Genomic DNA, 55,440 nt, shown 5'->3' with positions numbered 1-55,440 from the left:
GCTGCCGGAACTCCCTGGTCTCCGCTCGGTTGAGCGTCGACACGTCCTTGCCCTCGTAGCGGATGAGCCCGCTGGTGGGCTCGATCAGCTTGAGCAGCATCCGCGCGGTCGTCGTCTTCCCCGACCCCGACTCCCCGACGATCGCGACCGTCTCGCCCCGCGGGATCGCGAGCGACACGTCGTCCACCGCCACGAAGTCCTCGTGCTTGCCGCGCACGGGGTACACCTTCGTGAGGTTCTCGATCTCCACGATGTTGTCGCGCGGCGGGACCGCGGAAGCCGCCCCCGCGCGCTCCCCCGTGGCGGGCGCGTCCGACAGGCCCTCGCCCGAGCCGCCCGGGGCGAAGGCCTCGGGGCGCAGTCGTGCGACCGCGACCGAGGGCGCCGCCTTCACGAGCGACTGCGTGTAGGGGTGCTGCGGATCCTCCAGGATCTGCCGCGCGGGCCCCTGCTCGACGACCTTGCCTCGATGCATCACGACGACGCGCTCGGCGCGCTCCGCCGCGAGACCGAGGTCGTGCGTGATGAGCAGCACGGCGGTGCCGAGCTCGCGCGTCATCTCGCCGATCTGGTCGAGGATGGTCTGCTGCACCGTCACGTCGAGGGCGCTCGTCGGCTCGTCGGCGATCAGCAGGCGCGGCTTGCACGCCAGGCCGATCGCGATCAGGGCGCGCTGCCGCATGCCGCCGGAGAACTCGTGCGGGTACTGCTTCGCCCGCCGCTCCGGGTCGGGCAGGCCCGCAGCCGTCAGCGCCTCCACGACCTTGCCCTGCACGTTCTGTCGCGTGGCGAGGCCGTGCGCCAGCAGCGTCTCCGCCACCTGGGTGCCGATCTTCGCGACCGGGTTCAGGTTCGACATCGGGTCCTGCGGGACCAGGCCGATGTCCCGGCCGCGGATCGTCCGCAGCTCGTTCTCCGACGCGTGCGCGATCTCGCGGCCGTCCAGGCGGATGCTGCCCGCCGCGACCCTGCCTCCGCCGGCCAGCAGGCCGATGATGGCCATCGCGGTGGTGGACTTGCCCGAACCGGACTCACCCACGATCGCGACGGTCTCGCCGGGGCGGATCTCCAGGTCCACGCCCTCGACCGCGTGCACGACGCCGTCCATGGTGGCGAAGTCCACGGCCAGCCCCTGCACCGAGAGCAGCGGTTCGACGGACATGGGGTTCTCCTTCACGGCGCGCACGGCGCCCTCGTCTCGGACGGTCATCGTGCTCTCGTCCTCGGGTCCATGGCCTCGCGCAGCGCCTCGCCCAGCAGCGTGAAGCCGAGCGCGGTGACCGCGATGCAGATGCCGGGGAGGAACGCCAGCCACGGCGCGATCGCCAGCTCCGCCTGAGCGTAGGTGAGCATGCGACCCCACTCCGCGGTCTCCGGCCGGCCGCCGCCGAGCCCGAGGAACGACAGCGCGGCGGCGTCGATCACGGCGGTCGCCAGCGTCAGGGTGCCCTGCACGATCACCGGGCCGATCGCGTTCGGCAGCACGTGCGACATCGTGATCCGGCCGCGGCCGAGACCCAGGGTCTGTGCGGAGAGCACGTAGTCGCTGGAGCGCTGCTGCAGCATCGAGGCACGCAGCAGGCGCGCGAAGATCGGCACCTGGGAGGCTCCGATCGCGATCATGACGGCGAAGGGCGTCTGCCCGAGGATCGCCGCGATCGAGACCGCGAGCAGCAGGTTCGGCACCGAGAGGATGATGTCGACCACGCGCATGATGACGGTGTCGACCCAGCCGCCGAACGTGCCGGCGATGAGGCCGAGCAGCATGCCGCCGAGCAGACCCATGGCCGTGGAGACGACGCCGATCAGCAGCGAGGCCTGCGCGCCCCAGATGAGCTTGGACAGCACGTCTCCGCCGAAGCGGTCGAGGCCGAGCGGGAACTCCGGCAGCTCCCCGGGGCCGGGGATGTGGGTCGGCGTGATGTACTTCGCGCCGGGGAGTGCGGTCTCCGGGTACGGCGCGAGCACCGGTGCGAGCAGCGCGATGAGCAGGAACACCAGCACGATCGCGGCGCCGATCCACGCGGTCGGGTTGCGGCGGAGCCGGCGGAACACGTCGCGCCAGAAACCGCCGCCGCCGTCCTTCAGGTCGGCCTGGGCGATCGCGACGGTGTCGATGCTGCCGCCGCTCTCGGCGGAGGGGCCCTGTGCGGGCGGGAGGGCGATGGTCATGCGATCGCCTCCTTTCGGACGAGGAGGAGGGACATCACTGCACCCGCACTCTCGGATCGATGAAGCTGTAGGAGACATCGACCGCCAGGTTGATCAGCGCGTACGCGATGGCGATGAAGATGATGAACCCTTGGAGCACGGGGAAGTCCCGCGTGAAGATCGCCCTGGCCAGGAAAGACCCGATGCCGGGGAACGCGAACACCGTCTCGGTGAGCACCGCCCCCGAGATGAGCAGACCCGTCTGCAGGCCGATCGTCGTGATGACCGGGAGCATGGCGTTGCGGAGGATGAAGCGGCTGCGCAGGGTCGACGAACCCACGCCCTTCGCGCGGCCGGTGCGCACGTAGTCGGCGTTCTGTACTTCCAGCACGCTCGCCCGCGTGATGCGGACGATGATCGCGAGCGGGATGGTGCCGAGTGCCAGCGCGGGGAGGATCAGATGCAGGATCGCGTCCCACGCCGCGTCGAACTCCCCGGTGATGATGCCGTCCCACACGTAGAAGCCCGTGGGATGCGTCGCATCTATTCGAGGGTTCTGGCGTCCGTCCGACGGCAGCCAGCCCAGCTGCACCGCGAAGACGTACTTGAGGATGAACGCCAGGAAGAACACCGGGATCGTGATGCCGATCAGGCTCAGCACCACCGAGGCGTGGTCGGTGAACTTGCCGTGCCGTCTGGCCGCCCAGTACCCGAGCGGGATGCCGATGCCCACCGCGAAGATGAGCGCCATCACGCTGAGCTCGAGCGTCGCGGGGAAGCGGCGCATGAACTCTTCGGTCACCGGACGGTTCGTCTGGATCGAGGTGCCGAAGTCACCCTGCAGGAGCCGGGTGACCCAGATGAAGTACTGCTCGATGAGCGGCTTGTTGAAGCCGTACAGCTCGTTGACCCTGGCGATGGCCTCCGGGGTGGCCTTCTCGCCGAGGAGGGCGACCGCGGGGCCGCCGGGGAGGGCCCTGACCCAGGCGAACAGCAGGATGCTGAGCCCGAACAGGGTGGGGATGAGGAACAGCAGTCGCCTGCCGATGGTGCGCAGCAAAAGAGATCTCCGATGGTCGGAGGGTGCGCCCGATCGCCCGCCGAGCGAGCGGGGCGGAGACGGAGCGCAGCGGCCCGCAGGTCGCTGCGCCCCGTCTCGTCGCCCCGCCCGACTCGTCGTGCGGTCGGACGGTACCCGACGCCGTTACTTGGTGAGGACGATGTCCGTGAAGACCTCGTCGTTCACCGGGCTGGCCGGGTAGCTCTCCACGCGCGGGTCGAACGCCAGGGTCGGCGCCGGGTGCGCGAGCGGGACGCCGGGGATGAACTCCGCGACCATCTCGTTGATGTCCTCGTAGAGCGCGGTCTGCTCGTCGAGGTTGGAGACGCCGCGAGCCTCGGTCAGCTTCTGGAACAGCTCCGGGTTGTCGAAGCCCCACTCGGAGCTCTGCTGGCCGAAGAACACACCCACGAAGTTGTCGGTGTCGTTGTAGTCACCGGTCCAGCCGAGCAGGTGGATGCCGTGGTCGGACGTGCCAGTCGTGCGGTCGAGGTACTCCACCCACTCCTCGGAGACCGGCGTGGTCTCCACGCCGACCTCGGACAGCTGCGAGGACAGCACGGTGAAGATCTGCTCGGGGTCCGGCATGTACGGACGGGAGACGTTGACCGGGTAGTTGAAGGTGAGCTTCAGCGGGTTGGCCTCGTCGTAGCCCGCCTCGGCGAGCAGCGCCTTGGCCTTCTCGGGGTCGTAGTCGTACGTCGTGACGTCGGGGTTGTAGCCGTTGACGACCTCGGGCACGAACTGCGTGGCCTTCTGCGTGCCCTCCGGCAGCACCTGGCTGATCAGGGCGTCCTTGTCGACCGCGTATGACAGCGCCTCGCGCACCTTCGGGTCCTGCAGCTCGGGGACCGCCTGGTTGAAGGCGAGGTAGAGGATCGTGAACGGCGGGCGGGAGACCATCGTGAACCCGTCGTCCTCGAGCGCCTTGGTGTCGGCGGGGCCGACGAGGTCGTAGCCGTCGATCGACCCGGACTCGAGCGCCTGACGGCGGGCCGTCGGGTCGTCGATCGTGCGGAAGATGATCTCGTCCACCTGACCGGACTCGCCCCAGTAGTCGTCGTAGGCGCTCAGCGTGACCTGCTCGCCCGGCGCCCACTCGTCGAACTTGTAGGGACCGGTGCCCACCGGGTGGCCCATGGCGTACTCGGAGAGCTGCGGCGCCTCGGCGGAGCCCGCGACCTCGTCCGCGCCGAACTCCTCCATCGCGGAGGGGCTCTGCATGCCGAACGCGGGCAGCGACAGCGAGGCGATGAAGCCGGCGAACGGCTTGTTCAGCTCGATCGTGACCGAGTTCTCGCCGTCCGGCGCGCACGACTTGTAGACGGCGTCCGCCGGGTTGGAGGCGTAGCCCTTGAAGAGCTTGTTGTAGTAGTAGCCGAACGCCTCGGAGGCGGCCAGGCCCGTCCAGTTGTACCAGCGGTCGAAGTTGTAGCAGACGGCCTCCGCGTTGAACGGGGTGCCGTCGTGGAACGTGACGCCCTCCTTCAGCGCGAAGGTGTGCGACATGCCGTCCTCCGACGACTCCCACGACTCGGCGAGCAGCGGGGCGGGGTCGGCGGTGCCGGGCTCGGTGCCGACCAGACCCTCGAAGATCTGGCGGGAGACGCGGAACGTCTCGCCGTCCTGGGCGAAGGCGGGGTCGAGGCTGGCCGGGTCGGACGACGCGGCGAACACGAACGTGCCGTCGACGTCTCCCGAGCCCTCCGAGCCGTTGTCGCCGCGCTCGCTCGCGACGCATCCCGCGAGTGCGAGAGCGGCGATGGTCGCTCCGGTGACGGCGACGATCCCTCGCCGACGCATGGCTGACTGGTGCATTGTGTGACCTTCCCTGTCGGGCGCTTCGTTGCGCGTTCCCGGGGCGTCGTCGCCCCGGAGACGGTGATTCCTCGAAGGTACCCAGCCGATTCCCAGATGCCAAATGCCCGCAGGTTGCGATCCGGTATCGACACGCGCGGGACCGCGGATCCGGTAGCGTCGACACCGTGCCAGAGTCCGCCCCGCTCGCCATCTGCTTCGGCGAGGGCATGGTCGCCCTCGTCCCCGCCACCGCCGGCGCACTGGAGATATGCCGCACGTTCGACCGCTCGCTCGCCGGAGCGGAGTGGAACACGGCGATCGCGCTCGCCTCCGCCGGGGTGCGGACGGCCGTGATCTCCCGCGTGGGCGACGACGGCTTCGGACGGTTCCTCACGGCGGAGCTGCGCGCGCACGGCGTGGACGACCGCGCGGTCGAGGTCGACCAGGAGGCGCCGACGGGGCTGTACGTGAAGGAGCTCTCCCCGCGCGCGGACGGCGCCGTCGAGGGCACGATGCACTACTACCGGGCGGGCTCCGCCGCGGCCGCCCTGTCACCCCGGACCCTCTCGACGCCCGCCGCCGCCGGGCTCCTCGCCGAGGCGGCGCTCGTGCACACCAGCGGGATCACCCCGGCACTGTCCCCGTCCGCGCGGGACGCCCAGGAGGCGCTGTTCGCCGACCGCCCTGCCACGCGACTGCTCAGTTTCGACCTGAACTGGCGCCCCGCCCTGTGGCGCGGGCGGGAGGACGAGGGGAAGGCGCTGCTGACCGACCTCGCGCATCGCGCCGACATCCTGTTCTGCACGCGGCCCGACGCCGACGAGGTGTTCGGCACGAGCGACCCGCGGGCGCTGCGCGAGCGCTTCTCCGAGCCGCGGTACCTCGTCGTGACCGACCCCACCGGTGCCGTGGCGTTCGACGGTGCGGAGCGGACCGAGAGCGACGCGCTGGACGCCCCCGTGGTGGAGACGATCGGAGCCGGAGACGCCTTCGCCGCTGGTTTCCTCGCCGGCGTGCTGACGGGGCTGTCGCTCGGCGGGAGCCTGGCCCGCGCGCACCGCATCGCCACCAGGGCGATCGGCAGCACCCGCGACCACGTGGACTGAGCGCGGGCTCTACTCAGGGGCGTGCGCGCCGCGCAGGGACCACGTCGTGCGTGCGCTGCAGCGACACCGCGACCGGTTCGCCGCGGAGCTGGACGATCCGCACGAACAGCACGTCGATGAGCGCGAGCTGCGCGATGCGGCTCGACATCGCCGCCATCCGGAACGGCGACTCCTGCGCCTGACTGAGCAGCACCACCTCGGCGACGGCGGCCAGGGGCGAGTCGGAGGCGCTGGTGACGGCGACGGTGAGAGCCCCCGCATCCCGCGCCACCTCCAGCGCCCGCACGGTCTCGGCCGTCTCTCCCCCGTGGGAGAAGGCGACGGCGACGTCCTCACGACAGCGCAGCGACGCCGTCGTGATCGCCAGGTGCGGGTCGGGAGAATGCGAGACCGAGCAGCCGATGCGCGCGAGCTTGAGCTGCAGGTCCTGCGCGGTCAGCGAGGACGCTGCCTGCCCGAACAGGTCGATGTGCCTGGCGGCCGCGAGAGCCTCGGCGACCCTGTCCAGCGCCTGCTCGTCCAGCGCCATCGCGGTCTTCTCGATGGCGTCGATCTCCTGCGCCGCGAGCTTGGCCGCGATCGCCGCCGGGCCGTCCTCCCTGTCGATCGCCGTGGTGTCGAGACCGAAGCGGGCCTGCTGCGCCTGGGCGAGCGTGACGGCCCTTGCCACGGCGACCCGCAGCTCCCGATAGCCGCTGTAGCCGAGCGACTGGGCGAAGCGGGCCACCGTGGACAGCGACGTGCGGCACAGCTTCGCCAGATCGTTGATCGCCAGATCCACCACGAGTGTGGGGTCGCCGAGGATGGTCTCCGCGACACGGCTCTCCGCCGCGCTGAGCTTGGGCAGAGAGCGCCGCACCGTGGCGAGAACGTCGTCGTCCATGCGCTGATCCTGTCTCAATCCGCGCTGGTGGTCCCCCGCCGCGGCGTGAAGCGGCCGAGCAGCGCATCGCGGGCGGCCTGCGCGCCGAGCCGGCTCGCAGCGCCGACCTCGACGGTGGGGAGCGGCAGCGGCGTGCGGGTGGGCAGTCCGACGTTGACGACGACGGCTCCGGGATCGCGCACGGCCGCGCGCTCCACGAGGGCCCGCTGCGCGGGGTCGGCGTCCGGCCGATCCAGCAGGATCACCGTGGTGCCGGCGTCCGCGGCGACCTGGGCGAGCACCTCGTCCTGCTCGGCCTGCGAGCGCGAGGCCACATCGAGCCGCACGCGCAGTCCGTCGCCCGCGAGGGCACTGGCCACGTACGAGGCGGCACTGTCGACCGCGAGCGTGGAACGGCGTCGCGCGTCGACCACGGACAGCGCCTCGGCGGTCGCCGGGGCCTCGCCGACCAGGGAGACAGCGCGCCGCGCGATGTCGGCCGCGTCGAACGCGGCCTCCTCGACCTGCGGGGTCACGGATGCCGCCCGCAGCTTCGCGGCGAGGGCGGCGACGCGACCGGCCGCCTCCTCGACCCTGGCCCGTGACAGCGAGCCGTCACGCAGGGCCGCCACGATCCCGTCGCGCGCGGCGCGGAAGTCGCGGAGGTCCTGGTCGGGAAGGGCGGCCTCGCCGGGATTGGTCGGGTTGCCGATGCACAGCAGGTCGGCGCCGGCGGCGAGGGCGAGAGCCGCTCCCCCGCCGAGTCCGACGGTCTCGCGGATCGCCGCCATGTCCAGCGCGTCCGTGATGATGACGCCGTCGAAGCCGGTCTCGCGCAGCATGCCGAGCACCCGCGGGTTCAGCGTCGCCGGGGCCTCGCCCCACGCGGGGACCACGATGTGCGCCGTCATGATGGCGTCCACACCCGCCTCGATCGCGGCGCGGAACGGCTCCAGGTGCACCCGCTCGTACTCCTCGACGTCCGTCGCGATGACCGGCAGCGCGTGGTGCGAGTCCACGTGGGTGTCGCCGTGGCCGGGGAAGTGCTTGACGCACGCGGCCACGCCGCCGTCCTGGATGCCGTCGACCGTCGCGACGACGTGCCGCGACACGAGTGCCTCGTCCGCGCCGAAGGAGCGCACGCCGATGACGGGGTTGCGCGGATCGGTGTTCACGTCGGCGACAGGTCCGAGCACGACGTTCGCGCCGACCGCCCTGACCCGCCTGGCGAGTTCGGCGCCGGTGCGCTCCGAGGCGATCAGGTCGTCCAGCGCGCCGAGCTGCGTCGCCCCGGGAAGGGTCGAGCCGGTGGCGGATTCGAGGCGGGTGACGCTGCCGCCCTCCTCGTCCACGCCGATCAGGGCGTCCGGGTTCGCGGCGAGGATCGACGCGCTCAGCGCGGGCAGTCCCTCACCGATGTTCTGGCCGAAGTAGACGACGCCGGCCAGACCGTCGCGCAGTTCCGCCAGGAGCCACTCCGGGGCCTCGGCGCCGAAGAAGCCGGGCCACAGCACGCCGTTCGCGAGACGCTCGAACTCGTCGGTCATCCCTTCACCGCTCCCGCCACCATGCCGGCGGAGAGACGGCGCTGGACGATCACGAAGAAGATCATCACGGGCACGGTGATGATGGTCGACGCGGCCATGATGCTGCCCCAGTCGTTGGAGTACAGGCCGAAGAACGACTTGAGTCCGATCGAGACCGTGTACTGGTCGGTCTGCGCGCCGAGGATGGTCATCGCGAAGATGAACTCGTTCCAGGCGGTGATGAAGCTGAAGATGCTGGTCGCGACGAGCCCGGGCATGACCAGCGGCAGCAGCACGGAGCGGAACATGCGCCACCAGCTGGCGCCGTCGATGTACGCGGCCTCCTCCAGCTCGACGGGCACGGCGGCGACGAAGCCGCGCAGCATCCAGATGCCGAACGCGAGCGACAGCGCCACGTAGACGACCATCAGGCCGATGATGCTGTTCAGGAGCCCGAGGCTCTTCACCTGGAGGAACAGCGGGATGACGAGCGCCTCGAGCGGCACCATCTGCACCACGAGGATCATCATGAGGATCGTGGTGCGGAACTTGAAGCGGAAGCGGGCGACGGCGACAGCCGCGAGCAGGCACACCAGCGCGCTGACGAGCACGGTGACCAGGGCCACGATCGCCGAGTTGCGCAGGTAGGTGCCGAAGCCGCCCTCCGTGAGCACGAACGCGAAGTTGTCGAACGTGAACTCCTGGGGCAGCAGCGACTGGCCGCCGCTGGAGGCCTTGCCGTCGAGGGCGCTGGAGACCATCCAGTACACGGGGAACAGCGTGAAGATCAGGACGGCGGCGACGCCGATGCCGAGTCCGATGCGCGACCGGAGCCTGGGGCGGGGGTTCACAGCTCGTCCTCCTTCATGAGGGAGCGGATGTAGACGATCGTGATGCCGATCAGCACGAGGGTGAGCAGCACGGCGAGCGCCGCGCCGAAGCCGTAGCGGTTCTGCCCGAAGGACTCCACGTACGACCACACGCCGAGGTTGAGCACCTGGCGGTTGCCGCCGCTGCCGCCGGGCATCAGGTACACCTGCGCGAAGACCTTGAAGTCCCAGATGGTCGACAGGATGATCACGACGGAGAAGACGGGCTTGAGCGTGGGGAAGATGATCTTCCAGAAGCGGCGCCAGGCGCCGGCGCCGTCGAGGGCGGCCGCCTCGAGCATCTCCTTCGAGACGCCGAGCAGGCCGGCGAGGACGGTGATCGCCACGAACGGGAAGCCGTGGTGGACGACGTTCAGCAGCACGATCGCGTAGAACGACCACTGGTTGGTGAACCAGTTGACCTGACCGTCGATCAGGCCGAGGTCCTGCAGCACCGAGTTGAAGATGCCGCGGTCGGCGTCGAAGATGAACGTCCACACGTAGGTGCCGGTCACGGCGGGCATCGCCCACGCGACCATGATGCAGCTGGAGACGATGGTGCGCCACACGGTGCCCAGTCGCGCCAGCAGCAGCGCGACGAGGGTGCCGAGTGCGACGGTGGTGAACACCGCGACGGCCGCGAAGCCGACCGTGTTGGGGAGCACCACCGTCCACAGGGTCGGGTCGGTGAGCGCCTCGACGTAGTTCTGCAGCCCGATCCAGTTGTTCTCGCCGGTGTTGATCTCGCGCAGACCGTAGTCCTGCAGCGAGTAGATGAACACCTGCACGAGCGGCCAGAGCATGAGCACCGCGAGGATGATCAGCCCGGGGGCCAGGAGGAGCCAGGGACGGGCCGTGACGAGCGAGAGACCCCGCCGCTTCCGGCCGCCGGCCACGGAGGCGGAGGTGGACTCCGCCTTCGTGGCCGGCAGTGGCGCTTGCACCATCGACATGGAAGGAATGGTTCCTTACTGGTTGAGCAGTTCGGTCATCTCCGCAGCGGCGTCCTTCGTCGCGGTCGCGACGTCCTTCTGCCCGCTGAGGATGGCCTGGATCATGGCGTTGGTGGTCTTCTTGGCCTGGACGGCGCCGAAGTTCGGCGTGACCGGGACGGACGCACCGCCGTCGACCATCTGCTCGGCGAACGGAGCCACGAGCGGGTCGGTCGAGGCCAGGGCCTCCTCCATCGCGGACTGCACGCCCGGGAAGTAGCCGGTCTCGTTCGACCACTGCTCGGCGAACTCGCCGGTGGTCATGAGCTTGACGAACTCCCACGCCAGGTCGGCGTTCTTCGTGGTGTTGAAGACCGAGAGGTGCGAGCCGCCGAGCACGGACGGAGCGATGCCGCCGTCCTGGCCGGGGATGACCGCGGCGCCGATCTTGCCCTCGAGCTCGGGGTTGGCCTCGACGAGCGCGTTCGGGGTCCACGAGCCGGACAGCATCATGGCGACGTTGCCCTGCGTGAACGCGTCACGGAGGTCGGTCTCCTTCCAGGTGGTCGCCCCCGCGGAGGAGAAGCCGTGCTCGGTGGCGAGGCCTGTGTAGAACTCGATGCCGGCCTGCGACTCGGCGCTGTCGAGCTCGCTGGTCCAGGTGTCGCCGTCCTTCGTGGCGATCTCGCCGCCCGCGCCCCAGACCCAGGGGTAGACCTGGAACTCGGCGTCGCCCGCGACCGGGAAAGGCAGCATGTCGGGCTTGGCGGCCTTGATGGCCTCACCGGCGGCGACGATGTCGTCCCACGTCTTCGGGGCTTCGAGTCCGAGCTCCTCGAACACGTCGGTGCGGTAGACGATGGAGCGGACGCCCGCGTACCACGGCATGCCGTAGAGCTCGTCCTCGTACGTGCCGGCGACCTCGAGGCCCTCGACCAGGTCGTCGCGCAGACCCTTCTCGGCGTCGACGTACTCGTCGATCGGCAGCAGCGCGCCGGCGTCGGCGAACTCTGCGGTCCAGGTGGTGCCGGTCTCGGCGATGTCGGGCGTCGTGCCACCGGCGATGGAGGTCACGAAGCGGTCGTGGGCGTCCGCCCACTGGATCTCCTCGATGGTGACCTTCGCGCCGGTCTCCTCCTCGAAGGCCTCGGAGACCTTGTCGTAGAAGGCGGTGGCGTCGGGGTTGGTCCCCTTCATGATCCAGACGGTGAGCTCTTCGCCCTTGCCGTCGGTCGAGCCGTTGTCGCCGCTTCCGCCGGCACAGCCGGCCAGGGCGATCGTGGCGGCGGCGCCGAGCGCCACTGCCGGAAGAATGCGCTTGTGCATGAAGGGATCTCCTCTTTGAAAAAGTCCAGGTAGGCATCGGGTGCAGACCGGGGGATAGGAAAAAGTATCCACGACTAACTAATTGCCTGCAAGTTCCTCCCAGAATCGTCACACCGCCGTAACATCAGGCGCGCCGGGTAGGCTCCGCCCATGCCCCGTCGCGGATCTCGCACCCAACGCCCTGCCGCCGCCAAGCACGCGCCGCAGCGCACGCCCAGCGCCGCGTCCTCTCTGCTCCGCTTCCTCGGCATCGCCCTCGCCGTGGTCCTGGTCGCGGTGATCGGGGTCGGCACCTTCCTCGTCGTCGACCTCTTCAACCGGGTCGGAGACGGCGCCGTCGCGCTGGAGGGAGCTCCGGAGGTGGATCCGCCCAGCATCGGCGCCTACCCCGACGACAAGGCGTTCAGCATCCTCATCGTCGGCACCGACGAGTGCGGGGAGCGCGCGACCGAGCTCTTCGCCGAACGCTGCGAGGAGGCGGACGGCCTCCGCCGGAACGACGTGAACCTGCTCGTGCACGTGTCGGCGGCGCCCCGGAACGTGACGGTGGTCTCCCTCCCCCGTGACCTGGGCGTCGAGGTGCCGGAGTGCACCCGCGCCGACGGCAGCGTCGCCTCGGCGATGTCGAAGGCTCCCATGAACGCGATCTTCGAGCACGCCGGGCTCTCCTGCGTCGCGAAGACCGTGAGCACGCTCGGCGACATCCCGATCGAGTTCGCCGCGACCATCAGCTTCGACGGTGTGATGGCCGTGACCGATGCGATCGGCGGCGTCGAGGTGTGCATCGCCGGAGAGGGCATCCGCGACCGGCAGACCGGCATCGACTGGCCCCCGGGCATGCGCACCGTCTCCGGCGTCGAGGCGCTGCAGTTCATCCGCACCCGGCACGGTGTCGGCGACGAGAGCGACCTCGCGCGCATCTCCAACCAGCAGCAGTACATGTCACGCCTCGCGAAGAAGGTGCTCAGCGAGGAGACGCTCACCGACGTCCCGAAGGTGCTGCGCATCGCGAACGCCGTGGCCGACAACATCGACCCGAGCGAGTCGCTGAACGATCCGCTCCGCCTCGCCCAGCTGGCCCTCGCGCTCAAGGACGTGCCCTTCAGCGACTTCGTGTTCGTGCAGTACCCGAACGTGGTCGACCCGGACGACGACGACCACGTGGTGCCGAACGAGGCCGCAGCCGCCGAGCTGTGGGCCGCGATCGCGTCGGGCGAGCCGCTGCAGCTGACCGGCGACGTGGCGACGCATCGCGGTGTGGAGCTCGTGACACCCGCCCCCGGCACGCCCGAGGCCCCCGCCACCCCCGACCCGAACGCGACGGAGGCTCCTGCGCCGCGGGCCACGCTGCCGCCCGAGGTGTCAGGCCAGACCCTGGAGCAGGAGACCTGCGCGGTCGGCAACCAGCGCTGATCCGCCCCGGCGCCACGGCGTAGGCTCGATCGCATGGGACGGATGCGCACGCGGGAGGCCGACCATCCGCAGACCCGCCTCGACCACGGCGGCATCGTGCGTATCGTGCCCTCGGAGTTCACGAGCGGGTACGAGCTCGTCGTCGACGACACCCCGCAGTCCCACGTCGACCTCGACGACCCCACGCACCTGCACTTCGAGTACATCGTGCGCATGGGCGCCGTGATCGACCAGCTGCCCGACGGCCCGCTCACCGCCGTGCACCTCGGCGCCGGGGCGCTCACGATCCCGCGCTACATCGACGCGACGCGACCGGGGTCCCGGCAGCAGGTGATCGAACTGGAAGCCCCCCTCGCCCAGCTCGTGCGCGAGCACCTCCCGCTGCCCAAGGGCTCCTCCATCCGGATCCGCATCGGCGACGCGAGGGAGGGCGTCACACGCCTTCCCTCCGCTCTGCACGGCCGGTGCGACCTGGTGGTGTCGGACGTGTATTCGGGCGCGCAGACCCCCGCGCACCTCACGAGCGTGGAGTTCTACCGCGAGCTCTCCGCGCTGCTCGCGCCCGGCGGAGTCCTGCTGGTGAACGTCGCCGACGGACCGGGACTCGCCTTCGCTCGGCGCCAGGCCGCCACGGTCGCCGAGGTGCTGCCGGAGCTCGCGGTGCTCGCCGACACGCAGGTGCTCAGGGGGCGGCGCTTCGGGAACCTCGTGCTCGCCGCGTCCGCCGTCCCCCTGCCGACGGAGTGGCTACCGCGGGTGCTCGCGGCGGGTCCCCATCCGGCCAAGATCGCCCAGGGCGCGGAGGTCCGCGCCTTCCTCCAGGGCGCGCGCGTCGTCACCGACGCCGACGCCGTCGCCTCCCCGCGACCCGACGCCTCGCTGTTCCTGCGCTGACAGGCGCGCCGCCCCGACGACGGCGCGAGCGGCAGGCACACTGGACGGGGACAAGGCGGGGACGCTTCGGAAGGAGAGCAATGAGTTTGATCCGGGGATACGACCAGGAGACCCTCCGCGAACTGGTCGATCTCGATGAGTGCACCGCCCGCCTGTCCGAGATCGAGTCGCAGCGCAGCCTGCCGGCGCTGCTCGAGCGCGTCTGGCTGCTGAAGGTGCTCGGCCGGCTCGACGAGGCGCTCGTCCTCGCCGAGGAGACCGTGCGCCAGGCCCGCATGGCCGGCACGCGCCGGGATGTGCTGCGCGCCCGCGTGCTGCACGCCACGATCCTCCAGTACCGTGGCGCGCACGCCGCCGCCGAACAGGAGCTCGCCACCTGCGCGACCGAGGCCGAGGGCCAGCGCTGGCTCTCGATCGCCGCGTTCGCCTACCAGCACCACGGCAAGAACGCCTACGACGCCGGCGACTACGACACCGCGCGGGAGAGCTTCAAGCAGTCGCTGTTCCTGCGCCGGGAGTCCGGAGCCGCCGACAGCGAGCTGGAGACGGCACTGCTCGCCATCGAGGCCGCCGAGCGTCGTCGGCCTCCGCAGCTCATCGCGGGCTGACCGGACGACCGGAGACGACCCGAGGCGGCGACGCCCCGATGTCCGCCGCATGGCTTACCCTGAGCCCATGGCGGAACTTGACCGAGTGCGCGTCTGGGGCGAAGCACTGATCCGACTGCATCTGGACGACAGCTGGTCCTTCGGCTTCGACCATGCCAAGCGTCGCGCGGGGCAGTGCGACTACACGAACAAGCGGATCACCGTGTCCCGCTACCTGGCAGCGCGCTTCGACGACGACGACATCCATCAGGTGCTGCTGCACGAGGTGGCCCATGCCCTCGCCGGCCACACCGCGGCCCACGGGCCGGCCTGGAAGCGCATCGCCCGTGACCTCGGCTACGTCGGCGGCACCACGCACCACGGCGAGACCGCCGTGGAGCTCGCTCCGTGGGTCGGGCACTGCCCCGCCGGGCACGTCGCCTACCGGCATCGACGCCCGACGCGGGCGACGTCCTGCGCCCGATGCTCGCGCACGTTCGACTCCCGGCACCTGTTCGCCTGGACGCGCCGCGAGATCACGTCAGACGCACGGCTCGCCGCACAGCTCCCCCGCTGAGTGCGGCTCCGGCACCGCCGCCGCCGCGTCTGCAGAGCGCCATCGTCGCCGCCGTGCGCCGGCCGCAACGCGCCATGATCGCCGTCGCCGCGCCATCGTCGGGGAGGCGTGCGGGCTCGGGCCAGTGGCGTCCCCGGGTCAGGCGTCGCCGTCGCGCGCCGGCGTCGGGTCGTCGTGCGCGTCCGGACCGCCGGCCCGCGACTCCGGCTCGACGGGCTCGACGGGCGCGCCGGGCGCGGTGAGGGGCTCGGCCGGACCGCCCCGCAGCCGTCGGACGAGCGCCGCGATCCCGCGCCAGCCCAGCAGGAACACGGCGAGCACCACCGCGGCCACGATGATGAACGGCGTCTCGGCCGTGTCGCCGCTGAGCACCCGCACCAGCATCCCCCCGGCCACGGTCACGATCCAGACGACAGCGCCCCACAGCAGGGACCACGGGCGTCGCGGGCGCCCCGGCAGCAGCAGCGCCAGCAGATGGCCCACCACCAGGGCCACGAGGAAGGGCCAGGCGGTGAGCAGGAAGCCCGCCGGGTCCTCCTGGTGCGAGGCGCGGCCGATGGCGGCGAAGACCAGGACGAGAAGAGCGTCGACGATGAGAGCGGGGAGGAATCTCATGTCACGACCCTATGCGCAACCACGGTCACTCGAAGCGCGTGAACCGCCCGTCGCGCAGCACGGGGACCGCATCCACCGCGTCGAGGAGGGCCGCGTCGACCGTGCTTGTGGGCACGATCCCCGCGGCCTCGATGCGCGCCGTCGCCGCGACGCCCTCCTGCAGTTCGCGCCCGGAGCCGGTGGCCCCGATCAGGTGACGGAGCGCCCGGCGCAGTGCGCGGAAGCCCTCGGCCGCGACCGCCGCATCCGGGGCGGTGTGGTCGATGCCCAGGTCGGTGAGCGCTGCGGCGACAGCGCCCGCGCCGAGCTGATCCTCGACCGCGAACCGCAGCTCGCCTGTCGCGTCGAGCTCGCCCGCCGCGATCAGCGCGACCGCCGTGCGGGCCTGCCGCCGCTCCTGCACCGTCTGGACCGCACGCGCCACCGCGCCCGCGTTGCGGATCGACCCGAGGAGCACGGTGGCATCCGCCGGAGCAGCGGCCGCGACCGCCGCCCCGTTCCGCGACCAGGCGAGCGCATCCGCCAGGGGCACCGCGGTGCCGCCCGCCACGGCGTCCGTCACGGTGGAGGAGAAGCGCAGCACGTCCACCACCACCACGACATCCGCCGGGGCGAGCCGCTCGAGACCAGCCACCCCCCAGTCGAGACGGACCTGGTACGGGGACTGATCGAACGGCGACGGCATCCGTCCAGCCTAGAGCCGTCAGTCGGCGGCGAGCGCCTCGACCGGAGCCACCCGGGTGGCCAGGCGGGTCGGGGTCGCGGCAGCCACGAGTGTGAGCAGCGCTGTCGCCGCCACGATGATCGCGACCGGGAGCCACGGCACCTGCGGGGCGATCAGCCCGGCCGGGGTGAACTCGGGCAGCGTGGGCACCGAGCCCAGCAGCGACTGCGCCGCGATCCACCCGTAGGTGACGCCGAGGACGAGTCCGGTCAGGGTCGCCGCGACCGTGATGTGCGTGGCCTCGAGCAGCACCATCCGGCGCACCTGCCCGTTGGACAGGCCGATCGAGCGCAGCAACCCCAGCTCACGGCGGCGCTGCACGACCCCGATCGTGAGCAGGTTGACCAGGCCGACCGCGGCGATCACCGCCGACACGGCCACGAGAACCATCATCACCGCCGCGAACGCGTCGAACGGGGCGAAGAACTCCGGCGGGATCTCCTCCGTGGTCTGGCTGGTCATCAGTCGCTTGGCCGACTCCAGCGCGACCGCGAACATCGTCACGAGCGTCACGCCCATCACCACGCCGATCGCCATGCGCGAGGACCGCTCGGGGTAGCGCAGCGCGTTCTCCGCCGCGAGCCGCGCCGTCGCGCTGGAGCCGAACATCCGGCCGACGAGCCGCAGCACGGGCGGCATGAAGAGCACCGATCCCACCGCGAGGCCGGTGAACGAGAGCACGCCGCCGAAGAACGCCACGACCACTCCGAGCGGGGTGACGAGCCCGAGCAGCACGCCGCCGGCGAGCAGCGCCACACCGGAGGCCAGCAGGATCCAGGCGCCGATGTGGCGCCCGCTCTTGCCCGAGACCTCGTCGTGCGTGCGCTCCACCGCGCCACCGAGCGCCTGCAGCGGGGTCACCGCGAGGACGCGCCGTGAGCCGACCCACGCGGCCGCCCACGTCGTGAGCGCGACGCCGATGGCGGGCAGCACCAGCGCGGGCTGCATGAGCGAGAAGCCGGTGGGCGCGTGCGTGACCAGCTGCCCGCCGATCTGCACCGCCGCTGCCGAGAGCAGCAGCCCGGCGAGAAGCCCCGCGACGGCGCCGATCACTCCGACGATCATGCCCTGTCGGCCGACCTGGGCGCGCTGGGCCCGCGCCGTGGCGCCGATGAGCCGCATGAGCGCGATCTGCCTGGTGCGTCCGGCGATGATCGTGGAGAACGTGTTCGCCGTGACGATGGCCGCCACGTACATGGCCACCGCCGTCAGCAGCACCGAGAGGATCGCGACGACGACCGCGAGCGTGCCGCTGTCGCCGATGAACGGATCGGCCTGCAGTACCGCGCCGATGTATGCGGTGATCTCGACGAGGAACACGCCGAAGGCCGCCGACAGCGCCGCCACGAGGATGCTCGCCCCCATGCCGCGGTCCTTCAGCCAGGCCAGACGCGGCCCCGTCGCCCTGGTCTCGGGGACGACCGCGGCGACGGCGCTCACGCCGCCACCTCCGCGGCGAGCTGGTACGCGGAGATCTGCTCGGCGGTCTGCCGCGGGTGGTCGGCCACGATGCGTCCGTCGCCGAGGTACAGCACACGGTCGGCGTGGCTGGCGGCGATCGCGTCGTGTGTCACCATCGCGATCGACTGCCCGTGCTCGCGGCTCGCGCTCGCCAGCAGGCGCAGCACCTCGCGGCCGGTCTGCGAGTCGAGGTTCCCGGTGGGCTCGTCGGCGAACACCAGGTCGGGGGCGGTCGCCAGGGCCCGCGCGATGGCGACGCGCTGCTGCTGGCCGCCGGAGAGCTGGTGCGGGCGGTGCCCGAGGCGCGCGCCGAGGCCGAGCGTCTCGATCAGACCGTCGATGCGGGCACGCTCGATCGCGCTCGGCCGACGACCGTCGAGCTCGAACGGAAGCAGGATGTTGCCGAGGGCGTCGAGCGTCGGAACCAGGTTGAACGCCTGGAAGATGAAGCCGACGCGCCGCCGCCGCAGCAGCGTCAGGTCGAGGTCGCCGAGACCCGTGATCTCGGTGTCGCCGATCCAGGCGCGACCCTCTGTGGGGCTGTCGAGCCCGGCCATGATGTGCATGAGCGTGGACTTGCCCGATCCGGACGGGCCCATGATGGCCGTGAACTGGCCGCGGCGGATGCCGACGCTGACGTCGTCGAGCGCGCGGACCGTGCCCTCGCCAGAGCCGTACGTCTTCTTCAGGTGCTGGACGCGGGCGGCGAGCCCGAGGTCGCTGGTCGTGATCTCCATGCCTTCGACGCTATTTCCGTGGTCCGTGCCGGCGCGTCGCCCGCCGGGAGCATCCCGATACATCGCAAGGATGATCCTCGGGCCGCCTCCGGGGCGGTCGCCCTCAGGCGAGACCGTGCTCGAAGGCGAACACCACCAGCTGCACCCGGTCGCGCAGGGCGAGCTTCGTCAGGATGCGGCTGATGTGGGTCTTCACGGTCGCCTCGCTCAGGAACTCCCGCGCCGCGATCTCCGCGTTCGACAGTCCGCGAGCCGCCAGCGCGAAGATCTCCCGCTCGCGATCCGTCAGCTCGGCGTACCGCGGCGGCACCGGCTTGGGGGCCTCCGCGAAGTGCTCGAACAGCTCACGGGTCGCGGCGGCCGCGATCACGCTCGACCCCGCGTGCACCGTGCGGATGGCCGCGAGCAGGAACTCCGGGTCGGCGTCCTTGAGGAGGAAGCCGCTCGCGCCCTGGCGTATCGCCCTGGCCGCGGCCTCGTCCAGGTCGAACGTGGTCAGCATCACGACGCGCGGCGGCTGCGGACCGGACAGGATCTCGGCGGTGGCCGTGAGTCCGTCCATGACCGGCATGCGGATGTCCATCAGCACCACGTCGGGCCGCGTCCGCGCGACCACGTCGAGGGCCTCGCGGCCGTCTCCCGCCTCGCCCACCACCTCGAGATCGGGCTGCGACGCCACGAGCATGCGGATGCCCGCACGGAACAGCGCCTGGTCGTCGACGAGCACGACTCTGATCACTGGGGGGCTCCGATCGGCAGGCTGCTCTGGACGACGAACTGCGCACCACGGCGCTCGGTGTGCAGACTACCGCCCACGAGCTGCGCCCGTTCGCGCATGCCGATCAGACCATGGCCGCCCGGTGCGGACGGCGGCGCGTCGGCCCGCACGGTGTTGCGCACCTCCAGGTCCACGCGGTCGGGCAGCCACGCCAGGTGCACGTCGACCGCGCCGTCGCCGTGACGGATGGCGTTGGTGAGAGCCTCCTGCAGGATGCGGTAGACGGCGAGCTGGATCGCGCCGGGCGGCTCTCCGGGCGGCATCGGGTCGACCGTGACGCGGGGCTCGATGCCCGCCTGCCGCACCTGCGCGAACAGCGCTTCGAGGTCGGCCAGGGTCGGCTGCGGGCCGTCGCCCTGCCGGTGACGCAGCTGTGTCAGCAGCATCCGCACGTCGCTGAGCGCGCCCCGTGCCGTCTGCGCGATCGTGCCCAGAGCCTCCGTCGCGATCTCCGGCTCGACGGCCGCGGCATAGCGGGCGCCATCGGCCTGAGCGATCACGACCGCCAGCGAGTGCGCCACGATGTCGTGCATGTCGCGGGCGATGCGCACCCGCTCCTGCTCCTCCGCGGCGAGGGCCTCGGCCTGCAGCTGCGCGGAGCGCGTCCGTCGCGCACGCAGCACCACGCGCCAGAGCAGACCGCACACCCAGGCGAAGCCGAGCGCCATGATCGATGCCGCGAGCAGCAGCGTGCCGCCCGTCACCAGCTCCCAGCCGGTTCCCGTCCCGAACGACACTCCCCCGACGAACACCATGAACGCGGCGGCGATGATGCCGCCGGCGATCACCGACCCGAAGCCCCACCACAGCACCCGTCGCGTGCCCCAGGCCGAGGTGGCGTACAGCACCAGCAGGATCGCGAAGTCGATGGGAAGCGGCCCGAAACCGCCGAGCATCTGCACGATCGCGCCCGCCCAGGCAGCGGCGAGTCCGATCCCCGGGGCGAGACGCCCGATCGCCACACCGCCGAACATGAACACGCCGGCCACGACGATCGCGCTCACGCCGAAGGCCGAGACCCCGGTGGTGTCCGCCGGCTGCGGCGCGTAGAACACCACGGATAGCGGCGTGAGCAGCACGAACAGCAGGGCCGCCCCGACGATGTCGAGGATCAGCGCGGTGCGGGACAGCGGGCGGATCACTCCCCCACGCTACGCGAGCATGCCGTGCGCGGCATCCGTCGCGGGATGTATCCGCTCAGGCGCGCGCGAGGATCTCGCCGTGCGGCACGAGGTACCAGCCGTCGCCGTCGTCCGCCCATCGTCTCCACGCCTCGCTGATGTCGCGCAGGTCGTCCGCCGTGGCCATGCCCTGGTCCACGAGCTGTCGCGCCAGGGCGGATTCCAGGATCCGCTCGGCCCACATGCCGCCCCACCAGGCGCGCTCCTCCGGCGTGGCGTAGCACCAGGTCGACGCGGTGGCGGTGACCTCGGTGAACCCCGCGGCGCGGGCCCAGGACAGCAGCCGTCTCCCGGCGTCCGGCTCCCCGCCGTTCGCCCGCGCCGCCCGCCGGTACAGGTCGAGCCAGTGGTCGAGCGCCGGCAGCATCGGGAACCACAGGAAGCCCGCGTAGTCGGCGTCGCGCGCGGCCACGAGCCCGCCCGGCTGTGCGACCCTCCGCATCTCCCGCAGCGCCTGGACGGGGTCGGCGACGTGCTGCAGCACCTGATGGGCGTGCACCACGTCGAAGGAGTCGTCGGCGAAGCTGAGCGCGTGCACGTCCTCCACGCTGAAGTCGACATTCGCAAGACCCCGCTCGGCCGCGAGGCCGCGGGAGAGCGACAGCGCGGCCTCGTCGATCTCGGTCGCGGTGACGTGCTGCACGACGCGGGCGAAGTCGACCGTGATGCTGCCGGGGCCCGCCCCCACGTCGAGCAGGCGGGTCTGCGGCGTCAGGTGCGGACGGAGGTACGCGGCCGAGTTGCCGATGTCGCGCACGCTGTGCGAGCGGAGGACGGATTCGTGGTGTCCGTGCGTGTACGAGGCCATGCGCTCAGTCTGGCAGTCCGTACGACCGTTCCCGCACGCTCAGCGGAGCTCGGCGACCGTGCGGCGGATGGCTTCGCGGTCGGGTTTGCCGGACGGCAGCACCGCGAGCTCGTCGACCAGGATGAGGCGCGCGGGTCTGGCGTGCTTGCCGATTTCGGCCTCGACCGCCTCCCTCGCGTGAGCGAGCTGCTCGGACTCGCTGCGGCGCAGGCTCTCCCCGCGTGCCGCCACGATCACGGACCCCTCTCCCCAGCGCTCGTCGTCGACCCCGACCACCACGGCCTGATGCAGTCCGGGCACCGCGCGCACGATCCGCTCCACCCTGTCGAGCGAGACGTTGATGCCGCCCGAGACGATGACGTTGTCGGCACGACCGTGCACGCGGACGACGCCGTCCTCCACGAGCCCGAGGTCACCCGTGCGGTACCACCGGATGCCGTGCTCGTCGTGCAGGAACGTGCGAGCCGTGAGCGCGCCGTCGCCGAGGTAGCCCTCCGCGAGCAGGGGTCCCGCGATCCGCAGCTCGCCGTCCACCGCGCGCACCGCGACCGTGTCGAGCGGCCGTCCGTCGTAGACGCAGCCGCCGCTGGTCTCGGTGGAGCCGTACGTGCGCACGAGCCGCACACCCAGCTCGGCCGCGCGCTCCCGCAGCGGCTCCGGGAGGGACTGTCCTCCCACGAGGATCGCCCGATACGCCCGCAGGGCCGCGCGCACGGCGGTGTCGTCCGCCGCGTCCAGGAGCGACGCGACCTGCGCGGGCACGAGCGAGGTGTACAGCTCGGGCACGACGCCGCCCGCGGGCCGCAGCATCTCCAGCGTGGCCTCCGCGAACGTCACCGGCGAGAATCGTCCGCTGAGGCGCGTGGGCTCGGTGCCGGCGAGGATCGATCGCACCATCACCTGCAGCCCCGCGACATAGCCGGCCGGCAGGGCCAGCAGCCAGCGGCCGCTGCCGATGCGCGCGGCGGTCGCCTCGGCGCTGGAGCGCAGCGCCTCGCCGCTCAGCGCGACCCTCTTGGGCACGCCGCTCGACCCGGAGGTCGCGATGACCGCCGCGATGCCGTCCGCCACCCGTGCGGGGGCGTCGTCGAGCATCCCGAACCCCAGCGCGTCACCGCCGTCGAGAGCCCGACGGAGGGCCGTCTGCAGCAGCGCGATGTCCTCCGCATCGGTCGGGATGAGGGCGGTCACGGTCGGCTCGCTCGACGCTCAGTAGTGCCAGGGGAAGGAGGACCAGTCGGGGTCGCGCTTCTCGAGGAAGGAGTCGCGCCCCTCCACGGCCTCGTCGGTGCCGTAGGCCAGGCGGGTCGCCTCGCCCGCGAACACCTGCTGGCCGACCAGCCCGTCGTCGACCGCGTTGAACGCGAACTTCAGCATGCGGATCGCGGTGGGCGACTTGGTGAGCACGGTGTGCGCCATCTTCAGCGCCTCGCGCTCCAGCTCGGCGTGCGGCACGACGCGGTTCACGGCACCGGCCTCGTAGGCGCGCTGGGCCGAGTACTCCTCGGCGAGGAAGAACACCTCGCGCGCGAACTTCTGCCCGGTCTGACGGGCCATGTAGGCGGAGCCGTAGCCGGCGTCGAAGCTGCCGACGTCGGCATCCGTCTGCTTGAACCGGGCTTCCTCGGCCGAGGCGATGGTCAGGTCGCACACCACGTGCAGAGAGTGCCCGCCGCCCGCGGCCCACCCGGGGACGACGGCGATGACGACCTTCGGCATGAAGCGGATGAGCCGCTGCACCTCGAGGATGTGCAGCCGTCCGACGGCGGCTGCGGAGGCGCCGCTGACCACGGCGGTCTCGGCGTCGGAGTACTTGTAGCCGTCGCGGCCGCGGATGCGCTGGTCCCCGCCGGAGCAGAACGCCCACCCGCCGTCCTTCGGGCTCGGGCCGTTGCCCGTGAGCAGGACGGCCCCGATCCGCGCGTCCTGCCTGGCGATGTCGAGCGCGCGGTAGAGCTCGTCGACGGTGTGCGGACGGAAGGCGTTGCGCACCTCCGGCCGGTCGAACGCGACCCGGGCGACGCCGCCGTCACGGCTGACGTGCGCAGTGATGTCGGTGTAGTGCTCGGCGCCGGGCGCGAGCTGCCACACTGCCGGGTCGAACAGGTCGGAGACGAAGGCTTCGGTCACGGGATCCAGCCTATTCCCGCGGGGCGCGTGGCGAGAGCGCCCACCCCGAGGGGCGGGCGCTCGTGCCGGTCGCCGTTCAGCGGTTGCGACGGGCCTTGCGCCATCCGTCGACGATGTCCCACCCGACGCCGATCGCGATGCCGAAGCCGAGCAGCACGGCGAGGATGCGGAACACCCCGCCCTCGTCGGCGGCCTCGGCGTCGCCGGCGGCGAACCCTTCGCCGCCCGCCGCGACGATGTGCGCGAGGAAGTCCAGGTTCACCAGCTCGCCACGCACCAGCAGCACGAGCGTCCAGGCGAGGAAGGCGACGGCGAGCACGGTGTTGACCACGGCGAGTGCGGTGTTCCACCCGCGGCGGCGGTAGAGCACGATCGCGAACACGGCTTCGGCCGCGATCAGCAGGAACAGGACGCCGATGCCCCAGGGCCACAGCTGCGGGTTCAGGATGGGAAGCGCGTCGCCCTCGATGACGACGAAGCCGCGGAGCCGATCCCAGAGCAGCGCGCCGACCGCGAGTCCGAGGAACACCAGCGACGCGATCAGCTCGTTGCGTCCCGCGCCGTCGTCGGCGGTGTCAGGCAGCTGATCGACGTCCCAGCGCACGCCGGTGTCGGTGCCGGAGCGTTCGAGGATGACGAACACCAGGGTCGTCCAGAAGCAGATGTGCACGATCGAGCCGCCCGTCGCGACCACGGCGGAGGCGATGATCTCTCCGATCGGGGCGTTGGCGATCGTCTGCCCGAGCGCGACCCCGCCAAGCACGCACACCGGCACGATCAGGAGCAGCACCTTCAGCAGCCGCCACCAGGCGAGGTAGTAGCGCGGACCGATCAGGTGCAGGGGCCGCTCGGCGTACCCGGCGGCGAGGATGCCGGGGTCACCCAGGGCCGTGAGGGCCGCGCGCTCCGCGGTCGCGGGATCCTCCCCGAGCTCGATGCGCGCTTCCACGGCGTCGGCGATGGAGGCTTCGAGCTCGGCGCGCACGTCGTCCTGCGCCTCGGGACGCAGGCTCCGGACGGTCGCGCTGATGTAGCGCTCGGTGAGCGTGTTCGTGGCGGTCATGTCAGTTCTCCTCGGAGGTGAGGGAGGCGATCGCGGTGGTGAGGGATCGCCATTCGTCGGTGAGGGTGTCGGCGAGCCGGATGCCGGCCGCCGAGGTGCGGTAGAACTTGCGCGGCCTGGCCTCGTCGGTGTTCCACTCGCTCGTGAGGTACTCCTGCTTCTCCAGGCGGCGCAGCAGGGGATACAGCGTGTTCGCGTCGGTGGCGAAGCCGCGGCGCTCGAGCTCTTCGAGAAGCCCGTAGCCATACCCCGCCGTGCGCAGCAGCTGCAGGCACGCCAGGACGACGGTGCCGCGCCGCAGCTCCTGCAGGTGGGTGTCGAGCGTCTCGTTCATGTCGATCACATTACTGTGCGTCACACACCATTGTCAACGACACAGGTATGTGCGACTCCTGCCACCGTCCCGACCCCGCCCGCAGAGCCGTAGCGTGGACGCATGACGCTCGACCTGGAACGGCTCGACCCCTTCGACGACCACGCCGTCGACGCCTGGTGGGACGCCTACGCAGCGGCTGAGCGGGCGGACCGCGGCGCGACGGCCCCCGTGTGGACGCGCGAGGAGATGCGCAGCGAGTTCCAGCAGGACTCGCGCATCGTGGAGCGGCGCGCGTTCCTGCTCCGCGCGGAGGGAGCGGTCGTGGGATCCGCCGGGCTCGCGCTGCCCGCGAAGGACAACACCCACGCCGCTCACGTGTCCGTGTTCGTTCCTCCCCCGCATCGCCGTCGCGGCCATGGCTCCGCCGCGCTCGTTCAGCTCGAGCAGCAAGCCAGGGACGCCGGTCGCACGGTGGCCAAGGGACGCACCTCCTGGCCGTTCCCGCTCGGGACCGACGGCCTCGGCACGCCCGGGCGCGAGTTCGCCCGCCGCCACGGCTACGCGCTGGCCCTGGGCGACGTGCAGAGCCGGCTCGCTCTGCCGGTCGCCGGCGATCACCTCGACCGGATCGACGACGACGTCCGGCCGTCGACGTCCGCGTATACGCTCCGGTCCTGGATCGGCCCCGTCCCCGAGGACGTGGTCGAGGGCTGGGCCGTCCTGGACGCGGCGATCGACACGGAGGCTCCCACCGGCGACCTCGACGTCGAGCACACCCGACCGGATGTCGCGAGCGTCCGCGAGCTGGAGGAACTGCACGCACGCCAGCGCCGCACCTCGTTCGGCACGATCGCCCTGACGGCCGACGGCCACGTGGCGGCGTACAGCCAGCTCGTGGTGTCCGCCGACGACGGCAACGCCTACCAGTGGGGCACGCTCGTCCGCCGGGAGGACCGGGGACACCGCCTCGGCACCGCGGTGAAGATCGCCAACCTGCGCCTGCTGCACGACGCCCTGCCCCAGACCCGAGCCGTCATCACCTACAACGCCGAGTCGAACGCCGCGATGATCGCCGTGAACACGCGGCTGGGGTTCGTGCCGAGCGAGCGCATGGGCGAGCTGCAGCGGCACCTGGCACGCGGTGGCGCAGAATGAGGTCATGATCCCCACGCTCGCCGAACTGCTCGACACCGCCCGTGTCGTCGCCCTCCCGATGCACACGCGCTTCCGCGGCGTGGACACCCGGGAGGCACTGCTCTTCGAGGGACCGCAGGGGTGGGCGGAGTTCTCGCCGTTCGTGGAGTACGACGACGCCGAGGCCGCGACGTGGCTCGCCGCCGCGATCGACTACGCCTGGGCGCCGCAGCCCGCACCCGTGCGCGACCGGGTGGGCGTGAACGCGACGGTTCCCGCCGTGGACGCTCCCCGCGTGCCCGAAGTGCTCGCCCGATTCGGCCGCTGCCGCACCGCGAAGGTCAAGGTCGCGGAGCCAGGACAGCTGCTCGGGGACGACGTGGCCAGGGTGCGGGCCGTGCGGGAGACGCTGGGGCCTGAGGGGCGTATCCGCATCGACGCGAACGGGCTCTGGAACGTGGACGAGGCGGAGCACGCGGTGCACGCCCTGGCCGAGTACGACCTGGAGTACGTCGAGCAGCCGTGCGCGACCGTGGCGGAGCTCGCGGAGCTGCGGCAGCGGATCCGCTACATGGGCATCCCGGTCGCCGCCGACGAGAGCATCCGCAAGTCGGGCGACCCGCTGGCCGTGGCCCGCGCCCGAGCCGCCGACATCGTGATCGTGAAGGCGCAGCCCCTCGGCGGCGTCACCCACGCGCTGCAGATCGTCACGGCCGCGGGACTCCCGGCCGTCGTGTCGAGTGCGCTGGACACCGCGGTCGGCCTCGCTCAGGGCGCCGCGCTGGCCGCCGCCCTCCCGACGCTCGACTTCGACTGCGGACTGGGCACCGCCTCGCTCTTCCTCGACGACGTGGCCGATCTCCGGCCGCGCGACGGCGCGATCCCGGCGGACCGCGTGACGCCCGACGCGGCCGCGCTCACCCGACTGGCCGCCGCGGACGAGCGCCGCGAGTGGTGGCTGGCGCGGCTGGCCCGCTGCCACCACGAGCTCGCCATGGGTGCAGGAACCCGCTAGGACTCGACGATCAGCTCGACCAGCCGGCCGAGTTCCTCACCGCCGGAGTGGCGCAGCTCGGCGTCGTCACGTCCAGCCATCGCTCCGCGCACGGTCATGCCCTCCCAGATGATCATGAGCATGCGCGCGGCATCGGTCGCCGGCAGTCGAAGGCGCAGGTCCCCTGCCTGGACGATGTCCTCCACGATGCGCGCGATGCTGGCCACCATCTCCCGCTCCTGTGCGAGGTAGGCCTCGCCGAACCGCGGGTCGCGGAGTGCTCGGATGCGGATCTCGCTCATGAGCATCACGCCGAGACGGTCGTCGCTGCCGAGCTCCATGATCTGCTGCACGAGGTCGGTGGGGTCGCAGCCCTCGCCCAGCGCCCCGTCCGCCCGCATCTGCTCGACGCGCGTGCGCACCGCGTCCACTCGCGCGTCGGCCACGCGTGCGGCGAGCGTGAGGAACAGCTCGTCCTTGGAGTCGAAGTTCGAGTAGAAGGCGCCGCGCGTGAACCCGGCCCGCTCGCAGACCGCCTCCACCGACGCCCCGTCGAGCCCGACCTCGGCGAAGACCTGGGCGGCGGCGTCGAGCAGCCGTGCCCGCGTGTTCTCGCGACTGCGGGTCGCTGGTGTCGTCATCGGAACCTCCTGGCCGTCGAGCTCGCGCGATTCACACCCGGCACACAGGCTCGGGGCGGCGCGCGCTCCTACGATACATGTATGTATTGGATACACCTGTGTATCCACCTTCCACCCCCATGGAGGAACGCGTGTCCACTCTCCTGTCCTCGCTCGGACGCTGGTCGTTCCGGCACCCGTGGCGCGTCCTCGTGTCCTGGCTGCTCGCGCTCGGGATCGCCGGAGCGGGGGCCGTCGTGCTCGGCGCCGGCACCGACAACACGTTCTCCATCCCCGGCACGGAGTCGCAGGCCGGACTCGAGCAGCTCTCGCGCTCCTTCCCGCAGGTGAGTGGCACCAACGCGCAGTTCATCGTGGTCGCCGCCGACGGCGACAGCATCACCGACGACGAGTATCGCGAGCCCATCGAGGACGCGGTCTCCGAGCTGGGCGACCTCGACGAGGTGCTCGCAGCGACCTCCCCGTACGACGAGATGGTCAACGGGATGATCAACGACGACGAGACCGCCGCGATCGTCCGGGTGCAGTTCGACGGCGAATCCACGGACGTCTCCGACGCCACCACGGACGCGCTGCGCACCACGGTGGACGAGCTGTCGGGACAGCTGCCGGACGGTGCGCAGACCTCCCTCGGCGGCGACCTCTTCGCGATCTCCATCCCGGGCGTCACCCTCACCGAGGCGGTCGGCCTGCTGATCGCACTGCTCGTGCTCATCGTCACCTTCCGCTCGTTCGTCGTGGCGGGGCTGCCGCTGCTGACCGCGATCCTCGGCGTCGGCATCTCGATGGCGGGCATCTTCACCGCGACCGCATTCGCCACGGTCTCCTCCACCACGCCGCTGCTCGCGCTGATGCTGGGGCTCGCGGTCGGCATCGACTACGCGCTGTTCATCGTCGCGCGACACCAGGACCAGGTGCGGGACGGCGTCGACCCGGAGGAGTCCGCCGCGCGCGCCGTCGGCACGGCCGGGTCTGCGGTCGTGTTCGCGGGTGTCACGGTGCTCATCGCGCTGATCGGGCTCGGCTTCGCCAACATCCCGTTCCTCACCACCATGGGCATCGCGGCGTCGGTCGCGGTCGCCGTGGCCGTCGCGATCGCGGTCACCCTCACCCCCGCTCTCCTCGGCTTCCTCAAGGGCCGCGTCGCCGGGCGCCCCCCGCGGGCCCAGAGAACGCGCGCCGCAGGGAAGCGCCCGCAGGTCTCGTCGAACGACGGTCACGCGGCCGGCCAAGATGCGGCGGTGGCGGCGACGCCGTCCGACGAGCCCGACGAGGCCGCCGTCGACGCGACCGCGCGCACCAGAGACGACACCGTGCAGACTGCGGCTCGCACCGCCACGCAGCCCGACGCCACCGCGACCGCGCCCCGTCCGCGCGGCAGCCGTCGCTGGGTGGACGGGGTGACGCGGCGGCCCGTGCTCGTCTCCGTCGCGATCGTGCTGGGTCTCGGCGTGGTCGCGGTGCCGGCGCTCAGCCTCGACCTGGCGCTCCCGAACGCGGGCGTGCTGCCTCAGGACTCCGAGGCCAGGCAGAACTACGACCTCGTGGGCGAGCAGTTCGGCCCTGGCTTCAACGGCCCGCTGATCCTCACCGGCACCATCGTCACCTCCACCGACCCGCTCGGGCTGATGGAAGACCTGGGCGACGCCGTCGCGGAGGTCCCCGGGGTGAAGGAGGTCGCTCTCGCGACCCCGAACGAGACCGCCGACACCGGCATCGTGCAGATCGTCCCCGAGACCGCCCCGGACGACCCCGCGACCGCCGACCTGGTGCGGGAGCTCCGCAGCCACCACGAGGAATGGCTCGACGAGTTCGGGATCGACCTGAAGGTCACCGGCTTCACGGCCGTCGGCATCGACATCTCCGACCAGCTCGGCGCCGCGCTGCTGCCGTTCGGCATCTTCGTGATCGGGCTGTCCCTCATCCTGCTCACGATCGTGTTCCGCTCGATCTGGGTTCCGGTCACCGCCGCCCTCGGGTACCTGCTGTCGATCGTCGCGGCGTTCGGCGTCGTCGGGGTGGTCTTCGAGTGGGGCTGGTTCGCCGACCTGCTGCACGTCGCCAGGGTCGGTCCGATCATCAGCTTCATGCCGATCATCCTGATGGGCGTGCTGTTCGGGCTGGCCATGGACTACCAGGTGTTCCTGGTGTCGCGCATGCGCGAGGACTTCGTGCACGACCCGGACGCGAAGAGCCCGGACCGCGCCACCCGCAGGGCCGCGGCGCTCCGGGCCGTGCGCAGCGGCTTCACCGGCTCCGCCAAGGTCGTCACCGCGGCGGGCCTCATCATGTTCGCGGTGTTCGTGGCGTTCGTGCCCGAAGGCGACTCCTCGCTCAAACCCATCGCACTCGGACTCGCGGCCGGCATCGCGATCGACGCCTTCCTCGTGCGGATGACACTGATCCCGGCGCTCATGGCGATCCTCGGCGAACGCGCCTGGGAGATCCCGTCCTGGCTGGAGCGCATCCTGCCCCGCGTGGACATCGAGGGCGAGGCGGTGGAGCGCGAGCGTCACCTCGAGGCGTGGCCCGGCGACGGGTCGATCGTGGCCGCCGACGACCTCGCGCTGAGCACCGACGGCACTCCGCTGTCGCTTCGCCTGGCTCCCGGCGAGGCCCTTGTCGCGACCGGCACCGACCCGCGGGCGCTGCGGGCCCTCGCGCTCACCGTCGCCGGACGGCTCACTCCGGATGACGGCCGCCTCCGGGTCGCGGGACACCTGCTGCCGGGACGTGCGGCCTGGGTCCGCGCACACGTCGGCTGCGTGCTGCTCGACGACGACACGGCCGTGACCGCCGAGCTCGCAGAAGCCCTACGCGGGCGCTCGACCCTGGTCGTGATCGACGGGGTCGACCGCCTCGCCGGTGCCGCGCGGGACCAGTTCGCCGCGATGCTGCGCGACGCCGCCGCCCGCCGACCCCTCGCCGTGGTCGCCACCGCCGTCGACGCCGACACCGCCCGCACCTTCCTCGCAGACGCCGGCTGGTCGTCCGCCGAGGTCCTCGACACCCGCGCTCCGCAACGGAGCACCGCAGACACCACCGAGGTGACCGCATGACCCTCCCTCTGGAGCGCGCACGCTCGCGCAAGCCCATCACCTGGCTCACCATCCTCGGTGTGCTGCTGCTGCCCGCCGCGGTGGGCGGCATCCTGATGGCGGCGCTGTACAACCCCACCGAGCGTCTCGACGCGATGACCGCCGCCATCGTCAACCTCGACGAGCCGGTCACCATCGATGGTCAGGTGACGCCGCTGGGACGACAGCTCGCCTCCGGCCTCGTCGAGGGCTCGGACGAACTCGACTCGAACCTCACCTGGGTCATCTCCAACGAGGACGATGCCGCGGACGGGCTCGCCGACGGCACCTACCAGGCGGTCATCACGATCCCCGAGGACTTCTCCGCCGCGGCGACGTCCGGGGGCCAAGCGGTCGCCGAGGGCGGCGGGGAGGCCGAACAGGCCACGATCCAGGTCACCACCCCCGACGACGGTCTCGTCGCGGACGACCTCATCACCAACCAGATCGCGACCGTCGCCGCCTCCACGCTCGGCACCATGCTGTCCGAGGCGACGACCGAGAACATCCTCGTCGGCTTCACCACGATCGGCGACCAGATCGGCGAGGCCGCGTCGGGCGCGCTCGAGCTCGCCTCGGGCGCGCGGGATGCCGCCACCGGCGCCGCAGCGATCCCGGAGGGCGCGACCCAGCTCGCCTCCGGCGCGGGCGAGCTGAGCTCGGGAGCCTCGACGCTCGCGAACGGACTCGGGACGATCTCCGCCACCACACGGGAGGCCGCGACCGGTGCCGCGCAGATCGGCAGCGGGCTGACGGCGGGAGCCGGGCAGCTGCAGGGCAGTGTCGGTCCGACGCAGCAGCTGGTCGGCGGCATCCAGACGGCCTCGGGCTCCGCGCAGACCGCGGCCGCGCAGTCCCTCGATCTCACGCAGCAGCTGCGTGCGGCTGCGGCTGCCGCGTGCCTTCCGCCCGTGACCAGCCAGGACCAGTGCGATCAGCTCACGGCGTTCGCGACGCAGGCCGGCGCCGTGGCGGAGTCCGCCGGCACCGCCTCCGGCATCCTGAACGCTCCCGAGGTCTCGGGCGGCATTGCTGCACTCCCCGGCACCCTCAGCACCCTGGCATCGAGCATGGGGCAGGCCGGAGCGGGCGCCTCGCAGCTCGCGGGCGGCCTGAACCAGCTCGCGAGCCAGGGCATCGACCAGTCCGCGAACGGCGCGCGGGCCCTGGCGAGCGGAGCCACCCAGCTGTCCGACGGGGCGACCGCTCTCGCGGAGGGCAGCGGCGAGCTCGCGACCGGACTGGACACCCTGGCCACCGGCACCGGAGACCTCGCGGGCGGCCTGCGCACCGCGGCGGATTCGCTCCCCTCGTTCAGCGACGAGGAGTCCACGTCCCTCGCCTCGGTGATCGCGGACCCGGTGTCGACGGATGCCGCGACGGGCACGCTCTTCGGACCCACCGCGATCCCGCTGCTCACCGCCGTGGTGCTGTGGTTCGGGGGGCTCGCGTCGTTCCTGGTGCTGCGCGCGCACACCGCCCGCACGCTCACGTCGCGGCGCTCCTCCGTCGCCCTCGCCCTCCGCGCGTTCTGGCCCGCGGCGGCGATCGGCGCGGCGCAGGGGCTGCTCGTGTCGCTGATCGTGCAGACCGTCGCGAGCTACGACGCCGCGCAGTGGTGGGCGTTCGCGGGTACCGCGGTGCTCGCCGGCATCGCGTTCGCCGCGGTGAACCAGGCACTCGTGGCTGTGTGCGGCGGCGTCGGGCGCTGGATCGCGGCGCTGATCGGCGTGGTGGGGGTCGCGACGGGACTGATCTCGACCGTGCCCGACTGGCTCGCGAGCCTCGGGGCGGCGCTGCCGACGGCCCCCGCGTTCACGGGCCTGATCGACGCGAGCGGCCCCGCGGTCGCGGCGCTCGTGGTGTGGGGGGTGCTGTCCCTCGTGGCGACCACGCTCGCGGTGGCCCTGCGCCGCACGACCACCGCCGCCGCTGCCCTCGCTCCCGCCTGAGGCGTCCGCAACTCCTGGCTCCCGCGTGAGGCGTCCGCAACTCCTCAAAACCCGCGCGCCACGCCGCGCATGGCCACTCGGCCGCGGCGTGTTGCCCGAATTCTGCGGAGTTGTGTGTGGCCCTCCCGCTCCCCGACCCGAATCAGCCCGAGCGCGGGATGAGTCTGGGGCCTGGATCAGCAGCGGAGGCCTCTACGCTCGTGTCATGCGCCGACCGTTCATGAGCACTCCGGAGCAGCTCGCGGGCCTCGACGGGCAGCAGTACCTCGTGCTCCGGCCGGCCGGGCCCGTGGCGAGGTCCTACCGCACGATCCAGGAGGATGCTCTCGCGCGCATCGACGCGCCGCTACGGCATCCGCATACGGAGCACGTCACCCTCCGCGGCTTCGCCGAACCCGAGCGACGGGACGAGCTGCGCGCTCTGATCGTCGAGTGGGCAGCGCAGCAGGAACCGCTCGAACTGGTCGCGGAAGCAGTCGACGGCTTTCCGTCGCCTTGGCAGATCCTGATCATCCGCCTCGCCCGCACGCCAGCCCTGGTCGGAGCGTACGCGTCTCTGTCGCGTGCGCTCGAACCGACGACGTTCCGGCGCCTCGACGAGCTTTCCGTCGAGGAGTGGACGTTCCACCTCTCCCTGCTCTACGGGAAGACCCTCGACGCCGCGGCCTGGCGGCGGCTCACGGCGCGCGAATACCGCCCGCTCGTTCCCGAGCCCGCCGAAGTCGTCCACGAGGCGGAGTTCGTCTGGTACGACGAGGGGGTCGAGCACGCCGAGATCCTTCCGCTCGGGCACTGACGCCTCAGCCGAGCCGTATCAGCCAGGACCGGGATCAGACCCGGAGCAGCCCCGGGGCGGGTCAGCTCAGGCCGGAGTAGGCGTGTAGACCCTTGAAGAACACGTTGACGATCGTGAAGTTGAAGATCACCGCGGTGAAGCCGACGATCGACAGCCAGGCCGAGGGGTTCCCCCGCCAGCCGCGCGTCGCCCGTGCGTGGATGTAGCCCGCGTAGAGCACCCAGATCACGAAGGTCCAGGTCTCCTTCACGTCGAAGCCCCAGAACCGGCTCCAGGCGTAGTAGGCCCAGATGGATCCGGCGATGAGGGTGAACGTCCACAGGATGAAGCCGATGATCGTGAACAGGTACGCCAGGCTCTCCAGGCGCTCCGCGGTCGGGAACGTCCGGAGGAATCCGGGGCCCGTCTTCGCGGCTCCCTCGCCGAGCAGACGCTCGCGCCGGGACTGCATGAGCTGGATCACCGAGAGCGCGAACGCGAGTGCGAAGAACGCGGTCGACAGCGAGGCCACGAACACGTGGATGATGAGCCACACGCTCTTCAGCGGGTCCATCAGCGGCGAGACCTCGACGTAGAAGTTGGTGGCACCGAGGCCCAGCAGCACCACCACGAGTCCCGTGATGAACGTGCCGAGGAAGCGCAGGTCGAGCCGGGTCAGCACGACCAGGTACACGGCGATGATCAGCAGCGTGCCGACCATCGCGAACTCGTACAGGTTCGCCCACGGCACCCGGCCGGCCGCGATGCTGCGGGTGACGGTCGCCGCCAGGTGGAACACGAAGCCGAGGACCGTCAGCGAGGTGCCGATGCGCGCCATGACGAAGCGCTGCGGGCGGTCCGTTCCTCCGGTCGTCGCGACCGCAGGCGCCGCCGTGCCGCGAACGCCGCCTGCCGCGACCAGCTCGCCCTCACGGACCGACACCGCGTCCGCCGTCGCCTGCGAACGCCGCGCGAGGTCGAAGGCGTAGGCCACGAACGCCGCCGCGTAGATCGCGATCGCCGTCCAGAGCAGGACAGGCGAGATCACGTTGAGATCGAGCATGGTGTCAGTCTACTTTCCTGGTCTCGGCGGCAGGGGGCGCGGATTCGGCTGCCGCATCCGCCGGTTCCCCGTCGGCGTCGTCATCGGTGGTGCGGGCGACCGTGCCGCCCGCGGCGTCGAGAAGCCGGGCGTGCCCGGCGCGCAGATCGTCGACCGCGCGGGCGAGCGTCGGGTCCTCTCCGCGTGCGAGCGCGGCGTACTCGAGCTCCACCGCTCCGTGGGCGGCGGTGGCCTTCACCCACATGCGGCGGCGCGGCACGAACAGCGCGAGCATCAGTCCGCCGAGCGCGAGCAGTGCGAAGCCGAGGACGATCACCCCGGACTCGTCGCGGTGGATCTGCAGCGAGGCGAAGCGCTTGACCGACTCCGAGGCGTCCGTGGCGCCGGCGGGCGAGTCGTCCTCGAACGTCACGGAGCCCAGGCCGTTCGGCAGCTGGGCCGTCTCCCCCGGGGAGAGCTCGATGGACTCGACGTCGGTGCTGCGGCCCGTCAGCTTCGTCATCTCGGACGTGTCGAGCACGTACACCGAGCGCGGCACGCCCTCGTTGATACCGAGGTCGCCCGTGTACACGTCGAGCGTGAGGGTCGGGTTGGTGAGGTCGGGGTAGGCGGAGAAGAACGCACCGGTGTCGAGCACGCCCGTCGTCGGGTAGAAGAAGCCCACCAGACCGACCTGCTCGGCGAGGCCATCCGGCACCTTGAGCACGCCGAGGGAGGTCATGAAGTTGTCCTGCGGCAGGAACGGCGTGCTGTTGTGGAACACGACGTTGCCCTCGGGGTCGCGCACGGTCACCGTGGGCGCATAGCCGTTGCCGAGCAGGAAGATGTCGTCGTCCGCGACGGGGAGCGGCTCGTTCACCTTGATGGCGCCCTCGCGCTCCTCGCCGTCCTCGAGCACGGTCACATTGGCGGAGAAGTCGCCCGCCTGCCCGGACCCCGGCTCGCCGAACGGCTGATAGGTCACGTCGAACGAGTCCAGCCTCATGGAGTACGGCGCGAAGGCGTCGTCGGCGACGAAGCGTCCGCGGTTCATGGAGTCGTAGTCGAGCAGGGTGTTGGCGAACGTCTCACCCTCGACGATCACGCGCTGCCCTGTGTAGGCGAAGCCGCCGCCGACGCCGATCGTGACGAGCACGCCGACCAGGGCCAGGTGGAACAGCAGGTTTCCGGTCTCCCGCCAGTAGCCGCGCTCCGCCGACACGGAGTACGTCGTGCCGCGGTCGTAGCGCTCGACCCGGTAGCCGAGCGCCTTGAGCTGCTTCGTCGCGACGTCGATCGACGCGGCTGCCTCGGCCTCCGCGTCCCCGGTGCCGGTCCCGGAGCCGGTGACCGGGTGGCGGGTGACCGTGCGGTGGTCCTCCAGCCGCGACAGGCGGGCGGGTGTGCGCGGCGGGCGGGCCCGCAGGGCCTTGGCGTGGTGCTTGATGCGCGGGATGACGCAGCCCACGAGCGAGGTGAACAGCAGCAGGTAGATCGCCGAGAACCACGGCGACAGGTATACGTCGAACAGCTTGAGCGCGTCGAGCACCGGGAACAGGTCGGGGTTGTCGCGCTCCCACTGCGTCACGCCGTTCGGGTCGGCCATGCGCTGCGGGAAGATCGAGCCGGGGATGGCGGCGATCGCGAGCACGAGCAGCAGGATCAGCGCGGTGCGCATGGACGTCAGCTGACGCCAGCCCCACCGCAGCCACCCCACGAACCCGAGCCGCGGCTGGGTGATCGTGTCGTCGCCGTCGACATGGTCGGACGGGCGGAGCGGATCGCTGGAGTCGCTGGTCACGGCTTCCCTGTTCTTCGTCGTGGTCTTCTCAGAGCGGGAGGATGACACTGCCGATCACCGCCGTCAGCCGAGACATGATGTCGGTCCAGAGCCCGGTCACCATCAGCACGCCGAGCAGGATGAGCATGACGCCGCCGATGACGTTCACGACCCGCACGTGGCGGCGGAGGAAGCCGACCGCCCTGGTCGCCCAGCCGAAGCCGAGGGCGACCAGCAGGAAGGGGATGCCGAGTCCGAGCGAGTAGGCGAGGCCGAGGAAGCCGGCGCGCACGGGGTCTCCGGCGTTGAAGGACAGCGCGAGGATGGCCGCCAGGGTCGGGCCCATGCACGGAGCCCAGCCGATGCCGAGCGCGACGCCCAGCAGGGGCGCACCGAGAACGCCCGCCTTGGAGTCGACGTGGAAGCGCATCTCGCGCTGTGCGAAGCCGAACAGGCCGAGGAACACGAGCCCCATGGCGATGACGACGACGCCGAGGATGCGCGTGATGAGGTCGCCCCACTGCAGCAGGAAGACGCCGGCGGTGCCGCCGAGGACCGTGTAGAGGATGAACACGATCGTGAAGCCGAGGATGAACAGCAGCACTCCGAGCACGAGTCTGCTGCGGGTCGCGGTCTGCGTGGACGTACCACCACCCGGGCCGGAGCCGTCGCGCGGGGCGACGGCGCCGCCGATGAACCCCAGGTAGCCGGGCACCAGGGGCAGCACGCAGGGGGAGACGAAGGAGACGAGTCCCGCGAGCATGGCGACGGGAATCGCGATCCAGAGTGCCCCGGATCCGATGATGGCGTCGGGGTTCACGGTGCTCCTGCGGACATCACGAGTCCTCCGCGAGCGCGTCCTTGACGAGCGTCGAGAGGACGGAGGTGCCGTCGATCGGCCCGATGATCTTCGCCGCAACGCGGCCCTGCTTGTCGAGCACGAGCGTGGTGGGGGTGGCCGAGATCGGCACGACCTTCGCGAACGCGAGCTTGGCCTCCGCGGTGTCCACGTCGATCAGGCTCGGGTAGGTGATGCCGAACTCCTCGGCGAACGCGACCGCGGTGTCGGCCTGATCCCGCGTGTTGATGCCGATGAACTGCACTCCGGCGTCCTGGTGCTCCTGCCAGACGGCCTCCAGGTCGGGGGCCTCGATGCGGCAGGGCGCGCATCCGGCGTACCAGAAGTTGACGACGGCGACCTGTCCGGCGATGTCGGCGCTGTCGAAGTCGTCTCCGTGCTCCGTGACGCCGCCGAACACCACGGGTTCTCCGCGCTCGGCGGGCGGGATCTCGACGATCGCGCCGTCGGCGGCGACGTAGCCGGTGTTCTCTCCGCTGAGGAAGGATTCACTCACGGCGTCGGGAGCGCAGGCGCTGAGGCCGACGGCGAGCACCGCGGCGAACGCGGCCCCGGCCACGCGGCGGGTTGCCCGGTGGCGGGAGGTGCGGCCGCTGCGAATCGGGGGGATTCTGGGGGCGAGTGGCACGGCTCCGAGTTTACGCAGAGCTTCCTATGCGCTGGCCGGGTACCCCCGGGGGGAGTCAGAATCGCGCGAGGACATCGGCGACACCGGCGCGGAAGCGCGGGCACGTGGCGATGTCGTGCGCGCGGCAGCCCATCGCGTGCTCGGTCATCGCGCGTGAGCGGCGCATCTCCTCCATGCGCCGATCCAGGTCGTCGAGGTGCTGCTGCAGCACCTCGTGCCGCCCCGCGCTGCCGTCGTCGAGCAGCACCGCGATCTGGTCGAGGCTCATGCCCGCCGCCTTGCTGCGCTGGATCACCGCGATGCGCACGACCTCGTCCTCACCGTAGCGACGGCGACCGGCGGGGTCGCGCGGCGGGCGCAGCAGCCCCACCGTCTCCCAGTGCCGCAGCACGTTCGTCGGCAGCTCGAAGCGGGCGGCGACCTCGCCGACGGACCAGGGGTGGCTGTCGCTTGACTTCATGTCGACATGAAGTCACACACTGAGGACGAACGCAAGAGCAGACGAAGGGAAACCCATGTACGACGCGATCGTGATCGGCGCCGGACCGGCAGGACTGCAGGCCGCCCTCACCCTCGGGCGGATGCACCGCTCGGCCCTGCTGCTGGACTCGGGCGAGTACCGCAACGGCACCGTCTTGCACATGCACAACATGATCGGGGAGGACGGCACTCCCCCGGCCGAGCTGAGGGCGCGAGCGCGCCGCGAGCTCGCCGCCTACGACACGGTCGAGGTGCGGGACGACGCCGCGCAGCGCATCGACGGCGCGGAGGCCGAGGGCTTCCGCGTGACCCTCGCCGACGACACCGTCGTGGAGGGCCGCCGCGTGGTGCTCGCCACCGGCATCGCCGACGACCTCCCGGACGTCCCGGGACTGCAGGCGCTGTGGGGGCTCACCGCGTTCAGCTGCCCCTTCTGCGACGGGCACGAGCACGCCGGAAAGCCCATCGCGATCGTGGGCGCGGCCCCGCGCGCGCTCCACCTCATCGGTCTGCTCGGACGCATCGTCGACGGCATCACGGTGGTCCCGGTCGGTGCGGCCTTCGCCGACGAGGACCGCGCCCTCCTGGAGGGCTCCGGTGCGACGGTCTCGTCCGCCCCGGTCGACGCGGTCGAGGCGCACGACGGCGGCGTGCTCGTGCATACGGCCGCGGAAGACCTCGCCGTGGCCGGGGTCTTCGTCGCAGCGGCGTCGATGCGGCAGCGCGCGCCGTTCGCCGCGGACCTCGGCCTGCGCATGCTCGAGTCGGGCTCGATCGAGATCGACGAGTTCGGGCGCACCTCGGTCCCCGGGGTGTACGCGGCGGGAGACCTCGCCCACCGCGCGACGCTGCCAGGACCGATGGCCTCGGTGCTGCTGGCCGCAGGGGCCGGTCAACTCGCGGCCGTGGGCGTCATCCAGTCGCTCCTCGCCGCGGGGGCCTGAGCCCCGGGCGGGGGCTGGGCTCAGACCGCACCGACGTCGACGGCGCCGCCGGTCGCAGCGGGCTCCGCATACGCGACCTCGCGCCACACGTCGCCGACCCGTTCGAACGACGTGACGCTCGACAGGGCGCAGCGGCGGGTGCGGGGGTCGTGCTGCAGCGGGAGCCCGGCCACCCGCAGGTGCGTGATCCAGATCGGCGCCTGATGCGACACCATCACGATGTCACCCTCGGTCGTGGTCTCCGCGGCGGCCGTCCACGCCTCGTCCATGATGCCCAGCATGCGCTCGGCGATCGAGGCGTACGGCTCACCCCAGCTGGGCAGCGACGGCTGTCGCAGGTGCCACCAGTTGAGCGGGTTCATCAGGGAGCGGCGCATCCGGGTGCCCTCGAACACATTGGTCGGCTCGATCAGGCGGATGTCGATCTCGGGCACGAGGTCGAACGTCGAGGCGAACGGCTCCGCCGACTCCTGCGCGCGCTCCAGCGGGGAGGCGTAGAGGGCCGCGACGGGAGCGCCGAGCTCGGACACGTGCGCCGCCGCCGACGCCGCCATCTCCCGTCCCGCGGCGCTGAGGTGGTAATCCGGCAGCCGCCCGTACAGCACGCGGGCCGGGTTGTGCACCTCGCCGTGGCGGACCAGGTGGAGTCGCGACGCCGTCACCTCAGACCTCGCGGTACCGGGCGTCGCCGAAGCCGAGGATCAGGTAGCCGATGTAAGGGAAGAGGAACAGCAGGAAGAAGGAGAAGCCGGCGCCCTTGCCGAAACGCTCGCCGAGCTTGAAGGCGACGATGATCGCGAGGATGAAGTTCGCGATCGGCACGAGGTACAGCAGCGCGAGCCAGCCGGACATCCCGGCGATCTTCACGAGGAAGACGAGGTTGACGAGCGGGATGATCGCGAGGATGCCGGGGTAGCCCGCCTTTGAGAACACCTTCCACAGGCCGACCGCCACGAGGATGTAGAACACCAGGGCGATGAGACCGGTGGTGCCGGAGAAGATCGCGGCGAACAGGTCGGGGATGCCGTTGCCGTCGGAGATGGAGAGGTGCATGGGGGCTCGCCTTTCGTCCTGGCGATCCTACTGAGCCGGCGCGGTCGTGCGCAGGCGACCGGGCCGGGGACGGCGCAGACGCCCGCGTAGACTGGGCGGGTTCATCTTTCCCCGGATCAGGAGGAATCCTCCGTGCTGCGCACCCACACCGCAGGCTCCCTGCGCGCCGAGAACATCGGTCAGACCGTCACCCTCACCGGGTGGGTCGATCGTCGTCGTGACCACGGAGGCGTCGCGTTCATCGATCTGCGGGATGCCTCGGGCATCGCCCAGGTCGTCATCCGGGACGAGGAGGTCGCCCACCCGCTGCGCAACGAGTTCGTGCTCAAGGTGACCGGCGAGGTCGCGCGGCGCCCCGAGGGCAACGCCAACCCGAACCTCCCCTCCGGCGAGATCGAGGTCATCGCGGCCGACGTCGAGGTCCTGAACGAGTCGGCCCCGCTGCCGTTCCAGGTCTCCACGGCCGTGGCCGACACCGAGACCGTCGGCGAAGAGGCCCGCCTGAAGTACCGCTACCTCGACCTGCGCCGTCCGGCCGCCGCGTCCGCCCTGCGCCTGCGCTCGAACGTCTACAAGGCCATCCGCGACGTGCTGCACGCCGATGGCTTCACCGAGGTCGAGACCCCGACCCTCACCCGCTCCACCCCGGAGGGCGCCCGCGACTTCGTGGTTCCCGCACGCCTGCACCCGGGCAGCTGGTACGCCCTGCCGCAGTCGCCCCAGCTGTTCAAGCAGCTGCTCATGGTCGGCGGCGTGGAGAAGTACTACCAGATCGCCCGCTGCTACCGCGACGAGGACTTCCGCGCCGACCGGCAGCCCGAGTTCACCCAGCTCGACATCGAGATGAGCTTCGTGGACCAGGAGGACGTGATCGCCCTCATGGAGTCGCTCATCGTGGCGATGTGGCAGACGATCGGCGTCGAGGTGCAGACGCCGCTGCCGCGCATGACGTACGCCGAGGCGATGGCGAAGTACGGCTCCGACAAGCCCGACCTGCGCTTCGGACTCGAGCTCGTCGAGGCGACCGAGTACTTCGCGGAGACCCCGTTCCGGGTGTTCCAGGCCGAGTACGTCGGCGCGGTGCGGATGCCCGGCGGCGCCTCGCAGCCGCGCAAGGTGCTCGACGCCTGGCAGGACTGGGCCAAGCAGCGCGGCGCACGGGGCCTGGCCTACGTGCTGTTCAACGAGGACGGAACCCTGGGCGGCCCCGCGGCCAAGAACCTCTCCGAGGCGGAGCAGGCAGGACTCGCGGAGTTCGTCGGCGCGGAGCCGGGCGACTGCGTGTTCTTCGCCGCCGGTGCGACCAAGGAGAGCCGTGCGCTGCTCGGCGCCGCGCGAGTCGAGATCGGCCGCCGCCTCGGCTACCTGAACCCGGACGAGTTCGCCTTCACGTGGGTCGTCGACGCGCCGATGTTCGAGCCCGCCGCCGACGCCGTGGCCTCGGGCGACGTGGCCGTGGGCGCCGGCGCGTGGACCGCCGTGCACCACGCGTTCACGGGTCCGAAGCCCGAGTTCGAGGACACGTTCGACACCGACCCCGGCTCGGCCCTCGCCTACGCGTACGACATCGTGTGCAACGGCTCGGAGCTGGGTGGCGGCTCGATCCGCATCCACCGCGAGGACATCCAGAAGCGGGTGTTCGAGGTCATGGGCATCAGCGACGAGGTCGCGCAGGAGCAGTTCGGCTTCCTGCTCGACGCGTTCAAGTTCGGCGCGCCCCCGCACGGCGGCATCGCGCTCGGTATGGACCGCGTGCTGCAGCACCTGTCGAAGACCGAGTCGATCCGCGAGGTCATCGCGTTCCCGAAGTCGGGCAACGGCTTCGACCCGCTGACGGCCGCTCCCGCGCCGATCTCCGCCGCGCAGCGCGCCGAGGCCGGTGTGGACTTCGACCCGGAGACCGACGAGGCCTGACGCCGCTGAGACCCCGCCCGACCGTCGAGACCCCGGAGCGCTGCACGCCGCAGCCCGGGGTCTCGACGCATATCCGGGGCCTCGACACATTCCGGGTCTCGATGCACTCCAGGGCCTCGAGGTGTACCCGGGCTCTCCACACGGCCGGGGTGGGCGGGAGGCTCAGTCGAGCGAGGCCACGAACGGCGCGATGTTCTCGTTCCACACGTCCACCCCGAGCTTCGCGATCAGAGCGATCACCACGAGGAGGAACACCACGCGGATGAAGGTCGTGCCGCGCGAGATCGCCATCCGCGACCCCAGGTAGCTTCCCGCCACGTTCGCGACCGCGAGGATGCCCCCGAGCAGCCACAGCACCGAGCCGTGCGGGATGAACAGCAGGAGGGCTCCCAGGTTCGTGGCGAAGTTGACGATCTTGGCCTTGGCGCTCGCCTGCAGGAAGTCGTAGCCGAGCAGCGCCACGAGGGTGATCACGAGGAACGTGCCGGTGCCGGGACCGATCATGCCGTCGTAGAAGCCGATCGCGAGCCCGGCCAGCCCGGCCATGATGTGGTGCTTGTGCCCGTGGAAGCGGAGAGCGGTCGCGGCGCCCAGCTGCGGCCGGAACGCCGTGAAGAGCGCGACGGCGAGCAGTGCGAGCACGATGATGGGCTTGAACGCGGCGGGCGGCAGCACGGTGGCCACGGCGGCTCCGCCGAAGGAGCCCACCAGCGCGATCGCGGCCATCGGCAGCGCGGTGCGGATATCGGGCTTGGCGCGGCGATAGTAGGTGATGCTGCTGGTCGCGGTGCCGAACACCGAGGCGAGCTTGTTGGTCGCGAGCGCCTGGACAGGGGCGATCCCGGGGATCAACAGCAGCGCGGGCAGCTGCAGCAGACCGCCGCCGCCCACGACCGCGTCGATCCAGCCGGCGCCGAAGGCTGCGACGATGATGAGGATCAGCATCCCCCAGGTGAGCTGCTCCAGACCGAGCACGGCGCCGATATCCACCCGGCCATGATTCCAGAGTCCGGGCGGCCGCCCCGCATCGGCGGCGCTGGCAGACTGGGCTCATGCTGCCTGCCCTGCCTCTGCCCTTCGCTTTCCCCTCTCGCGCGGGTGACGCGGTGCTCCGGCGGGCGACGGAAGCCGATGCGGACGGGGTCATCGCGCTGCTCGCCGACGACCCGATCAGTGCCGCGCGGGGCGATGTCGCGGATGAGGGCGACCGTCCCGCCTACGTGCGCGGGCTGCGGGAGATCCTCGACGACCCGTCGAACGACCTTCTCGTGGTCGAGCTCGGCGGCGCGCTCGTGGGCACGCTGCAGCTCACGTCGATCCCCGGCATGGCTCGGCGCGGCGCCCGGCGGCTGCTGGTGGAGGCGGTGCGCGTGCGCAGCGACCTGCGCTCCGCGGGCATCGGCTCCGCGGTGATGCGGTGGGTGGGCGAGGCGGCGGCACCGGCCCTCGGCGCCGCGATCGTGCAGCTGACCTCCGATGCGGCACGAACTGACGCACACCGCTTCTACGAGCGCCTGGGCTACGTGGGCTCGCATCGGGGGTTCAAGCTGTCGGTGCCTGGCGTCTGAGCCTCACCCCTGAAGAGTGATATATCAGTCAACCGATATTGCGCATGTGGCGTGATGGTGGCATCATTTCATCGTCTCCAACCGCCGTCATGACTATCGGCGACGGTCAGCGAGACGGAGGTGCTGCTCGGAAATCCTCCCCCGCGAGCCGGCGCCTACCAGGGCGCCCTCCGGCCCGGGGGGACCGGAGGGTGTCCTGACCCCGCGTCCCGCGCCGCGTGCGCGACTCGTAAACGGCGGAGCACAGCTCCATCCGTGACAGAGAGGATCAGTCCATGGCAGGCAAGTTCGAGCTGTACCGCGGTCCATCCGGTCAGTACCGGTTCCGCCTCAAGGCCGGCAACGGCGAGATCATCGCGACGAGCGAGGGGTACTCCTCCAAGTCCGCCGCGCTGAACGGCATCGAGTCCGTTCAGCGCAACGCCCCTGGCGCCGAAGTCGTCGAGGTCGACTGACCCCGCTCGCGACGAGACCACCTGACGCCGGAGGGCGACCAGCGGGTCTCGTGCGTCGTGTGGTCAGAGCACCCGCGACAGGAAGTCCTTCGTGCGCTGGTGCTGCGGATCGGCGAGTACCGCGCGGGGGTCGCCCTGTTCGACGATGTGGCCGCCGTCCATGAAGATCAGCCGGGACCCGACCTCGCGCGCGAAGCCCATCTCATGGGTCACGACCAGCATCGTCATGCCCTCGTCTGCGAGCGAGCGCATGACCTGCAGCACCTCGCCGACCAGCTCGGGGTCGAGGGCCGACGTGGGCTCGTCGAACAGCATCATGTCGGGGTTCATGCACAGCGCCCTGGCGATGGCCACGCGCTGCTGCTGTCCGCCCGAGAGGTGCCCGGGGTAGGCGTCCGCCTTCTCAGCGAGCCCCACCCGTGCCAGCATCGCGTGCGCGACCTTCTCGGACTCCGCCTTCGAGCGCTTCTTCACCCGCTGCTGCGCGATGGTGAGGTTGCCCAGCACGCTCAGGTGCGGGAACAGGTTGAAGCTCTGGAACACCATGCCGATGCGCGTGCGCACCCGGTCGATGTCGATGTCGGGGTCGGTGATGTCGATGCCCTCGATCAGCACCTTGCCGCCGGTCGGCTCCTCCAGCAGGTTGACGGAGCGCAGCAGCGTCGACTTGCCCGAACCGGACGGCCCGATCACGCACACGACCTCGCCCGGGTACACGGTCAGGTCGATGCCCTTGAGCACCTCGTTGTCGCCGAAGGTCTTCACCAGACCCTGGATGTCGATCGCGGGCGCGTGGACGTCGATCAGGTCGGTGGTCATCGGCTCCTCGCCATCCGTCGCTCCAGCCACGCGCTGAACCGCGTGAGGGGGATCGTCACGATCAGGTACAGGATCGCCGCCATGATCAGCGGTGTCCCGTTCGCGTTCTGCGTGCTCGCGTCACGGGCGAAGGTCGTGAGCTCTTTCGACCAGATGAAGGATCCGGCCACGAACAGCAGCGACGTGTCCTTCAGCAGCAGCACGAACTCGTTCGTCAACGGCGGGATGATGATGCGGAATCCCTGAGGGACGACGATCCAGAACGTGGTCTTCATGGGCGACATGCCCAGTGACCGCGCCGCCTCGGTCTGCCCCTTCGGCACCGCCTGGAGTCCGGCACGGATGGTCTCGGCCATGTAGGCCGACGCCACCAAGATCAGGCCGATGAGCCCGAGGACGACGGGCCCGCCGAGCTTGGTGCCCGAGACGCCCATGCCGATCGGCACGATGTAGGCGATCGCGAAGATCGTCAGGATGGCGGGCAACCCGCGGAACAGCTCGATCCAGCACGTCGCGATCCAGCGGAAGGGCCCGATCTCCGACAGCTTCATCAGCGCGAGCACCACGCCGAGCAGCAGCCCGCCGAGGAACGCCACGGCCGTGAACCACAGGGTGTTCACCAGGGCCGTGGTGATGATGCCCGGAAGCATCTTCGCCGCGACCTCCGGGTTGAAGTACATCGTCGCGATCCGCGACCAGTCGGTGGTGATCGCGACCCAGACGACGAGCGCGATCAGCACCGCATAGACGGTGTACCGGTACAGCTTCTTCTTCGTGGTGCGCCTCAACGCCATCGTCAAGGTCCTCCCGACCTGCTCAGTTCCGAACTCAGTTGGCCGTGAAGTACTCGTCGTAGATCTTCTGGTACTCGCCGTTGTCGCGCAGCTCCTGGAGCGCGCCGTTGACGGCCTCCAGCAGTGCGTCCTTCTCACCCTTGGCGAAGGCGAAGCCGTACGACTCGTCGGTCTCGTACGTCTCGACGATCTTGTACGCGGAGTCGGCCTTCTCGTGCTCGAGGTTCACCGGCTGGTCCTGCAGGATGGCGTCGATCTGCCCCGCCTGCATGGCCGGCCACAGCTCGCCGTCGGAGGGGTACTGCACCAGCTGGGCGCCCTTCGCGTTCTCGCCCGCGTAGCTCTCGCCCGTGGTGCCCTGCTGCACGCCGACGTTCTTGCCGGACAGGTCGTCGATCGACTCGATGCCGGAGTCGGTGCGCACGAGGAGCGACTGCAGCGAGTCGTAGTACGGGTCGGAGAAGTCGATGTTGGCCTTGCGCTCGTCCGTGATGGTCATCGCGGAGGCGCCGACGTCGCACTGCCCGGCGGCGAGCGTGGTTCCCGACTGCAGCGCGTCGAAGCCCACGTCCTGCACCGAGAGCTTGAGGTCGAGCTGCTTCGCGATCGCGCCGAGCAGATCGATGTCGAACCCTGTGTACTCGCCATCGTCCCCCTCGAACTCGAACGGCGGGTAGGGGATGTCGGAGCAGACCGTGAGGGTGCCCGCCTCGATCAGCCCGTACTCGTCGCCGGCTGCAGGCTCGCCGCTGCTCCCGGCATCGCTGGCACCGGTGGCGCATCCGGCGAGCGCGAGGGTTGCGGTGGCCACGAGTGCGAGGCCGGCGAAGAGGTTACGACGGGGCATGTCGGCTCCAGGGAGTTCGGGGGCGGGGTGCGCCCGCGGACGGGTAGGAGTTCATCTAAACATGCGGCTCGTCGCGTGACCAATGACAGGGACGGCCCACGGCATCACGTTTGTGTTGCGGTGCGCGGATCAGACCTCGAAGTCGACCGCGACGCGCGATGCCACGACCGAGCGGATGAAGGCGGCGACCTCTTCGTGCGCCGGGTGCACCTGGTACTCCTCCAGCGCCGCCAGCGAGTCGAAGTCCGCGACGAGGGTGACATCCCAATTGGTGTCCGGATAGGCGCTGTTGGCACCGGCCGAGATGCTCCGCAGCTGCGGCACCACTCCGTCGAGCGCATTCAGGCGGCGGGCGACCTCCGCGGCGTCGGCGGCGCGCTCGCCCGCGTCCTCCGCGGCGAGCTTCCAGGTCACGACGTGGCGGATGGTCATCGCTGTTCCTTCTCTTCGACGAGCGCGTCGTCGCGCACGGCCTCTTCGAGCGCTTCGCGCAGGCGGTCTGGCGCGACGCGCCAATGGGCGTGCAGACGTCCGTCGATCAGCACCACGGGGATCTTGTCCCACCACTGCTCGTACAGCGCGGGGTCGTCCTGAATCGATGCCTCGACGATCTGGATCCGCTCGGCTGCGGCGTCGGGCAGCTCAGCGACCACGGCGTCGACGACCTCGGAGGCCACATCGCACAGGTGGCAGTCGGGTTTGCCGATCAGGGTGAGCGTCGTCACGACCCCGGGACCTCGACGGCGCGTCCCTGCGCGATCCACTCCCCCGTGCCGCCTTCGACGTTGGTCGCGTCGTAGCCGCGCGCCTCGAGAGCTTCGACCACGCGCGCGGAGCGGCCGCCGGCCTGGCAGATCACGTCGAACGACTCCGCGGGCAGCTCGTCGAGCCGGTTGCCGATCTCCGACATCGGGATGTTCACGGCGCCGGGCACGTGCCCCGCGGCGAACTCGTTCACCTCCCGCACGTCGATGAGCGGGGTGCCGGAGCGCTCGGCGAGTTCGGCGACGGTGATCGACTTCATGACATCCTCTCGGCGGTGCGGGAAGCGGGCACAGACACAAAGCGCCCGTCCGGAGACAGGCGCTCGGTGTCTGGCCGCTTACTTCTTGTTGCGGCGCTGGTGGCGAGTCTTGCGAAGCAGCTTGCGGTGCTTCTTCTTCGCCATGCGCTTGCGGCGCTTCTTGATGACAGAACCCACGGAAACCTCACTAAGTCAGGGGCTGGGTGTCGCCGAATCGGACACCCGGGTACGGGCACGAAAAATGCCTCGGATCATCCTAGCAAACCCGCGGGCCTGCTTCGGCCGCGTCAGCCGGCGTCGGCGATGGGCCGCTGCAGTGCTTCGGCCACGGCCGACTCCGGCACGCGATAGCTGCGGCCGAAGCGGATGGCCGGCAGCTCGCCGGAGTGGACCAGCCGATACACGGTCATCTTGGACACGCGCATCAGCTCGGCGACCTCGGCCACCGTGAGGAATCGGACATCTGGAACCTCGGGCATCCCACGTACCCCTTTCTCGATGTGCACACTCTATGGGGTAGCTGGGACACGTGTAAACCCATGTGACTGCTGTGATCAGTGGGACCCAGGCACGGTGGCGAAGGCCCGCACCGGGAAGGTGCCGAAGCCGCGCACCGCCGGTGGGGCCGCGGTGAAGCGGGCACCCCGCGAGGGCACCGCCTCCAGTCCGATCAGATGCTCGACCACGTGCACGCCGGCGGCCAGCAGGATGCTGTGCGCCGGGCGCTCGCCGCCGCTCTCGGTGTCGTCGATGTTGAGCGAGTCGATGCCGACCAGGCGGACCCCCGACTCCGCCAGGAAGCGCGCGGCGTCCTCGGCGAGGAACGGCGCTCCCTCGGCATACGCGGGGGTGCCGAAGCGGCTGCTCCACCCGGTGTGGAGCAGCACCGCAGTGCCCCGCAGCTCGCGGTCGGCCAGCGTCGCCGCCCGGATGCCGCGTCGCTCGGGCGACCACGCGTCCTGGAGGTGGAAGACCTCGGCCGGGAGTCCGACCAGCGACGCCAGGTCCAGCGAGGCGAGGTCGCCGCCGTCGGCGTAGCGGTGGAACGGCGCGTCGAGGTAGGTGCCGGTGTTGCCGATCATCGTGATCACGTCCATCGCGAATTCGGTGCCGGGCGCGTAGCGCTCCCGGGAGGCCTCGCGAGTGAGGAACGGGGTGATGGTCGGCGCCGGGAGCCCGGGATACGTGATCAGTCCGGCCTCGATCGGGTGACTGAGATCCACGACGCGTTCGCCGGCGCCGTCGGCGGAGGCCACCTCGACGCCCCGGCTTCCGCGGTGCTGCTCCTCGACGATGCGCAGGTCCCGCAGCTCGACCTCGCCCACGAGCGCCAGTCCGAGGTGGCGGACGAGCAGGGCGGCGATCTCGTCGGCCGACATGTCCGCCCGAGGGAGGTCGAGGCGGAACCCCTCTCCCTGCATGCCGCCGCCGTTGGCGAACGTGATCGCGAAGTCGAAGTGCGCTCGGTGCTGGGCCGTCATGAGTCCATCCTGCCGATCGCAGGAGGTCTCGGGGCGGATCAGGCCGACTTCTTCCCCTTCGCGACGCGCTCCCTCGCCTCGCGGAGCACCTGCCTCTCGAGCTTCCGCGCCGCTCGCAGCGCCTTCTCGGCGTCGCGGCTGGCCTTCTGTGCCTCCCGCAGTCGCTTGTCCCCCGCGAGCTCCGCGGGGTCGATGTCCACCCACTCCTCGGACACCGCGTGCGGCTCGCCGCGGTCGAGCGCTGCGATATAGGCCGCCACGCCGTCGAGGGTGCGTTCGACCGCGAAGCGGAACGGATCGGCGGCCGACAGGAACACGCCGTCGTCGATCGCGCGCCGCAGCGCGGGGAACTCCTCCGCGGCGATCACGCGATCGAACAGCGAGGCCTCGCGCTCGGCGACCTGATCGGGGGTGAGCCCGGACGAGCGGGACTGCTCGGTGTATCCCGCCTGCACGATCCCGCACCAGCGTGCGTGCCCGGTCACGGCGAGCGCGACCGCGATGCGCTCCTCGGCCGTGAGCGGGGTGCCGTCGAGCGCCGCGAGCCCGGCGTCCAGCCAGGCGGAGCTGTTCGGCGTGATCGGGGAGCCCGAGATGGGGAGGGACAGCATCCACGGATGCCGCAGGTACACGAGGATCTGCGCCTGGTACAGCGCGAGCAGGCGATCGCGCCAGCCCTCCGCGTCGAGGTGGCTCTCGGGAGGCAGCCCCGTGGCCTCCTCCTGCATGAGCAGCAGCAGGTCGTCCTTGGCGGAGACGTAGCGGTAGAGGGACATCGGCGTGAACCCGAGGCGGGATGCGACCGCCGCCATCGACACCGCACCGATGCCCTCGGCGTCCGCCAGCTCGACCGCGGCTTCGACGATCTTCTCGACGCTCATCTCGCGCTTGGGCCCCCGCTGCGGGTTCGCGGCGACACCCCAGGCCAGGGCGATGCCGCGCGGCAGCTCCGGGGGCTCGATCTCGGTCATGCCCCCATCTTACTTCTGTTTATGAGCTAAACCGTGTGTTATGGTCATACACAGTTGCGTGACTCATACACAGTTTTCCCTCTACACAGAAAGGCCCACCCCATGGAGACAGCCATCGACGTGCGAGGCCTGCGCAAGGCCTTCGGCGCGAACACCGTGGTCGACGGACTCGACTTCACCGTCGCGCGTGGCGAGGTCTTCGCCCTGCTCGGCCCCAACGGCGCGGGCAAGACGACGACCATCAATATCCTCACCACGCTCACCGCCGCGGATCACGGCTCCGCCGCCGTGGCCGGGTGGGACGTGCGAACCCAGCCCGTCGAGGTGCAGCGGCGGATCAGCCTCACCGGGCAGTCGGCCGCCGTGGACGATGCCCTGACGGCGATCGAGAACGTCGTCATGTTCGGGCGACTGTCGGGGCTGAACCGCGCCGCCGCGCGCCGCCGCGCGACCGATCTCATCACCCAGTTCGACCTGGTCGACGCCGCGGGGCGCCCCGTGCGCACCTACTCCGGCGGGATGCGGCGACGCCTCGATCTCGCGCTCAGCTTCGTGGTCACCCCCGAGGTGCTCTTCCTCGACGAGCCCACCACCGGCCTCGACACCCGCAGCCGCCGCGACCTCTGGGACATCATCCGCGGACTCGCCGCGTCCGGCACCACCGTCTTCCTGACCACGCAGTACCTCGAGGAGGCGGACCAGCTCGCCGACCGCATCGCCGTGCTCCACGGCGGCCGCATCGCCGCGATCGGGACGGCCGCCGAGCTCAAGGCCCGGGTCGGCGGGGACACGGTCGAGCTGCACGACTCCCGCGGAGACCTGCAGGCCGAGATCCCCACCGACGGCACGGTCGCCGGGCTGCGCCGCGCCCTCGACAGGCTCGACGAAGACGGTCAGGACGGCGTCGTGACCCTGCGCCGACCCACTCTCGACGACGTGTTCCTCGCCGTCACCTCCCCCACAGACCGCCGCCCCGCGCCTGAGGGCGCCCCGCAGAAGGAGCTCGCATGACCACCACGACCGCTGGGCGCCCGCTGCCCCGGACGACGGCCGCCGCCCCGCCGCGTCCTCGCCTTCGCGGCGTCACCGCCGAGGCCGTGTTCGTCGGACGCAGCCTGCGGCATTCCCTGCGGGACGGGGAATCGCTGCTCATGGCGATCCTGCTGCCCGTGATGCTCATGCTCATGTTCACCTGGGTGTTCGGGGGCGCCATCGACCCCTCCGGCGCCTACGTCGACTATGTGGTGCCAGGGATCATCCTCACCTGCGCGGGATTCGGCGCGTCCTCGACCGCGGTGTACGTCGCCAACGACATGCGCACGGGCATCATCGACCGCTTCCGCACCATGCCGCTGCGTGCGGGCGCCGTGCTCACCGGGCACGTCGTGGCGAGCGTGCTGCGCAACCTCGTGGCCACCGCCATCGTGATCGGCGTGGGGGTGCTGGTCGGGTTCCGTCCGACCGCGAACGCGTGGGAGTGGTTGGGTCTCACGGGACTCATCGCCCTGTACATCCTCGCGATCACCTACCTGTTCGCTGCGATCGGTCTCGCCGCCGGCAGCCCGGAGGGGGCGAACGGCTACGGCTTCGTGCTGCTGTTCCTCCCCTACCTCTCCAGCGCGTTCGTGCCGGTGGCGAGCATGCCCGCATGGCTGCAGCCGGTCGCCGCGAATCAGCCGATCACGCCGATCGTGGAGACCATCCGAGGACTCCTCATGGACGTCCCGATGGGGAGTGAGCCGTGGTGGGCGATCGGATGGTGCGTGGTCATCCTCACGGTCGCGGTGCTCTGGGGCGCGTGGCTCTTCCGCCGCAAAGCCGGGAGACGCTGAGCGCAGCCGTCACAGCCCACGCATAGGCTCCCTTCGCCGATCGCTCAGACAGCACTGACACGGTCGGAGCAGGACTTGTGCCGGCACCGCCGAGTCCCTGCGGATCTGGGGTCCGCGGATCGCCCCCGACGACATGCCCCCCTGTCGCCGGGGGCGATGCCGTGTCGGAGCGTGCGACACGGGCGGCGGTGTCAGGCGCCGAGCCGCTTGAGCGCGGTGGTGACGACGTGCTTCGCGGAGGCGGCCGCACGCCCGACGACCTCTGCGGCGTGCGCGGCACCGTCGGGAAGCGGCGCCCCGGGGTAGGCGATGTCGGGGGCCGCATCGCCGAAGGCGTCGACCAGGAACGGCACCAGCCAGTCGTCGACCACCTCGAGCGGCTCGACGGACAGGCTGTAGAACCGGCGCTGCCCGTCCTCCCGGACCGTGACGAGTTCGGCATCGCGGAGCACCTTGAGGTGCTTCGACACGGTGGGCTGGCTGATGCCGAGGTCGGCCACGATCTGGCTCACGCTGGTGCCGGTCTCACCTTCGGACGTTCGGCGGAGCAGGAGCTGGAGGATGTCGCGCCTCGTACCGTCTGCGATCACGTCGAAGATGTCCGTCATGAGTTCAGGGTAGTCCGCCCCGGCACGGAGTACCATGACGAGGGCTCGGCGAGCAGCGCCGCGCGACCGCCGTGTGCGCGGAGGACGACAGGAGAGGGGCAGCGATGTCGGGCATCGTTTCGGCGTCGTCTCCTCGACACGGTTTCGGGAGCGCCGCCGGCCGGCTGAAGCACATCATCACGTCCTCACCCTCGCGCTTCGCGATCGCGGTGTTCGCGCTGCTGATCCTGGTCTTCACGGTCCTGTTCTCGCTGCCGATCGCCTCGGCCAGCGGCACCGTCACCCCACTGAGCGATGCGCTCTTCACGGCCGTCTCCACGATCTGCGTCACCGGACTGGCGACCGTCGACATGGCGAACCACTGGTCCCCCTTCGGACACGTGCTGGTGTTCATCGGCGTCAACATCGGCGCGCTCGGCGTATTGACCCTCGCCTCCCTGATGGGCATGCTCATCTCGAAGCGGCTCGGGCTCAGGGCGAAGCTCATGGCCGCGGGCGACACCAACCCGCTCCGCGCCCACGGCGGCGTCGTGAACGAGAGCCAGACCGTGCGCCTGGGCGAGGTCGGCCAGCTGCTCACCACCGTCGCCGTGTCGGCCCTCATCATCGAGGCCTCCCTCGCAGCGCTGCTGTACCCCGCTCTGGTGATGGCGGAGGTCAACCCGATCGCGGCACTGTGGGAGGCCCCCTACTTCGCGGCGATGGCATTCACCAACACCGGCTTCGCGCCCAACGACGGCGGCGTGGCGGTGTTCGCCGACGACTACCTCGTGCTTTCCCTGCTCATGGTGGGCGTCTTCCTCGGCAGCATCGGCTTCCCCGTGATCTACACGCTCGCCAAGCACGTGTGGCATGTGAAGCGCTGGTCCCTGCACTCGAAGCTCACGATCGTCACGACCGTGCTGCTGTTCATCCTGGGCGCCGCCGCCTTCCTCATCCTCGAGTACGACAACCCGCGCACGTTCGGCTCCATGGACGCCGCCGACACCACCTTCCAGGCGTTCTTCCTCTCCGCGATGACCCGCTCCGGCGGGTTCAACGTGATCGAGATGGATGACCTGAACGGCTCGTCGCTGCTCGCGGCGAGCATGCTCATGTTCGTCGGCGGCGGCTCGGCATCGACCGCGGGCGGCATCAAGGTCACCACGCTCGCGGTCCTCGCCATCGCGGTGTGGTCGGAGGCGAAGGGCCGCCAGTCCGTCGAGGCGTTCGGGCGCCGCATCCCCAGCGACGTCCAGCGCGTCGCGCTCAGCGTCGTCGCCTGGGGCGCGACGATCGTGGCCCTGTCGACGATCGTCATCTCGCAGATCACCAAAGCCGACATCAGTCACGTGCTCTTCGACGTGATCTCTGCGTTCGGCACCGTGGGCCTGTCGACCGGGCTCACAGGAGAGCTCCCGGATTCGGCGTCGTACGTGATGGCCGCGACCATCTTCATGGGCCGCGTTGGTACAGTGACTCTCGCTGCGGCAGTCGCCGCGACATCGCGCACGCAGTACTACTCGCTGCCCGTGGAAAGGCCGATCGTTGGTTGAAGTCCTCCGGGGCGACGCTCCCGTCCTCGTCATCGGCCTCGGCCGGTTCGGTGCCGCCTGCGCCGGTGAGCTCGACCGCCTCGACCGCGAGGTGCTCGCGATCGACGACAACCTCGAACTCGTGCAGAAGTGGTCGGAGCGGGTCACCCACACCGTGCAGGCCGACGCCAGGAACATCGATGCGCTGCGGCAGATCGGCGCCCAGGACTTTCAGGTGGCCGTCGTGGCCGTCGGCTCCTCGATCGAAGCGTCCGTGCTCATCACCGCGAACCTCGTCGACCTCAAGGTGCCGCAGATCTGGGCCAAGGCCGTCTCCCAGTCGCACGGCAAGATCCTCGCCCGCGTCGGAGCCAACCACGTGATCTACCCCGAGCGCGAGGCCGGCGAGCGCGTCGCCCACCTGGTCAGCGGCCGCATGCTCGACTTCATCCGCTTCGACGACGACTTCGTGCTCGCCAAGATGTACCCGCCGAAGTTCATCCGCGGCGTCGGCCTGAACGAGTCCGGCGTCCGCTCCAAGTACAAGGTCACTGTGGTCGGTGTGAAGAGCCCGGGCAAGCCGTTCCGCTACGCCGAGGCCAACACCATCGTCACGAACCACGACCTCATCATCGTGTCCGGCACCAACAGCGACATCGAGCGCTTCGCCGCCCTCGACCGCTGACGCGGGCCGAAGCCGCGACTCCCCCACGCGGCGGATGTGGGCGTCGGCGCCCGCGTGGTGGGATGGGGGCATGACCGACCACGCCCCGGCCCCACCCGTCCTCGCCCTCCGCGGACTCCGCAAGCAGTTCGGCCAGAAGGTCGCCGTCGACAGCCTCTCGCTCGACGTGCCGGCCGGATCCATGCTCGGCCTGCTCGGTCCGAACGGCGCAGGCAAGACGACCACTCTCGCCATGACCACCGGACTGCTGCGCCCCGACGCCGGCACCGCCTGGGTGCTCGGCGCCGATGTGTGGCAGGACCCGGCAGCGGCCAAGGCCCGCATGGGCGTTCTGCCGGACGGCATCCGCATGCTCGACCGCCTCACCGGCGCTGAACTGCTGCGGTACACCGGGCTGCTGCGCGGCATGGCCGAGGCCGACGTCGTGGCACGGGCGGGCGAGCTGCTCGACGCCCTGGGGCTGACCGAGGCGCGCGACACCCTGGTCGTGGACTACTCCGCCGGGATGCGCAAGAAGATCGGCCTGGCGTGCGCGCTCATCCACGCGCCGCGGCTGCTGATCCTGGACGAGCCGCTGGAGGCGGTCGACCCCGTGTCCGGCCAGACGATCAGGCAGATCCTGCGCTCTTTCGTCGACGGCGGAGGCACGGTCG

The 55,440-nt window shown here is 70.9% G+C and carries 59 protein-coding genes (2 of these 59 only partly in view); 19 read left to right on the top strand and 40 right to left on the bottom strand.

Annotation, left to right across the window (positions count from 1 at the left end; all coding sequences use genetic code 11):
- From M3C17_RS01305 to M3C17_RS01290, 4 genes are all read right to left on the bottom strand, one after another.
- Positions 1-1,210: the 5' portion of an ABC transporter ATP-binding protein gene (locus tag M3C17_RS01305; protein WP_259975831.1), read on the bottom strand. It extends 527 nt beyond the left edge of the window; 1,210 of the gene's 1,737 nt are visible here — the first part of the coding sequence; its start codon is at positions 1,208-1,210; its stop codon lies off the left edge, out of view.
- Positions 1,207-2,172: an ABC transporter permease gene (locus M3C17_RS01300; protein ID WP_259975829.1), complete on the bottom strand. Its 966-nt coding sequence runs from the start codon at positions 2,170-2,172 to the stop codon at positions 1,207-1,209. Before M3C17_RS01300 ends, M3C17_RS01305 begins: the two co-directional genes overlap by 4 nt.
- Before the next feature lie 34 nt (positions 2,173-2,206).
- Positions 2,207-3,211, bottom strand: coding sequence for an ABC transporter permease (locus M3C17_RS01295; RefSeq protein WP_259975827.1), 1,005 nt, complete (start codon positions 3,209-3,211; stop codon positions 2,207-2,209).
- Positions 3,212-3,355: 144 nt separating this feature from the next.
- The gene (locus M3C17_RS01290) at positions 3,356-5,029 is read right to left on the bottom strand and encodes an ABC transporter substrate-binding protein (protein WP_259975825.1); all 1,674 of its coding nucleotides are present in this window, start codon (positions 5,027-5,029) and stop codon (positions 3,356-3,358) included.
- 167 nt (positions 5,030-5,196) lie between these two features.
- Here M3C17_RS01290 and M3C17_RS01285 point away from each other — a divergent pair, with 167 nt between their 5' ends.
- Positions 5,197-6,117: a sugar kinase gene (locus M3C17_RS01285; RefSeq protein WP_259975824.1), complete on the top strand. Its 921-nt coding sequence runs from the start codon at positions 5,197-5,199 to the stop codon at positions 6,115-6,117.
- A 13-nt stretch (positions 6,118-6,130) separates the two neighbouring features.
- Here M3C17_RS01285 and M3C17_RS01280 read toward each other — a convergent pair whose 3' ends face one another.
- Genes M3C17_RS01280 through M3C17_RS01260 form a run of 5 tightly spaced genes read right to left on the bottom strand, consistent with a single transcriptional unit; the run spans position 6,131 to position 11,632 of the window.
- Positions 6,131-7,000 (bottom strand): MurR/RpiR family transcriptional regulator, encoded by an 870-nt coding sequence (locus tag M3C17_RS01280; RefSeq protein WP_259975823.1) that lies wholly within the window; start codon positions 6,998-7,000, stop codon positions 6,131-6,133.
- Positions 7,001-7,014: 14 nt separating this feature from the next.
- Complete coding sequence (locus M3C17_RS01275) at positions 7,015-8,526, bottom strand: glycoside hydrolase family 3 protein (protein WP_259975822.1); 1,512 nt, start codon at positions 8,524-8,526, stop codon at positions 7,015-7,017.
- Complete coding sequence (locus M3C17_RS01270) at positions 8,523-9,356, bottom strand: carbohydrate ABC transporter permease (protein WP_136032291.1); 834 nt, start codon at positions 9,354-9,356, stop codon at positions 8,523-8,525. The genes M3C17_RS01275 and M3C17_RS01270 overlap by 4 nt, the downstream gene beginning before the upstream one ends.
- Positions 9,353-10,327 (bottom strand): carbohydrate ABC transporter permease, encoded by a 975-nt coding sequence (locus M3C17_RS01265; RefSeq protein WP_259975820.1) that lies wholly within the window; start codon positions 10,325-10,327, stop codon positions 9,353-9,355. The genes M3C17_RS01270 and M3C17_RS01265 overlap by 4 nt, the downstream gene beginning before the upstream one ends.
- 15 nt (positions 10,328-10,342) lie before the next feature.
- On the bottom strand, positions 10,343-11,632 hold the full coding sequence (locus M3C17_RS01260) for a sugar ABC transporter substrate-binding protein (protein ID WP_259975819.1): 1,290 nt from the start codon (positions 11,630-11,632) through the stop codon (positions 10,343-10,345).
- A gap of 150 nt (positions 11,633-11,782) precedes the next feature.
- Here M3C17_RS01260 and M3C17_RS01255 point away from each other — a divergent pair, with 150 nt between their 5' ends.
- The 4 genes from M3C17_RS01255 (at position 11,783) to M3C17_RS01240 (ending at position 15,103) form a co-directional block, all read left to right on the top strand.
- The gene (locus M3C17_RS01255; protein WP_259975818.1) at positions 11,783-13,045 is read left to right on the top strand and encodes an LCP family protein; all 1,263 of its coding nucleotides are present in this window, start codon (positions 11,783-11,785) and stop codon (positions 13,043-13,045) included.
- A 33-nt stretch (positions 13,046-13,078) separates the two neighbouring features.
- Complete coding sequence (locus tag M3C17_RS01250; RefSeq protein WP_259975817.1) at positions 13,079-13,939, top strand: spermidine synthase; 861 nt, start codon at positions 13,079-13,081, stop codon at positions 13,937-13,939.
- An 80-nt stretch (positions 13,940-14,019) separates the two neighbouring features.
- A complete protein-coding gene (locus M3C17_RS01245) occupies positions 14,020-14,547 on the top strand; it encodes a hypothetical protein (RefSeq protein ID WP_259975816.1) in 528 nt (175 codons plus the stop codon).
- A gap of 67 nt (positions 14,548-14,614) precedes the next feature.
- On the top strand, positions 14,615-15,103 hold the full coding sequence (locus tag M3C17_RS01240; RefSeq protein ID WP_259975815.1) for a SprT-like domain-containing protein: 489 nt from the start codon (positions 14,615-14,617) through the stop codon (positions 15,101-15,103).
- Between the two features lie 138 nt (positions 15,104-15,241).
- Here M3C17_RS01240 and M3C17_RS01235 read toward each other — a convergent pair whose 3' ends face one another.
- From M3C17_RS01235 to M3C17_RS01185, 11 genes are all read right to left on the bottom strand, one after another.
- Positions 15,242-15,718, bottom strand: coding sequence for a DUF3054 domain-containing protein (locus M3C17_RS01235; protein WP_259975813.1), 477 nt, complete (start codon positions 15,716-15,718; stop codon positions 15,242-15,244).
- A 25-nt stretch (positions 15,719-15,743) separates the two neighbouring features.
- Positions 15,744-16,403: a 2-phosphosulfolactate phosphatase gene (locus M3C17_RS01230; RefSeq protein WP_259975812.1), complete on the bottom strand. Its 660-nt coding sequence runs from the start codon at positions 16,401-16,403 to the stop codon at positions 15,744-15,746.
- Between the two features lie 18 nt (positions 16,404-16,421).
- Entirely contained in the window at positions 16,422-17,882 is a 1,461-nt protein-coding gene (locus M3C17_RS01225; protein WP_259975810.1) for an ABC transporter permease, read from the bottom strand.
- The gene (locus tag M3C17_RS01220) at positions 17,879-18,640 is read right to left on the bottom strand and encodes an ABC transporter ATP-binding protein (protein WP_259975808.1); all 762 of its coding nucleotides are present in this window, start codon (positions 18,638-18,640) and stop codon (positions 17,879-17,881) included. Before M3C17_RS01220 ends, M3C17_RS01225 begins: the two co-directional genes overlap by 4 nt.
- A gap of 103 nt (positions 18,641-18,743) precedes the next feature.
- Positions 18,744-19,379 (bottom strand): response regulator transcription factor, encoded by a 636-nt coding sequence (locus M3C17_RS01215; protein WP_259975807.1) that lies wholly within the window; start codon positions 19,377-19,379, stop codon positions 18,744-18,746.
- Positions 19,376-20,560 carry a sensor histidine kinase gene (locus M3C17_RS01210; RefSeq protein ID WP_259975806.1) on the bottom strand — a complete coding sequence of 395 codons (1,185 nt, stop codon included), beginning with the start codon at positions 20,558-20,560 and terminating at the stop codon, positions 19,376-19,378. The genes M3C17_RS01215 and M3C17_RS01210 overlap by 4 nt, the downstream gene beginning before the upstream one ends.
- A gap of 55 nt (positions 20,561-20,615) precedes the next feature.
- Positions 20,616-21,407: a class I SAM-dependent methyltransferase gene (locus tag M3C17_RS01205; RefSeq protein ID WP_259975805.1), complete on the bottom strand. Its 792-nt coding sequence runs from the start codon at positions 21,405-21,407 to the stop codon at positions 20,616-20,618.
- A gap of 39 nt (positions 21,408-21,446) precedes the next feature.
- Complete coding sequence (locus tag M3C17_RS01200; RefSeq protein ID WP_259975803.1) at positions 21,447-22,598, bottom strand: AMP-binding protein; 1,152 nt, start codon at positions 22,596-22,598, stop codon at positions 21,447-21,449.
- 18 nt (positions 22,599-22,616) lie between these two features.
- Positions 22,617-23,537: a 1,4-dihydroxy-2-naphthoyl-CoA synthase gene (locus M3C17_RS01195; protein WP_259975801.1), complete on the bottom strand. Its 921-nt coding sequence runs from the start codon at positions 23,535-23,537 to the stop codon at positions 22,617-22,619.
- Positions 23,538-23,613: 76 nt separating this feature from the next.
- Positions 23,614-24,600: a permease prefix domain 1-containing protein gene (locus M3C17_RS01190; RefSeq protein ID WP_259975800.1), complete on the bottom strand. Its 987-nt coding sequence runs from the start codon at positions 24,598-24,600 to the stop codon at positions 23,614-23,616.
- 1 nt (position 24,601) lies between these two features.
- Positions 24,602-24,934: a PadR family transcriptional regulator gene (locus tag M3C17_RS01185; RefSeq protein ID WP_259975799.1), complete on the bottom strand. Its 333-nt coding sequence runs from the start codon at positions 24,932-24,934 to the stop codon at positions 24,602-24,604.
- A gap of 102 nt (positions 24,935-25,036) precedes the next feature.
- On the opposite strand from M3C17_RS01185, the gene M3C17_RS01180 reads away from it, so the two are divergent.
- Both M3C17_RS01180 and M3C17_RS01175 read left to right on the top strand, forming a co-directional pair.
- Positions 25,037-26,071 (top strand): GNAT family N-acetyltransferase, encoded by a 1,035-nt coding sequence (locus M3C17_RS01180; RefSeq protein ID WP_259975797.1) that lies wholly within the window; start codon positions 25,037-25,039, stop codon positions 26,069-26,071.
- A 4-nt stretch (positions 26,072-26,075) separates the two neighbouring features.
- Positions 26,076-27,065 carry an o-succinylbenzoate synthase gene (locus M3C17_RS01175; protein ID WP_259975796.1) on the top strand — a complete coding sequence of 330 codons (990 nt, stop codon included), beginning with the start codon at positions 26,076-26,078 and terminating at the stop codon, positions 27,063-27,065.
- On the opposite strand, the gene M3C17_RS01170 is transcribed toward M3C17_RS01175, so the two are convergent.
- Positions 27,062-27,685, bottom strand: coding sequence for a TetR/AcrR family transcriptional regulator (locus M3C17_RS01170; RefSeq protein ID WP_259975794.1), 624 nt, complete (start codon positions 27,683-27,685; stop codon positions 27,062-27,064). The two genes, M3C17_RS01175 and M3C17_RS01170, sit on opposite strands and share 4 nt — an antisense overlap.
- 131 nt (positions 27,686-27,816) lie before the next feature.
- Here M3C17_RS01170 and M3C17_RS01165 point away from each other — a divergent pair, with 131 nt between their 5' ends.
- From M3C17_RS01165 to M3C17_RS01155, 3 genes are all read left to right on the top strand, one after another.
- A complete protein-coding gene (locus M3C17_RS01165) occupies positions 27,817-30,744 on the top strand; it encodes an efflux RND transporter permease subunit (RefSeq protein WP_259975793.1) in 2,928 nt (975 codons plus the stop codon).
- Positions 30,741-32,714, top strand: coding sequence for a YhgE/Pip domain-containing protein (locus tag M3C17_RS01160; protein ID WP_259975792.1), 1,974 nt, complete (start codon positions 30,741-30,743; stop codon positions 32,712-32,714). Before M3C17_RS01165 ends, M3C17_RS01160 begins: the two co-directional genes overlap by 4 nt.
- Before the next feature lie 205 nt (positions 32,715-32,919).
- Positions 32,920-33,510, top strand: a complete 591-nt coding sequence (locus tag M3C17_RS01155; protein WP_259975791.1) for a 2'-5' RNA ligase family protein — start codon at positions 32,920-32,922, stop codon at positions 33,508-33,510.
- Positions 33,511-33,571: 61 nt separating this feature from the next.
- Here M3C17_RS01155 and ccsB read toward each other — a convergent pair whose 3' ends face one another.
- Genes ccsB through M3C17_RS01130 form a run of 5 tightly spaced genes read right to left on the bottom strand, consistent with a single transcriptional unit; the run spans position 33,572 to position 38,258 of the window.
- The gene (ccsB, locus tag M3C17_RS01150; RefSeq protein WP_259975790.1) at positions 33,572-34,552 is read right to left on the bottom strand and encodes a c-type cytochrome biogenesis protein CcsB; all 981 of its coding nucleotides are present in this window, start codon (positions 34,550-34,552) and stop codon (positions 33,572-33,574) included.
- Between the two features lie 4 nt (positions 34,553-34,556).
- Complete coding sequence (locus M3C17_RS01145) at positions 34,557-36,332, bottom strand: cytochrome c biogenesis protein ResB (protein WP_259975789.1); 1,776 nt, start codon at positions 36,330-36,332, stop codon at positions 34,557-34,559.
- Positions 36,333-36,360: 28 nt separating this feature from the next.
- Complete coding sequence (locus tag M3C17_RS01140; RefSeq protein ID WP_259975788.1) at positions 36,361-37,131, bottom strand: cytochrome c biogenesis CcdA family protein; 771 nt, start codon at positions 37,129-37,131, stop codon at positions 36,361-36,363.
- A 16-nt stretch (positions 37,132-37,147) separates the two neighbouring features.
- Positions 37,148-37,798, bottom strand: coding sequence for a TlpA disulfide reductase family protein (locus M3C17_RS01135; RefSeq protein ID WP_259975787.1), 651 nt, complete (start codon positions 37,796-37,798; stop codon positions 37,148-37,150).
- A gap of 55 nt (positions 37,799-37,853) precedes the next feature.
- Positions 37,854-38,258: a MerR family transcriptional regulator gene (locus M3C17_RS01130; RefSeq protein ID WP_259975786.1), complete on the bottom strand. Its 405-nt coding sequence runs from the start codon at positions 38,256-38,258 to the stop codon at positions 37,854-37,856.
- 55 nt (positions 38,259-38,313) lie between these two features.
- Between M3C17_RS01130 and M3C17_RS01125 the strand changes: the two genes are divergently transcribed.
- Positions 38,314-39,222: an NAD(P)/FAD-dependent oxidoreductase gene (locus tag M3C17_RS01125; RefSeq protein WP_259975785.1), complete on the top strand. Its 909-nt coding sequence runs from the start codon at positions 38,314-38,316 to the stop codon at positions 39,220-39,222.
- 20 nt (positions 39,223-39,242) lie between these two features.
- On the opposite strand, the gene M3C17_RS01120 is transcribed toward M3C17_RS01125, so the two are convergent.
- Together M3C17_RS01120 and M3C17_RS01115 are read right to left on the bottom strand one after the other, a co-directional pair.
- On the bottom strand, positions 39,243-39,884 hold the full coding sequence (locus M3C17_RS01120; protein ID WP_259975784.1) for a histidine phosphatase family protein: 642 nt from the start codon (positions 39,882-39,884) through the stop codon (positions 39,243-39,245).
- A 1-nt stretch (position 39,885) separates the two neighbouring features.
- The gene (locus M3C17_RS01115; RefSeq protein WP_259975783.1) at positions 39,886-40,275 is read right to left on the bottom strand and encodes a DUF5684 domain-containing protein; all 390 of its coding nucleotides are present in this window, start codon (positions 40,273-40,275) and stop codon (positions 39,886-39,888) included.
- Between the two features lie 132 nt (positions 40,276-40,407).
- Between M3C17_RS01115 and aspS the strand changes: the two genes are divergently transcribed.
- On the top strand, positions 40,408-42,189 hold the full coding sequence (gene aspS / locus M3C17_RS01110) for an aspartate--tRNA ligase (protein WP_259975781.1): 1,782 nt from the start codon (positions 40,408-40,410) through the stop codon (positions 42,187-42,189).
- A 162-nt stretch (positions 42,190-42,351) separates the two neighbouring features.
- On the opposite strand, the gene M3C17_RS01105 is transcribed toward aspS, so the two are convergent.
- Positions 42,352-43,134, bottom strand: coding sequence for a TSUP family transporter (locus M3C17_RS01105; protein WP_259975836.1), 783 nt, complete (start codon positions 43,132-43,134; stop codon positions 42,352-42,354).
- A gap of 107 nt (positions 43,135-43,241) precedes the next feature.
- Here M3C17_RS01105 and M3C17_RS01100 point away from each other — a divergent pair, with 107 nt between their 5' ends.
- Together M3C17_RS01100 and M3C17_RS01095 are read left to right on the top strand one after the other, a co-directional pair.
- The gene (locus M3C17_RS01100; RefSeq protein ID WP_259975780.1) at positions 43,242-43,757 is read left to right on the top strand and encodes a GNAT family N-acetyltransferase; all 516 of its coding nucleotides are present in this window, start codon (positions 43,242-43,244) and stop codon (positions 43,755-43,757) included.
- Positions 43,758-44,032: 275 nt separating this feature from the next.
- Positions 44,033-44,212, top strand: a complete 180-nt coding sequence (locus M3C17_RS01095; RefSeq protein ID WP_259975779.1) for a YegP family protein — start codon at positions 44,033-44,035, stop codon at positions 44,210-44,212.
- A gap of 63 nt (positions 44,213-44,275) precedes the next feature.
- On the opposite strand, the gene M3C17_RS01090 is transcribed toward M3C17_RS01095, so the two are convergent.
- The 10 genes from M3C17_RS01090 to M3C17_RS01045 all read right to left on the bottom strand — a co-directional run bounded on the left by M3C17_RS01090 (position 44,276) and on the right by M3C17_RS01045 (position 50,148).
- A complete protein-coding gene (locus M3C17_RS01090; protein WP_259975778.1) occupies positions 44,276-45,031 on the bottom strand; it encodes an amino acid ABC transporter ATP-binding protein in 756 nt (251 codons plus the stop codon).
- Positions 45,028-45,825 carry an amino acid ABC transporter permease gene (locus M3C17_RS01085; protein ID WP_259975777.1) on the bottom strand — a complete coding sequence of 266 codons (798 nt, stop codon included), beginning with the start codon at positions 45,823-45,825 and terminating at the stop codon, positions 45,028-45,030. Before M3C17_RS01085 ends, M3C17_RS01090 begins: the two co-directional genes overlap by 4 nt.
- 34 nt (positions 45,826-45,859) lie before the next feature.
- Positions 45,860-46,672, bottom strand: coding sequence for a basic amino acid ABC transporter substrate-binding protein (locus M3C17_RS01080; protein WP_259975776.1), 813 nt, complete (start codon positions 46,670-46,672; stop codon positions 45,860-45,862).
- A 129-nt stretch (positions 46,673-46,801) separates the two neighbouring features.
- A complete protein-coding gene (locus M3C17_RS01075; RefSeq protein ID WP_259975775.1) occupies positions 46,802-47,104 on the bottom strand; it encodes a Dabb family protein in 303 nt (100 codons plus the stop codon).
- Entirely contained in the window at positions 47,101-47,397 is a 297-nt protein-coding gene (locus M3C17_RS01070) for a glutaredoxin family protein (RefSeq protein ID WP_259975773.1), read from the bottom strand. Before M3C17_RS01070 ends, M3C17_RS01075 begins: the two co-directional genes overlap by 4 nt.
- Positions 47,394-47,696, bottom strand: a complete 303-nt coding sequence (locus M3C17_RS01065) for a rhodanese-like domain-containing protein (protein WP_259975772.1) — start codon at positions 47,694-47,696, stop codon at positions 47,394-47,396. Before M3C17_RS01065 ends, M3C17_RS01070 begins: the two co-directional genes overlap by 4 nt.
- 78 nt (positions 47,697-47,774) lie before the next feature.
- Positions 47,775-47,873 (bottom strand): 30S ribosomal protein bS22, encoded by a 99-nt coding sequence (locus M3C17_RS01060; RefSeq protein ID WP_003792170.1) that lies wholly within the window; start codon positions 47,871-47,873, stop codon positions 47,775-47,777.
- Between the two features lie 110 nt (positions 47,874-47,983).
- Entirely contained in the window at positions 47,984-48,175 is a 192-nt protein-coding gene (locus M3C17_RS01055; RefSeq protein ID WP_116242548.1) for a helix-turn-helix domain-containing protein, read from the bottom strand.
- Between the two features lie 75 nt (positions 48,176-48,250).
- Complete coding sequence (locus M3C17_RS01050) at positions 48,251-49,177, bottom strand: cyclase family protein (protein WP_259975770.1); 927 nt, start codon at positions 49,175-49,177, stop codon at positions 48,251-48,253.
- Positions 49,178-49,215: 38 nt separating this feature from the next.
- Positions 49,216-50,148, bottom strand: a complete 933-nt coding sequence (locus M3C17_RS01045) for a TetR/AcrR family transcriptional regulator (protein WP_259975769.1) — start codon at positions 50,146-50,148, stop codon at positions 49,216-49,218.
- A gap of 102 nt (positions 50,149-50,250) precedes the next feature.
- On the opposite strand from M3C17_RS01045, the gene M3C17_RS01040 reads away from it, so the two are divergent.
- Together M3C17_RS01040 and M3C17_RS01035 are read left to right on the top strand one after the other, a co-directional pair.
- Positions 50,251-51,159 (top strand): ATP-binding cassette domain-containing protein, encoded by a 909-nt coding sequence (locus M3C17_RS01040; protein ID WP_259975768.1) that lies wholly within the window; start codon positions 50,251-50,253, stop codon positions 51,157-51,159.
- Positions 51,156-51,980, top strand: a complete 825-nt coding sequence (locus M3C17_RS01035) for an ABC transporter permease (protein WP_259975767.1) — start codon at positions 51,156-51,158, stop codon at positions 51,978-51,980. Before M3C17_RS01040 ends, M3C17_RS01035 begins: the two co-directional genes overlap by 4 nt.
- A gap of 191 nt (positions 51,981-52,171) precedes the next feature.
- Here M3C17_RS01035 and M3C17_RS01030 read toward each other — a convergent pair whose 3' ends face one another.
- The gene (locus tag M3C17_RS01030) at positions 52,172-52,588 is read right to left on the bottom strand and encodes a helix-turn-helix transcriptional regulator (protein WP_259975764.1); all 417 of its coding nucleotides are present in this window, start codon (positions 52,586-52,588) and stop codon (positions 52,172-52,174) included.
- Positions 52,589-52,692: 104 nt separating this feature from the next.
- On the opposite strand from M3C17_RS01030, the gene M3C17_RS01025 reads away from it, so the two are divergent.
- The 3 genes from M3C17_RS01025 to M3C17_RS01015 all read left to right on the top strand — a co-directional run.
- Positions 52,693-54,123, top strand: a complete 1,431-nt coding sequence (locus tag M3C17_RS01025; RefSeq protein WP_259975763.1) for a TrkH family potassium uptake protein — start codon at positions 52,693-52,695, stop codon at positions 54,121-54,123.
- A complete protein-coding gene (locus tag M3C17_RS01020; RefSeq protein ID WP_136031985.1) occupies positions 54,116-54,787 on the top strand; it encodes a TrkA family potassium uptake protein in 672 nt (223 codons plus the stop codon). The genes M3C17_RS01025 and M3C17_RS01020 overlap by 8 nt, the downstream gene beginning before the upstream one ends.
- A gap of 70 nt (positions 54,788-54,857) precedes the next feature.
- Positions 54,858-55,440: the 5' portion of an ABC transporter ATP-binding protein gene (locus M3C17_RS01015; protein ID WP_259975762.1), read on the top strand. Its footprint extends 194 nt past the window's final position; only the first 583 of its 777 coding nucleotides appear in the window; the start codon lies at positions 54,858-54,860; its stop codon lies beyond the right edge, outside the window.

The sequence above is a fragment of the Microbacterium sp. p3-SID336 genome (genome assembly GCF_025143365.1).
GTDB lineage: Bacteria > Actinomycetota > Actinomycetes > Actinomycetales > Microbacteriaceae > Microbacterium.
This window is presented reverse-complemented; position numbering and strand designations above follow the sequence as displayed.

Coding starts and splice junctions, on each gene's coding strand:
- M3C17_RS01160 (WP_259975792.1), top strand. CDS start 30,741: ATGACCCTCCCTCTGGAGCGCGCACGCTCGCGCAAGCCCATCACCTGG.
- M3C17_RS01240 (WP_259975815.1), top strand. CDS start 14,615: ATGGCGGAACTTGACCGAGTGCGCGTCTGGGGCGAAGCACTGATCCGA.
- M3C17_RS01185 (WP_259975799.1), bottom strand. CDS start 24,934: ATGAACGAGACGCTCGACACCCACCTGCAGGAGCTGCGGCGCGGCACC.
- M3C17_RS01220 (WP_259975808.1), bottom strand. CDS start 18,640: ATGGAGATCACGACCAGCGACCTCGGGCTCGCCGCCCGCGTCCAGCAC.
- M3C17_RS01280 (WP_259975823.1), bottom strand. CDS start 7,000: ATGGACGACGACGTTCTCGCCACGGTGCGGCGCTCTCTGCCCAAGCTC.
- M3C17_RS01265 (WP_259975820.1), bottom strand. CDS start 10,327: ATGTCGATGGTGCAAGCGCCACTGCCGGCCACGAAGGCGGAGTCCACC.
- M3C17_RS01115 (WP_259975783.1), bottom strand. CDS start 40,275: ATGCACCTCTCCATCTCCGACGGCAACGGCATCCCCGACCTGTTCGCC.
- M3C17_RS01130 (WP_259975786.1), bottom strand. CDS start 38,258: ATGAAGTCAAGCGACAGCCACCCCTGGTCCGTCGGCGAGGTCGCCGCC.
- M3C17_RS01245 (WP_259975816.1), top strand. CDS start 14,020: ATGAGTTTGATCCGGGGATACGACCAGGAGACCCTCCGCGAACTGGTC.
- M3C17_RS01300 (WP_259975829.1), bottom strand. CDS start 2,172: ATGACCATCGCCCTCCCGCCCGCACAGGGCCCCTCCGCCGAGAGCGGC.
- ccsB (WP_259975790.1), bottom strand. CDS start 34,552: ATGCTCGATCTCAACGTGATCTCGCCTGTCCTGCTCTGGACGGCGATC.
- M3C17_RS01095 (WP_259975779.1), top strand. CDS start 44,033: ATGGCAGGCAAGTTCGAGCTGTACCGCGGTCCATCCGGTCAGTACCGG.
- M3C17_RS01235 (WP_259975813.1), bottom strand. CDS start 15,718: ATGAGATTCCTCCCCGCTCTCATCGTCGACGCTCTTCTCGTCCTGGTC.
- M3C17_RS01205 (WP_259975805.1), bottom strand. CDS start 21,407: ATGGCCTCGTACACGCACGGACACCACGAATCCGTCCTCCGCTCGCAC.
- M3C17_RS01065 (WP_259975772.1), bottom strand. CDS start 47,696: ATGAAGTCGATCACCGTCGCCGAACTCGCCGAGCGCTCCGGCACCCCG.
- M3C17_RS01275 (WP_259975822.1), bottom strand. CDS start 8,526: ATGACCGACGAGTTCGAGCGTCTCGCGAACGGCGTGCTGTGGCCCGGC.
- M3C17_RS01170 (WP_259975794.1), bottom strand. CDS start 27,685: ATGACGACACCAGCGACCCGCAGTCGCGAGAACACGCGGGCACGGCTG.
- M3C17_RS01260 (WP_259975819.1), bottom strand. CDS start 11,632: ATGCACAAGCGCATTCTTCCGGCAGTGGCGCTCGGCGCCGCCGCCACG.
- M3C17_RS01030 (WP_259975764.1), bottom strand. CDS start 52,588: ATGACGGACATCTTCGACGTGATCGCAGACGGTACGAGGCGCGACATC.
- M3C17_RS01080 (WP_259975776.1), bottom strand. CDS start 46,672: ATGCCCCGTCGTAACCTCTTCGCCGGCCTCGCACTCGTGGCCACCGCA.
- M3C17_RS01035 (WP_259975767.1), top strand. CDS start 51,156: ATGACCACCACGACCGCTGGGCGCCCGCTGCCCCGGACGACGGCCGCC.
- M3C17_RS01075 (WP_259975775.1), bottom strand. CDS start 47,104: ATGACCATCCGCCACGTCGTGACCTGGAAGCTCGCCGCGGAGGACGCG.
- M3C17_RS01125 (WP_259975785.1), top strand. CDS start 38,314: ATGTACGACGCGATCGTGATCGGCGCCGGACCGGCAGGACTGCAGGCC.
- M3C17_RS01190 (WP_259975800.1), bottom strand. CDS start 24,600: ATGACCGCCACGAACACGCTCACCGAGCGCTACATCAGCGCGACCGTC.
- M3C17_RS01100 (WP_259975780.1), top strand. CDS start 43,242: ATGCTGCCTGCCCTGCCTCTGCCCTTCGCTTTCCCCTCTCGCGCGGGT.
- M3C17_RS01290 (WP_259975825.1), bottom strand. CDS start 5,029: ATGCACCAGTCAGCCATGCGTCGGCGAGGGATCGTCGCCGTCACCGGA.
- M3C17_RS01045 (WP_259975769.1), bottom strand. CDS start 50,148: ATGACCGAGATCGAGCCCCCGGAGCTGCCGCGCGGCATCGCCCTGGCC.
- M3C17_RS01250 (WP_259975817.1), top strand. CDS start 13,079: ATGGGACGGATGCGCACGCGGGAGGCCGACCATCCGCAGACCCGCCTC.
- M3C17_RS01085 (WP_259975777.1), bottom strand. CDS start 45,825: ATGGCGTTGAGGCGCACCACGAAGAAGAAGCTGTACCGGTACACCGTC.
- M3C17_RS01090 (WP_259975778.1), bottom strand. CDS start 45,031: ATGACCACCGACCTGATCGACGTCCACGCGCCCGCGATCGACATCCAG.
- M3C17_RS01025 (WP_259975763.1), top strand. CDS start 52,693: ATGTCGGGCATCGTTTCGGCGTCGTCTCCTCGACACGGTTTCGGGAGC.
- M3C17_RS01050 (WP_259975770.1), bottom strand. CDS start 49,177: ATGACGGCCCAGCACCGAGCGCACTTCGACTTCGCGATCACGTTCGCC.
- M3C17_RS01055 (WP_116242548.1), bottom strand. CDS start 48,175: ATGCCCGAGGTTCCAGATGTCCGATTCCTCACGGTGGCCGAGGTCGCC.
- M3C17_RS01105 (WP_259975836.1), bottom strand. CDS start 43,134: ATGCTGATCCTCATCATCGTCGCAGCCTTCGGCGCCGGCTGGATCGAC.
- M3C17_RS01230 (WP_259975812.1), bottom strand. CDS start 16,403: ATGCCGTCGCCGTTCGATCAGTCCCCGTACCAGGTCCGTCTCGACTGG.
- M3C17_RS01180 (WP_259975797.1), top strand. CDS start 25,037: ATGACGCTCGACCTGGAACGGCTCGACCCCTTCGACGACCACGCCGTC.
- M3C17_RS01175 (WP_259975796.1), top strand. CDS start 26,076: ATGATCCCCACGCTCGCCGAACTGCTCGACACCGCCCGTGTCGTCGCC.
- M3C17_RS01255 (WP_259975818.1), top strand. CDS start 11,783: ATGCCCCGTCGCGGATCTCGCACCCAACGCCCTGCCGCCGCCAAGCAC.
- M3C17_RS01040 (WP_259975768.1), top strand. CDS start 50,251: ATGGAGACAGCCATCGACGTGCGAGGCCTGCGCAAGGCCTTCGGCGCG.
- M3C17_RS01155 (WP_259975791.1), top strand. CDS start 32,920: ATGCGCCGACCGTTCATGAGCACTCCGGAGCAGCTCGCGGGCCTCGAC.